Here is a 56,890-nt window from a genome sequence, read left to right as displayed (position 1 = left end):
CCAGAGGCCTGTCCCGGCCTGTCCCGGGGGCGGGCCGGCCGGCGTGCGAGTGCCGTGCGGCCGGGCCGCGCCTACGCTGGGTGCGTGTCCGACCACACGCCGAGCGGGAGCAGCGTATGAACCGGGACGATCTTCCTGCGCCGGTCGAGGGCCTGGTGCTCACACACTTCTTCACGGTCTCCGACGTACCGCGTTCCCGGGCGTTCTACGCCGACGTGCTGGGCGGAACGGTCGTGCTCGAGGAGAACCCCTGCATCATCAAGATCGCCAACGGCTGGATCATCCTGAACCCCGGCGGCGGCCCCACCGACGACAAGCCCGACGTCGTACTGCGCACGCCCGACGACCCTCGTACCGCCTCCAGCTTTCTGAATGTCAGGGTGGCCGACATCCACCGCTTCTGCGAGGCGGCGGCCGCGAAGGGAGCGGAGTTCCTCACCCCGCCCGTCGACCGTCGCGCCGAGTTGCGTTGCTACATGCGTGACCCGGACGGCTACCTCATCGAGGTGGGCCAGGCGACGGGACTGCTCAAGGGCGAACTGGCGCGCACCGACATCTGAGAGTCGCGCGCACCGGCATCCGGGAGCCGAACGGGTCGGCCGGCCCGCAGGCCTCAGCCGAACGCCGGCCGGATCCCATGGGCCAGCAGTTGCGGGTCCGTCACCCCGCCCGGGCAGGCGAGCTGGGCGATCGGCCATCCGGCGCATCGGGCGCCCGCCTGGTACGCGCTCTCGTAGAAGGCGAGCACGGCGGCGCGAGGGTCGGGCTCGGTGCGGACGTCGTCGTACGGCAGTACGGCCAGATGGCTGTCGATGCGGGCGACCCAGTGTGCCGCGGCGGGCCGGAGCGGTTCCTCGGCCAGGTGCGCCGGCTCGGGAGCGGTGTAGGAGTAGAACGTGGGCGCGGGGAAGGCGTCGTCGCCGAACCAGAAGCCGAAGCTGATCACCTCCCGGGAGTACGCCTCCCGGGTGACCGGGTCCAGGTGCGCGGGCTGCTCGATGCGGCGGTCGGAGAACCGGGTGTGCGCGATGTCGAAGGTGTGCCAGAAGTGGTGCACCGGGCTCACCTTCCCCGAGTACCCCGCGGCGAACTCCTCCAGCACGGAAGCCACTTGGCTGAGGACCCGCCAGTAGCGGTTGGCCTGCGCGGGGTCGTACGCCGCGTGCTCGGTGTCCTCGGCGAACGGCCGGCCGGAGTCGGGCAGGTCGAAGGGCCCGGGAATGTCGAGCCGCATCCGGATGCCCAGCGCGGCCAGCGAGTCCATGACCGCCCCGTAGAAGGACGCCACGGACTGTCCGAGGAGCGGGACGGAGATCTCCCGGCCGTCCAGCGTCGAGACGACCAGCCGATGCGCGACGAAATCGAAGTCCAACGTGAAGATCGGATTGCCGTCCACCTGTCCCATCGGACGTGTCGTGATCCCACGCCCGGTGAGGTGGAACGGGACGTTCCACCAGTGGTTGCGCCGGCTGCTTGCGGCGAGACGGACCTTCCCCGCTATCTGTGCGAAGCGATGCAGCGTCTCCTTGGTGTCGCGCCACTCGGCGAGCGGGATCGGCGGGAACAGTTCCATGGTCATCAACCTTCCCTGGCGTCCGACGCTCCTGACGGCCGGATCGGGCCCCTGGACGACATGATGGCCACGTGGGACAGGCGCGGCATCTCGTGCACCCGGCCGGCTTATACCCCCGCCGACGTCGAAAGTCATTGCTCGGATCCCCGAAAGGGCGAAGTCGAGGGATTCCCCTGGAGTTTCGAACCGGGGCGAATGGAGGCCGGAAGCAGTTCTTCAGTGCGCGGTATCTACGGCACGTCGCTCAGTGAAGTCAAGGGTTGACATGCTGTGGGGGATGGAACCATGATCGCGTTCATGTCAAGATCCCAGCCCTTTGGGTGACTCCGTATGACAAGTGCATCAATTTAACCAGGTAAAGCAATCGATCGAATTCCGGCGCATCCCCCCACCTTCCCCGGATTGACGTTTGTCCGCTCACGGAATTCCGTGTGGTGCCGTCCTCCGATGTGCCGTCGTTCCGCCCCGGTCCTCCTCCCCGACAGGAAAGCCAGGCCTTGCCGGTGCACAACACGCCCAGCTCCGTTCCCCCCAACGCCCCTCTCCGCGTCCGTCCGGCGTCCTTCTCCCAGCAGCGGCTGTGGTTCCTGGCCCAACTGCCGGGCGCGAATGCCGCCTACAACGAGACCCTCGCCTCCTTCCGGATCGAGGGACCGCTCGATCGCGAGGCCCTGCTGAGTGCCTTCGGCTCTCTGACCGGCCGTCATGAGAGCCTGCGGACACGGTTGGTGGCGGAAGACGGCACCGTGAACCAGCACATCGACCCGCCTGGTAAGGGGTTCACGCTCGTCTTCGAGGACCTCAGTGCCGACGCGGATCCCGACGGGCGTGTGGCCCGGTACCAACGGGACGAGGCGGAGCGGCCGTTCGACCTGGAGGCCGGCCCGCTCGGGCGTGGCCGGCTGATCGCCCTGGGCCCCCGACGGCACGTGCTGCTGCTGACGTTCCACCACATCATCTTCGACGGAACGTCGATGAAGGTGATGATGGAGGAGGTCGCCGCTCACTACACGGCGGCGCTCACGGGCGGCAAGGCAGACCTTCCGGAACTCACGGTGCAGTACGCGGACTACGCGCAACAGCAGCGCGAGGCGGTCCTCGGCGGTGCCCTGGCTTCCCAGGAGGACTTCTGGCGACGCACGCTGGACGACGCTCCGGCCGTCCTGGAACTTCCCACCGGGCGGCCGCGCCCGGCCGAACAGCGCTATGACGGCGGACGTGTCGAGTTCGCTCTCGACGCCGACGTGACCGCCGCGCTCCGCGCTCTCGCCCACTCCCAGCAGGCCAGTCTCTTCAACGCCGTCCTCACCGGCTGGGCCATCCTGATGTCCCGCCTGTCCGGACAGGACGACATCGTTGTCGGCAGCCCGGTGGCGGGCCGCCGCGCACCCGGCGCCGCCGGACTCATCGGCTTCGTCGTCAACACGCTCCCGCTGCGCGTCGACCTCTCCGGTTCCCCCACCGCGACCGAGGCCCTGGCCCGCACCCGCGCCGCCGTACGCGCGGCCCTCGCCCAGCAGGACCTGCCCTTCGAGCGCATCGTCGAGCTGGTGAACCCGCCGCGCAGCGCCTCCCACACCCCCCTGTTCCAGACCATGCTGGCCTGGGTGCCGGACCGGCACGACCTGCTGCGCCTGCCCGGGGTGACGACCGAACCCCTGCCGATCCAGGACGCCCCGGCCAAGTTCGACCTCGTCCTGTCGGCGGCCGAGTCCGAAGGCCGCCTCACCGGGCACCTCGACTACGCGACCGCGCTCTTCGACGCGAGCACCGTGCAGCGCTGGGCCGGACACCTGCGCCACCTGCTCACCGATCTCACCCGGCACCCGGACCGCGACATCCACACCCTGGAACTGATGAACCCGGGCGAGCACCGGCATCTGATCCGCCGGGGTGACGCGACACGGAACCACGGCGAGCCCGCGGCGGCCGACCCCGTGGCAGCCGCTCTGCGCACGGCCTCCGGAGTCACCGGCCTCTTCGAGGCCCAGGCCTGTGAGCACCCCACCCGTGTCGCCGTCGTCGACACGGAGGGCGCGATGGACTACGCGACCCTCGACCGCCGCGCCAACCGCCTCGCGCACGCGCTCGTCGCCCGCTCCGTCCGCCCCGGTGACGTCGTGGGACTGCACGCGCGACGCAACCGCGACCTGCTCGTCGGCATCCTGGGCATCCTGAAGGCGGGCGCCGCCTACCTCCCGCTCGACCCCGGGCAGCCCGTTGCCCGGCTGGCCGCCATGGTCGAGGACGCCGTCTGCCCCGTCGTGCTCAGCGACCATCCTGGTGCGCACCGCCCGGAGGAGTGGCTCGACCTGGGCACCGTGGAGGCCGAGGCGGCCACCTGCGACCTTCCGCCGCTCGGCGTCACCCGCACCGCGGACCAGATCGCGTACGTGATCTTCACTTCCGGGTCCACGGGACGGCCCAAGGGCGTCGCCGTCGAACACCGCAGTGTCCTCAACCTGTTCACGGTCTGGCACGAACGCATGGGCACCGCCCCCGGCGAGATCGGCTCGGCCTGGTCCAGCACCGCCTTCGACGCCTCCATCCACGAACTCCTGCTGCCCCTGACCACCGGCGGCGAGGTGCACATCGTTCCCGACGACGTGCGAGGAGACCCGGACGCCCTGCTGAACTGGATGCGAGAGCACCGGGTGACCCAGGCGTTCCTGCCGCCCGCCTACGTCCGCTGGATCGACGAGGACCCCGGCACGCGCCTGCGCGGTCTGCCGCTGCGCAAGCTGCTCACCGGCGTCGAGTCCCTGACCGAGGCCGCACTGCACCGCATGACCGAGCACCTGCCCGGCCTGCGGATCTGCTTCGGCTACGGCCCCACCGAGGCGACGCTCTACAGCACCGCCTACTACGAGCCACGCCCGCTGGAGCGCCCCTGCCCGATCGGCCGGCCGCTGCCCGGCACCCGCTTCTACGTACTCGACTCCCGTATGCGGCCCGTCCCGCCCGGCGTCGTCGGTGAGATCCACCTCGGCGGGGAGTCCCTGGCCCGCGGCTACCTCAACCGCCCCGACCTCACCGACGAACGCTTCCTGCCCGACCCGTTCGTCCCCGGCGCCCGCGTCTACCGCACCGGAGACCTCGCCCGCTGGGGAGAAGACGGCCAGGCCCACTACGCGGGCCGCGCCGACGACCAGGTCAAACTCCGGGGCTTCCGGATCGAGCCCGGCGAGATCGAGGCCGCGTTGCTGCGCCTGCCGGGCGTTCGCGAGGCCGCCGTCCTCGTCGACCGGGACACGGCCGGCCAGCCACGACTGGTCGCGGGCGTCGGCCGGGGGAGCGCACCGCCCCGCGGCGACTGGCGCGTCGCCCTCGCCCACAGCCTGCCCGACTACATGATCCCCGCCGTCTTCGTCGACCTGGAGAGCCTCCCGCTCAACTCCAGCGGCAAGCTCGACCGCCCCGCGCTCCTGCGGCAGGCCCACGAGCGGGCCACCGACCAGGTCAACACGGGCACCCCGCGCGACCACGTCGAACACGCCCTGTACCGCATATGGCAGCAGGTCCTGCTGCACCCCGGGATAGGCATCGGCGACAACTTCTTCGACATCGGCGGCACCTCCCTGTCCGCCATCAAGATGGCCCACCATGTCACCGAGGCCTTCGGCCGCCCGCTGCCCGTCGCCGAGGTCATGACGCGTCCCACCATCGAGTCGCTCGCCGCGCTGCTGAGGGAGGACGCCACCCACCGTGCGCCGGGCAGCCTCATCGAGTTCCGCCGGGGCTCGGGGCCCAGAGTGGTCTGCGTGCACCCCGCCGGAGGCACCGCCTTCTGCTACCTCCCGCTGGCCGCGCTCCTGCCCGGCCACACGGGCCTTTACGGCATCCAGTCCCCGGGCGTGAACCCCGGAGAGGACGTCCTGCCCACCGTGGAGGCCATGGCCGAGGCGTACCTGCGCATGCTCGAACTCCTCGGCGAGGGGCCCCTCGTCCTGACCGGCCTGTCCTACGGAGGCCTCGTCGCCCACGAGATGGGACGCCTGCTGACTCTCGCCGGACGCGATGACGTCAGCGTCGTCCTGCTCGACACACAGGCGACCGACGACGCCTCGGCCCGGGAGGCGATCACCCCTGTCGACGCGGCCGAGTTCCGCGAAAAACTGGTGAGGTTCAACGGAATGTACCCGGGCATCGACGACGCCCAGGTGGACCGGTACTTCCGGCTCTACAACCACAACCGGCTCACCGCCCGGGACCACGTCCCGGCCGCCTCACCCGCCCGTCTCGTCCTCGCCGAAGCCGTGCCGGACGGCGCCGACACGCCCTCCCACGCCGGGGTCCGCGAATTCTGGCGGCGACGCGCGACGGGAGACTTCCGGGTCGAGACGCTGGAGTGCGACCACTGGGAAGTTCTGGAGGGCGCCGGGACGGCACGGGTCGCCGACCTGCTGGCCGCAGAACTCGCCTACCACGAAAAGCAGTTGGCGGACGAGCCGCACACCGCCGTCGCACCGGTGGGGGAGGCGCGATGAACACCCCCCTCACCGGGCCCGCCACGCTCGCCGGGGCCGTCCTCGGCCAGGCCCGCCGCACGCCCGCCGCCGTCGCCGTCGAGGACGGCACCCACGTCCTGGACTACGCCGAACTCGACCGGCTCAGCGGCCGGGTCGCCGCGCACTTGCGCCGTCGTGGGGTGAGCCCCGGTCAGGCCGTCGCCGTATGCCTGCCCCGCTCCTGGCAACTGGTGTGCGTCATGCTCGGCGTCCGCCGTGCCGGCGCCGTCGTCGTCCCGCTCGACCGCCTGAGCCCCCACGACCGGCAACACCACATCCTGGAGGACTCCGGAGCCACGGTCGTGGTCCACGACGGCGAGAGCGCCCACCCCGGCGCCCTGGACGCCGCCGACCTGCTCCTTCCCCTGCGGGAAGCGGCGCGGACACCGCGGGACGCCGCCGAGCCGAAGCCCGACCCCGGCACCCCCGAGGAGACCGGCACCAGCGAGGAGACGGGCTCCGCCGACGAGACCGGCTTCGTCTTCTACACCTCCGGCAGCACCGGCCGCCCCAAGGGCGTCGAGGTCACCGACGCGGGCGTGCTGCGGCTGGCCCAGCCCGGCTACATCGATCTGAAGCCCGGGGGCCGTTACGCCTGCCTGTCCAACCCCGCCTTCGACGCCCTCAGCTTCGAGGTGTGGGCTCCGCTCGTGACCGGCGGTGTCTGCGTCGTACTGGACGACACGCAGGTGCACACCCCCCACCGGCTCGCGGACGTGCTGCGCGAGCGCCGCGTGGACACCCTGTTCATCACGGCGGCCCTCTTCCACACGGTCGTCGAGAAGGTCCCCCACTGCTTCGCCGGCACCGGCCAGGTCCTCATCGGCGGCGAACGACTCGACCCGCGGTCGATCCGCCGCTGGTACGAGGCCAATCCCGGCACCGCGACGGTCCTGCACAACGTGTACGGCCCGACGGAAGCGACGACCTTCGCCCTGATCCACCCCGTCCCACGGGACTTCGACGGCGACGAGGTCCCGATCGGCACCCCCCTGCCGGGAACCGGCCTGCTGCTGCGCACCCTGGACGGTCGCACCGCGGAGCCCGGCGAACTGGCCGAACTCCTGCTGTGCGGAACGGCGTTGGCGCGCGGATACCGCAACCTGCCCGAAGAGACCGCGCGCGGCTTCGTCGACCTGCCGGACGCCGACGGCACCGCGCGCCGCTGGTACCGCACCGGCGACCTCGTACGCCAGGACAGTCAGGGACGTGTCACCTACGTCGGCCGGGCGGACCGGCAGGTCAAGGTGCGCGGTTTCCGCATCGAACCCGGTGAGGTGGAGCAGCGGATCCGGACCCTGCCCGCCGTACGCCAGGCCTACGTCTGCGTCCGCCGGGACGCGGCCGGCCGCAACGAACTGCTGGCCTTCCTCGTGCCCGGTGACGGCCTCGACTTCGACGTGTACGAGCGCCACCTCACCGCCACCCTGCCCCCGTACATGCGCCCCCACCACACCCACGTGGTCGCCGGACTCCCCCTGAACGCCAACGGAAAGGTCGACCGGGCCGCCCTGATCGAGGCGGCCGGAACACCGTGGCGGGCCAGCCGCGAGGGCGCCGCCCGGGTCACCGACGAGCAACGGCCCGTGCTGGAGATCGCCGAGGAGATCCTCGACGTCCGCGGCCTGCGCCCCGACGACCGCTGGATCCCCAATGGCGGCGACTCGCTGAAGGCACTGCGGTTCCGCTTCGAGATCCACCACCGCTTCGCCGTCGACCTGCCCCAGGACCTCGTCCTGCGCGCCGACTTCGCCGCCCTCGCGGACGCGGTGCACGCCCCGGACGTCGCCGCCCGCCCGCACCCGCCGGTGCCGCCCGCCACGGACGAACCGGACGCGCCAGCCACCGGCGAACAGGAACGCCTCTGGCTCCTGCATCAGCGCGACCCCGAGGACCGCTCGTACGACGTGCCGCTCGCCTTCCGCATCAAGGGCCACGTCGACACGCAGGGACTGCGCCGTGCAGTATGCACCCTGGTCGAGCGGCACCCGGCCCTGCGCACTCGCCTGGTCCCCGCCCCGGACGGTCTGCGTCAGCGCACCGAACACCCCTACGACCCCTGGCAACCGCTGGAGGGCCGGCCGGGGGAGCGGTGGCAGGACACCGCCGACCGCTTCTTCGCCCACCGTTTCGACCTCACCGATCCGCGGATGCTCCGCGCCGGCTGGGTGCGGCGGTCCGACGGCGGCCTCCTGCTCCTCCACCTCCACCACGCGGCCGTGGACGGCTGGTCCCTCAACCTCCTCCTCCAGGATCTCAGCGAGGCCTACGCCGGTGCCCCCGCACGACCGGAACCGCCCGTCACCCCCCTCGACTTCGCGCGCTGGCAGCGGGACTGGCACGCGACCGGGGCCTACGCACGGCACCGCGCCGACCTCCTCGCCCACTACGACGACGCGGCCTCCTCGGCCCCCCTGCCCGACCCCGGGCCGGAACAGCGTCGGCGGGCCAGGCTCCTGCGCACCTCCCTCGACCTGACGCGGCGCACCGCTCTGGACCGGCGCGCCGCCGCAGCGGGACTGACCCGGTTCCAGCTTCTGGTGTCCGCGTTCACCGCGAGCCTGTACGGCGTGACGGGACAGACCCGACCGCTGGTCGCCGCTCCCGTCGCCAACCGCCCCCGCCCCGAGTTCGGCGACGCGGTCGGCATGTTCGCCAACACCGTGCTCCTGGACCTGACGGCCCGGCCCCGCGACACCCTCGACGGCAACCTCGCCGCACACGCGGACACCGTGAGCGCCGTACTGGGCGGGCAGGAGGTGGCCCTCGCCGACGTCCTCGCCGACCGGGCCTTCCACGAACGCACTCCACTGTTCGACTACCTGTTCGTACTGGAGAACACCGAGTTCTCCCGCCTGAGCCTGGAGGGCTGCCGCACCCAGCCCCGCTGGCCGCAGCCGACGGGTGCCAAGTGCGCCCTCACCCTCTCCGTCGTCGAGCACGAATCCGGCTTCGACTGCCTGTGGGAGTACCGGGACGACATCGGCACCGAGCGCGCTCAGGCCGCCGCCCGGCTCTTCCGCGAGGCCCTCGACCACCTGACCGCCGGCAGTGACATCACCCTGCGCGAACTCGTCGCCCCCTACCGGCAGGGCTTCGACCGGCAGGGCCGCGGCACCGAACCCTTGGACGACGTGGCCACCGTGGCCGAGGCGTTCGCCCGCCAGGTGTCCCGCACCCCCGACGCCCCCGCCGTGACCCTCGGCGAGACCACCCTCACCTACGCCGAACTCGACGCACAGGCCGACGAGGTCGCCTCGGCCCTGCGCGCCTTCCGGCCGGCCGACCCCGCCGCACCGGCAGCGGTGGCCCTCTACCTCCAGCCCTCCGTCGAGCACATCGTCGCCCTCCTGGCGGCGACCCGCCTCAACCTGACCCTCGTCCCCCTCGACCCCGCCTATCCGCCGCCCCTGCTGCGCCACGTGCTCGACCAGGCCGCACCCCGCTGCGTCGTCGTCGCCCCCGAGGACACCGCGGTCCTCGACACCCTCGCCCCGCCGGACCTGCCCCGGCACGTCCTCACCCTCACCGGCACACCTGGGGCCGCACGCGTACCTCACCGGCACCAAGGGCAGCGCCCCCTGTACACCCTGTTCACCTCCGGCTCCACCGGGACCCCCAAGGGCGTTCAGGTCCCCGACCGGACCCTGTGCAACCTGCTGTCCTGGCAGCGGGACGAGGGCGGACCGGGCGGGCCCGCCGTCACCCAGCAGTTCTCCATGCTGTCCTTCGACGTCTCGTTCCAGGAGATCCTGACCACCCTGTGCGGCGGCGGCGAGCTGCGCCTGGTGAGGCCGGCCTGGCGGCAGGACGTCCCCGCCCTGCTGCGCGAGCTGGAGAGCGGGGCGGTGGAACGGATCTTCCTTCCCTACGTGGCCCTGCAACTCCTCGCCGAACACGGCGTGCGGCTCGGCCTGTACCCCTCCCGGCTCCGGGAGGTCGTGACCGCAGGCGAGCAACTGGTGTGCACCGACGCCATCCGCACCTGGTTCGCCGGACTCCCGGGCGGCGCCCGGCTGTTCAACCACTACGGCCCGACCGAGACCCACGTCGTCAGCGGGCTCTGCCTCGACGGCGACCCCGCCGCCTGGCCGCCGCGCCCCGCGATCGGGCGCCCGGTGTCCGGGGCGGTGCTGCGGGTGGCCGACGAGGCGGGCCTCCCCGTCCCGCCCGGCGTCACCGGCGAACTCCTGATCGGCGGCCCCATGGCCACCCGCTGCTACCTCGGCGGCGATGACGCACACCGCGAACGGTTCCTCGACGATCCCGAACTCGGCACCCTCTACCGCACCGGCGACCAGGCGTACTTCGACCGGCAGGGCCTGCTGCACTACGCGGGCCGCGACGACGGCCAGGTCAAACTCGGCGGCCACCGGCTGGAACTCGGCCAGGTCGAGGCCGCGCTCCTCCAGCACCCGAAAGTGGCCAACGCCGTCGCCGCCGTGGAGGAAGGCCGGCTCGTGGCCGTCCTCCAGTGCGGAGAGGAAGCCCCCGACCCCGCCGGCCTCGCCGCCCATCTCGCCGGACTGCTCCCGGCCTACATCCGCGTCGCCCGCTTCCGCCTGGTGGCCGACCTGCCGCGCACGCCGAGCGGGAAACTGGACCGCCGGGCGGCACTCACCGCACCCGGCAGAGAGCTGCTCCCCGCCTCCTCCCCGGCCGAGGCCCTGACGGCGCTCGAACTGCGTCTGGCCGGCCTGTTCGAGACGGCCACCGGCAAGGTGCCCGACGTCGACCGGCGGTTCTTCGACGCCGGGGCCACCAGCCTGGACCTGATGCGCTTCCACCTCAGATGCGCGGGAGAGGGCGACCTTCCCTTCTCCGTACCGGACCTGTTCGAGCACGTCAGCCTTCGCGCGCTCGCCCGGTTCATCACACGGGACCGCACCGCCGCCGAACCGGACCGCGCGCCTTCCCTCGCCCCTGAACGAGCCGACGAACCCGTCGCCGTCGTCGGGATGGCGGTGCGTCTGCCCGGCGCTGACGACCTGGCCTCCTTCTGGGACCTGATCGTCACCGGCCGCCGGGGCATCGAGCACTTCCCCGCGACCGACGGCCGCACCGGCGCCCGCAGCCAGATGGCGGGCCTGCTCGCCTTCGACCCGGGCAGGTTCACCATCAGCCCCCACGAGGCCCGGCTGATGGACCCCCAGCAGCGCCATCGCCTGATGAACTGCGTCGAGGCCCTCGCCCACGCCGGTCTGGGCGACCCCGCCGGCCGGCGGGTGGGGATCATCGCGTCCTGCGGCGAGAACACCTACTACCCGAAGTTGCTCCGCGAGGCGGACCCCGGCGCACTGCCGGACACCTTCCGCCTGGCCCAGCACCAGGACAAGGACTTCCTCGCCACCAAGGCCGCCTACCACCTGGGACTCACCGGCCCGGCGCTCACCGTCCAGTCCGCCTGCTCCAGCTCCCTCGTCGGGGTCCACGTCGCCTCGGGGATGCTCCGGCAGGGCGACGCCGATGTGATGGTCGTCGCGGGAGTCCTGGTCGACACGGCGCTGACCGACGGCTACACCTACCGCCCGCAGCACATCTTCTCGCCGGACGGACACTGCCGGCCCTTCAGCGCGGACGCCGAGGGGACCGTCGGGGCCAGCGGCGCCGGCGCCGTCGTCCTCAAACCCCTCGCCGCCGCCCGCCGGGACGGCGACACCGTGTACGCCGTCCTCACCGGATCGGGCGTCAACAACGACGGCGCGGACAAGCTCGGCTACAGCGCTCCCTCCCGCGCCGGACAGCGCGAGGCCATCCGCGCCGCCCTCACGCGCAGCGGCCGCCGGGCCGCCGACCTCGGCTACATCGAGGCACACGGCACCGGCACCCGGCTCGGCGACCCCGTGGAGGCCGCCGCGCTGCGCGAGGCGTACGGCCTCGACGACGACGCGCGCGTGCCGCTCTCCTCCGTGAAGAGCCAGATCGGACACCTGGGAGCCGCGGCCGGCGTCGTCGGCCTGATCCGCGCCGTCCTCGCCGTGCACCACGGGACCCTCCCGCCCACGGCCGACTTCGACCGGCTCAACCCCGCGATCGACGACGGCCCGTTCCGCGTGCCGGTCGCGGCCGAACCCTGGCCCGCGAACACCCCCAGGGTCGCCGCCGTGAGCAGCTTCGGCATCGGGGGAACCAACGCGCACCTCCTGCTGGAACGGCCACAGCAGGCACCCGCTCCCCGCGCGATGCCGACGATCCCCTGCCTGGTGCTGTCGGGCAGCTCCGCCGCCGCCGTGCGCGCCGACGGCCGTCGCATCGCGGACTACCTGGACGCACACCCCGACGCCTACCCGCGAGTGCTGCGTCATCTCCAGGCCGGCCGGCCCGCGCTCGGCCACCGCGCGGCGGCGGCCTGCCCGGACGTCTTCTCCGCCGTCGACTGGCTGCGCTCCCCGAAGCCGGTCGCGCCCTCACCGTCCGAGACCCGCCTGCCCGCAGACGGCCTCGACCCGCACACCCTCGCCGAGGCGTGGACGGCCGGGCACACCCTCCACTGGCCCGCGGGCCCGGCCCCCGCGCCCTGGGACTTCCCGCCGCCCGCCTTCGACACGGCGGAGTACGACTTCCCGCGCGCACCCGCTCCGGAACGCGCCGCCCCGGCGGACGAGCCGACCCCACCACCCGGACCCGAGCGGGCAGCACGACTGCCCGCGGCCCAATGGCTCCACCAGCCCGTCTGGGCACGCCTGCGCCGCGCCCGCACCGGCGGCAACGACCCCCGCCGCACCGCCGTCGTCGTCACCCCCGCCGACTCCGCCGACTCCGGCGACTCGGGCGACGAGGCCTGGCGGTTCCTCGAACAGCACTACGCCCGTGTCGTGACGGTACGCGCGGGAGACACCTTCACCCGCGTCGACGAGGACCGCTACCAGGCCGATCCCGCCGACCCAGCGCACCTCACCGCGCTCCTCACCCGCGTCACCGGCACCGCGCCCGCCGTCGACTGGCTGCACGCGCTGCCGCTCGCCCTGGACGGCGAACAGAGCACCTCCGCCACCGAGACGGCCCAGTGGGCCTGCCTCGACACCGTCGCCGCCCTCACCCTGGCAGTGGCCGGCCTCCCGGACGAGAGACGGCCGAACCTCTGGCTGCTGTCCCACCAGGCACAGCCGGTCACCGGCGACGTCCGCACCCCCCAAGGCGGCCTGCTCGCCGCCGCCCTCGAAGTCCCCCGCCAGGAACTGGGCGTGTCCGCGCGCTGGGCCGATCTGCCCGGACCCCGTCCCGCCGGCTGGGCGGCCCACCTGCCCGACCTGCTCCTCGACACCACGCTCCCCACCGCGGCGACGGCCCTGCGCGACGGCTACTGGTGGCACCGCACGCTCCAGCCCGTCACCGCACCGCCGGCCCCGCCGTCCGCCGCCCGCCCGGCCGCCCCCGGAACCCACCTCGTGCTCGGCGGCACCGGCGGCATCGGCACCACCCTGGCCGCCCGCCTGCTGCGGCACCCCGGCAACCGCGTCGTCCTGGTCGCACGCGGCACCGACACGCCGGACGCGCTCGCGGCGTTCCCCGACCGCGTCACCCTGGTGCCCGCCGACCTCGCCACGGAGGAACCGGAGACGATCGCCGCCCGACTTGCGCCGCACCTGGCCGGCCTCACCGGAATCGTCCATGCCGCCGGAACCGCCGCGGGAGGCCTCCTCGCCCGGCGCGAACCCGCGACCGCCCGCCATGCCACCGCGGCCAAACTGCGCGGCGCCCTGCTCGTCGACATCCTCGTCGCCGAACACGACCCCGACTACGCGCTCTTCTGCTCGTCGATGGCCGCCCGGTTCGGGGGCGTCGGCCAGTTCGACTACGCGGCGGCCAACGCCTGCCTGGACGCCCACGCCCACCACACGCCGTCCGGCCACAGCCGCACCGTGCGGATGAGCATCGGCTGGGACGCTTGGCGAGAGGTGGGCATGGCGCAGCACGCCCTGCACACCGACAGCCGCCACCAGGCACACCTGGCGGTCGCGCTCACGCCCGAGGAAGGCGCCACCCTCTTCGAACAGGCCCTCCACCTGCGCCTGCCGCACCTGATGGTCAACACCACGGACCTGGCCACCGCACCCCTGTTCTACGAACCGGCACCCCGCCCGCACACCCCTGCCACCGCCGACGACCCCACCACCGCCCTCACCGCCGCCCTCAGCGGCCTCCTCGGCGTGGACACCATCGACCCGCAGGCGGCGCTGTACGACCTGGGAGCCGACTCACTGACCCTCCTGGAACTCCTCGACGAGGTGAAACGCCTCTTCGGCACCGACCTCGACCTGTCCCGCCTCAGCCACCGGGTCAGCCTCGCCGAGATCCTCAGCCACCTCGGATCCGATGCCGGTTCGCCGGAAGCGGTGGACGTCGAGGTGTGGCAGCCGGGAACGGGCCGCGACGTGCTGTGCCTCGTCCACCCCGTCGGCGGCGACATCCAGGCCTACCGCCCCCTCGTGGCGGCCCTGCCCGACGACCTGACCGTCTGCCTGATCGCCGACCCGGCGCTGCGCGACCCCGCACGGGCCCCCCGGTCGATCACCGAGCGTGCGGAACGCTATCTCGCCTCCGTCCGGGACGCCTTCCCCGGCTCCGGCCACCGGCTGCGGCTCGCCGGCTGGTCGTTCGGCGCCTGGACCGCCCTGTCCATGGCGGCACTCGCCGAGTCGCAGAGCCGCGCCGTGGACGCCCTGTACCTGCTCGACCCGCCCCCGCCCGGCGCGGGACGACTCCTGGCCGCCTACAGCGAAGAACAGGTGGACGCCGTCTTCGCGCGCGAGCTGAGCGGCGGCCGCGCCGGACGGCTGCCGGAAGCCGGCCGCGCCTACGCCGACCGCCTCGCGCACTGCTGCCGCACCAACCTCGCCGCCATGGCCGCGCATCACGTGCCGCGCCTGCACAGCACACCCACCACGATCTGGCTCGCCGAACGCCCGGTCGGCGAGGGACTCCTCGCCCCGGAACCGACCGCCCCCGACGCCTGGGACCACCACCTCCCCGGGCCACGCGTCGAGCGCGTCGCCGCGGACCACTACGAACTCGTCGCCGAACCCCACGTCCAGGACATCGCCGCCGCGCTCTCGAAGGCTCGACCGCCGGACCCCTCGACCGTGGTCTGAGAACCGCCCCGCCCCCATCCCCGACGTATCACGGAGGTCCCTCATGGAGGACTACGCACTGCGAGCAGTCGAACAGCTCACCACCCGCCCCGCGGAACCCTACGAGACCATCGCCGTCGCTCCGCTCACCCCGCTGCTCGGCGCGGAGGTCTCCGGCATCGACCTCGCCCAGGAACTCACACCGCGGCAGGAGAAGGAACTCAAGCACGCCTTCGCGGCCCACCACGTCCTCGTCTTCCGCGACCAGGACATCACACCCGAGGAGCACAAGCGCTTCGCGGGCGTCTTCGGCGACCTGCACCCCGTCGCCCTGCCGGTGGAGGGATCCGACCCGCACATCCTGGACCTCAAGGCCGACAGGAACTCCCGGAACGTGGCCGGCAACGGCTGGCACGCGGACGGCACCGCCGACGTCGAACCCTCCCTCGGATCGATGCTGTACATCACGACCATGCCCGAGGGCGGCAGCGGCGGCGACACCCTCTTCGCCAACATGCACCTCGCCTACGAACTCCTCTCACCCGCCATGCGCGGATTCCTCGACGGACTGACGGCCCTCCACGACGGCGCCCTGCCGTGGACCGCGGCCGGACAGACACCGCCGCCCGAGTACGACGTGCCGCGCACCGAACACCCCGTGGTCGTCCGCCACCCGGAGAACGGCCGCAAGCTGCTGTTCGTCAACGCCCCCTACACCTCCCACATCACCCAGCTCTCCCGGACCGAGAGCGACGTCCTGCTGGGCATGCTCCACCAGCACGTCGCCCGGACGCCGCTGCTGCACTGCCGGGTCCACTGGCAGGAACGCACCCTCGTGTTCTGGGACAACCGCAGCGTCCAGCACCACGCCGTGTGGGACTACTTCCCCCTCACCCGGGAAGGCCGCCGCGTGGCGATCGAGGGCACCCGGCTGCACGCCTGATGTCGAGAACCGGCGCCCGGCTCCGTCCCCGGGGTGAATGCGGCCACAATGGGTCGCACCAGCACCGAGGAGTACCACGATGGCCAAGTACCTGCTGCTCAAGCACTACCGAGGCGCTCCGGCCGCGGTCAACGACGTGCCCATGGACCGGTGGACGCCCGAGGAGATCTCGGACCATGTGCAGTACATGAACGACTTCGCGGCCCGACTGGAGAAGACCGGCGAGTTCGTCGACGGGCAGGCCCTCGCCCCCGAGGGGGCCTGGGTCCGCTACGACGGCGAGGGGCGCCCGCCGGTCACCGACGGACCGTTCGCCGAGACCAAGGACCTCATCGCCGGCTGGATGGTGATCGACGTCGACAGCTACGAGCGGGCCGTCGAGCTGGCCGGAGAACTGTCGGCCGCCCCCGGCGCGGGCGGCAAGCCGATCCACGAGTGGCTGGAGGTGCGCCCGTTCCTGGCCGCACCGCCCACCATCACGGAGTGAGCCCGCCGGTGAACGAGGCACTGATCCGAAGCCTCACACCGGGCGTGCTCGGGATCCTCGTCCGCCGCGGAGCCGACTTCGCGGCGGCCGAGGACGCCGTGCAGGACGCCCTGGTCGAGGCGGTCCGCGTCTGGCCGACCGACCCTCCACGGGACCCGAAGGGCTGGCTGGTCACCGTGGCCTGGCGCCGGTTCCTCGACGCGACACGCGCGGACGCCGCCCGCCGGCGGCGGGAGGACCGCGTCGACGAGGAGCCGGCGCCCGGACCCGCGCCAGCGGTGGACGACACGCTCCAGCTCTACTTCCTGTGCGCCCACCCGTCCCTGACGCCGGCGTCCGCGGTCGCGCTCACACTGCGCGCCGTCGGCGGGCTCACCACGCGCCAGATCGCCCAGGCCTACCTGGTGCCCGAGGCGACCATGGCGCAACGCATCAGCCGGGCCAAGCGCACCGTCTCCGGCGTGAGGCTCGACCAGCCCGGCGATGTCGCCACCGTGCTGCGTGTCCTCTACCTGGTCTTCAACGAGGGCTACTCCGGTGATGTCGACCTCGCCGCCGAGGCCATCCGGCTCACCCGGCAGCTCGCGGCCGCGATCGACCACCCCGAGGCGGCGGGGCTGCTCGCCCTGATGCTGCTCCACCACGCCCGGCGCGCCACCAGGACCGCGCCCGACGGAAGCCTGGTACCGCTCGCCGAGCAGGACCGCGGCCGGTGGGACACCGAGTCGATCGCCGAGGGCGTCGAGATCCTTCAGGCGGCCCTCGCCCGGGACCGGCTCGGCGAGTTCCAGGCCCAGGCCGCCATCGCGGCACTCCACGCCGACGCGCCCACCGCCGAGGAGACCGACTGGGTGCAGATCGTCGAGTGGTACGACGAGCTCACGCGGCTGACCGACAGCCCGGTCGTCCGGCTCAACCGCGCGGTCGCCGTCGGTGAGGCAGACGGACCGCGCGCCGGCCTGGCGGCGCTCGCGGCGCTGGACCCCGCCCTGCCCCGCCATACCGCGGTGGCGGCGTACCTCCACGAGCGTGACGGCGATCCGGCGAGGGCCGCTCGGCTGTACGCCGAGGCGGCCCACAAGGCACCCACCCTCGCCGAGCGCGACCACCTGACGCGCCAGGCGGCCCGGCTCAACGCCCGCCGGTAGGTGGACCGTCACCGGGCGAGAGGCCGGTCGCGGTACACCTCGCCGGGCCGGGGCCCGTGCGGGGCCAGGAGCCGGGTGACGGTGACGAAGGCATAACCACGGGCCTTCAGGCCGGAGATGATGCCGGGCAGCGCGGCGACCGTACCGTTGTAGCCGCGGTGGGTGGGGTCCACCCGGTCGTGCAGCAGGATGATCCCGCCGGGGCCGGTCCGGGCCAGGATCCGGCGGGCGATGAGCGCGGAGTCGGTGGTCTCGTAGTCGGACGCGGTCGCGCTCCACAGGACCTGTGCCATGCCGAGCCGTCGGCAGATCGCGGTGACGGTCGCGCTCGTACGGCCCTCCGGCGGGCGCAGCAGGACCGGCCGGCGGCCGATGACTCTCGCCACGGCCTCGCGGCCCCGGGTGATCTCCTCGCGCGCTTCGGCCGGGCTGATCCCGGTGAGGACCCGGTGGGACCAGGTGAGGGTCTCCACCTCGTGGCCTTCCGAGGCCATCCGCACAACCGTTCCGGGGTAGGTGGCGACGTGGTTCCTGCCCAGAGTGAAGAAGGTGGCGTGCACGCGGTACCGGCGCAGGATGTCCAGGATGCGCGGAGTGCGGACGCCCGGTGAGTCGTCGAAGGTGAGCGCCACGCATCTCGTCCTGCGGCAGTCGACGGATCTGCCGGGGCCCCGGGCGATCCCGGCCCCGGCCACCGCGCCGCTCACCGACGACACCTGCCGCATCGCTCCGGCCCGCGGCGCGTCTCCGCCGCCACCGCAGCCGGGCAGGGCCAGCGCCAGCGCCGCCGCGGTCACCAGTGCGGTGGGCGCGCGCGTCCGGCATGCCGCCCTGGCCGCGTTCCGCACGCGATCGCGCACGCGGCGACCCCTGTCCGGCGGCGAAGGATGCCGGGCCCGCTCGGGCCGGAGGGCATCCCGGCGGGATGGACCAGCCATAGGGGGAGCGTAGCCCGGGCCCCTATCGCGGGCACTCGGAGTTGGATGCGACGTGCTTGCCTCGGCGTCCCGCCGGTTGGCGGCCCGGCCGCCCGGCCCGCCGGGGCGGGGCGCACACTGGAGGCGGAAGGACGTGCGTCGTGAGCCGAACCGTGGAGGTCGCCATGAGCACCCTCGAAGAACACATCGACGTCGGAGTCCCCATCGACAGCGCCTGGGACAGCCTTCACCGGGTGGAGAACTACCCCCGCTTCATGGACGGCGTGCGCGACGCCCGGACCGAATCCGGTGGCCGCGCCCAGTTGGACATCGAGGCGGGCGGACGGGCCCGGCAGATGGAGATGAAGGCCTCCGACCGCGCCGGGGACCGCGTGCTGGAATGGCACACGACGGAGTCCCCGCAAATGAGCTGTTCCCTCACCCTGCACCCCATCGACCAGGGGAACACGCGCATCCAGGCACGGCTGGAGTACGACCCCGACACCGTCCGGGAGGCGTTCGGCGGGCCCAGGGGATTCGCCCAGGCCAACGCGATCGAACGACTCGTACGCACCGACCTGGAACACTTCCGGGAGTACGCCGAACACAGCGGGTGACCGGCGGGCGCGGGCTGCCGGGCCGTGCTCGTCAGGGCAGCAGGCGCTGTTCCTTGGCGACGGCCACGGCGCCGGCGCGGGTTTCGACGCCGAGCTTGTCGTAGATGCGGCCCAGGTGCGTCTTGACGGTGGCCTCGCTCAGGAAGAGGGCCCTGGCGATGTCCCGGTCGGTCAGCCCGCGGGCCAGCCGGCCGAGGATGTCGCGCCGGCGCTCGGTGAGTCTGGGGCGCGGGCTGCGCATGCCGGTCATGACCCGGTGGGCGACAGGTGCGGACAGGGCGGTGATCCTCGGCGACGGCGGACGCACGCACCAGGAAGTGGTGGAGGTGCTGCTCGGGGCGGGCGCCGACCCACTGCTGCCGGACGCCGACGGGACGCCGGCCCGCGCCCACGCCGAGCGCCGCGGCTTCCACGCGATCGCGGCCCTGCTGCGCGAGGGCGAAGCAGCGGCGGACCGGTAACACGGCCGTCCGTCAGGAAGCGGCCGTGCCCCGGCGGCCGGCACGGTAGTCGCGGTGCAGGTCGCGGAGCCGGTCGGTCAGGGCCGGTACCGGGCCCTGCACCGTCAGCCCGGGTACCACGTCCTGGATCGGCAGGCAGCGCACCGGGGCGGCGGGCACGCCCAGTTCGGCCAGCCAGTGGGTCAACTGGGCTGCCGAGTGCGCGTAGACGATCCGGCCGAGGCCCGTCCAGCCGTGGGCGGCCGCGCACATGGGGCAGTGTTCCCCGGAGGTGAAGACGGTGGCCTCCGCCCGCTGCCGCTCGGTGAGATGGGCCGTGGCCCAGCGGACCAGCTCGAACTCCGGATGCCGGGTGCGGTCGTCCAGACTGTTCACCCGGTTGCGGTCCTCCGCCAGCACCTGTCCGTCGGCGCCGACCAGGACCGAGCCGAACGGCTCGTCCCCGGCCCGCAGCGCCTCGACCGCCAGCTCGACCGCGCGCTCCAGATGCCGCAGCTCGGCGGCGTTCGGTTCGTTGAGGGTCACGTCCGCTCCCTCAGGCCGCGGTGGGCGCGCCGGGGACGCGGCGCTCGCCGCCGTTGTGCTCCTGCCAGAGCCGGTAGACGTCGACCGCGGTGTCGCGCGGCTCGTAGCGCATCGGCAGCCGGCGCTCGTCCCAGTTCTTCGCGAACTCCTCGTAGAAGTTGTCCAGTTCGAAGTACTTGCGGTCGTCCACGTAGTGCGGCTCGTAGGCGTCCCGGGTGGTGAGGAAGACCACCTCGTCCGGTGAGCAGTAGTACAGCGAGCCCAGGCACATCGGGCACGGGTGGGCCAGTACGTAGATCGTGGCGCCGACGAGGTGCTCCGTGCCCAGCTTGGTGCACGCCTCGCGGATGGCGAGGATCTCGGCGTGCGCCGTGGGGTCGTTGGTCTGGGCGACCCGGTTGGGGCTCTCGGCCAGGATCCCGCCGTCCTTGACGATGACGGTCGCGAACGGGCGGCCGCCCTCGGCGACGTTGCGGCGGGCGATGTCGACGGTGCGCTGTGCGAAGTCCATCAGTGGTGTCCTTCCGTGACAGGGGGGAGCCGGGGCGGCCGGACGGCCGTACCGCCCCGGCGCCGGTCCGATCGGAGTGGATCAGAAGGGCTTGGTGGGCAGGTACTTGCCGTCCAGGGTGATCACCGCGCGCTCTCCGCCCTCGGGGTCGGCGACCTTCTTCACATCCAGCTTGAAGTTGATCGCGGAGATGATGCCGTCACCGAACTGCTCGTGCACCAGGGCCTTGAGCGTCGTGCCGTACACCTGGAGCATCTCGTAGAAGCGGTAGATGGTCGGGTCGGTCGGGATGCCGCCGGGGATCGAGCCGCGGGTCGGGATCGTCTGGAGCAGTGCCACCGCGTCGGCGTCCAGGCCGAGCAGCTCGCCGACGGCCCGCGCGGCGGGCTCGGGGAGGGCGTGCTGGCCGAGCAGGGCGGCGGTGGTGAAGGCCACCGACAGGCCGGCCGCGTCCGCGATCTGCTGCCAGGTGAGGTCCTTGCGCGTCTTGGCCTCGACGGCGACGACGGCGAGGGCCTGCCGGGCGGCGGGGTCGAACTGGGCGTGCGGCATGGGGGTTCCTTTCAGGATTCTGGATTCGGGATTCCGGATTCGAGTTGCCGGCTGCGGGCCGGACCGGTGGGTCAGGCCGCGGACGCGGTCGCCCGCGGCTCGGCGGCGACGTTCTCGACGCCTCCGGTGGCGATGTCGTAGACCCAGCCGTGCAGGGTGAGAGTGCCTTCGGCCAGGCCGCCGGCGACCGAGGGGTGGGTGACCAGGTTCGCCAGCTGGGCGAGCACGTTCTGGCGGACCAGAGCGGCGATGTCCCCGCGGGCGGCGGTACGGGCGCGGGAGGCGTCCGCGTGCCGCAGCCACTCGGCGACCGCCGGCACCCCGCGGAGGTCGTGGTCCTCGGCGAGGGCCGTCATGGCGCCGCAGCCGGAGTGCCCGCACACCACGATGTCGGACACGCCGAGGACGGCCACGGCGTACTCGATGGCCGCCGCCACGGCGTCGGGGCCCGGCGCGTGGGACGGGACGAGGTTGCCCGCGGTGCGGACGACGAACAGCTCACCCGGTTCACTGGCCGTGATCAGCTCCGGGACGACGCGGGCGTCGGAGCAGCCGATGAACAGCGTGTGCGGCGCGTGGTTCTCGGCGAGGTGGGCGAACAGGTCCGCCTTGGCGGGGTGGACGTCCCGCTGGAAACGCGTGACGCCCTGGGCGAGATCGCGCACTGGTCACTCCCTTCGGTGGGTTCCGGTCTGCCGGACTCGGTGAATCCACCATGCATGACCTGGGTCTATAGAGTCCAAGACGCAGTACCCATGTCTCTCATTGCCCGTATCTATAATCGGTTCCATGGCCCTGGAACTGCGTCATCTGCGCTATCTGCTCGCCGTGGCCGAGCACGGCAGCTTCACCCGCGCCGCCGAAGACCTGCGCATCTCCCAGCCCACGCTCTCCCAGCAGGTGCGGCAACTGGAGCGGTCCGTGGGGGTGCCGCTGCTCGACCGCACCGGCCGCGGGGTGCGGCTGACCGACGCGGGGGAGACGTACGCCCGTCATGCCCGCCGTGCCCTGCGGGACCTGGCGGCCGCCGAGCGTGCCGTCCAGGACGTCCAGGACCTCACCCGCGGCCATCTGCGCCTGGCCGCGACGCCGACGTTCACCGCCTATCTGGTGGGCCCCCTGGTCGCCGAACTGCACGCCCGGCACCCCGGCATCACCCTGGACCTCCAGGAGATGACCCAGGACCGCATCGAGTCGGCCCTGCTCGCCGACGACCTCGACCTGGGCATCGCCTTCTCCGGTGCCCATCTGCCCGGCGTCGTGGCGCAGACCCTGTTCACGGAGACCCTGAGCCTCGTCACGGGCGCCCCCGACCTCGACGCGGGCCCGTCCCAGCCGCTACGTGTGGAGGAGTTGAGTGAGCGTCAGCTGGCGCTGCTGAACGGGGACTTCGCCACCCGCAGCCATATCGACGCCCACTTCACGGCCCACCGGGTGCAGCCGCGCATCACGGTGGAGGCCAATTCCGTCCAGGCCCTCGTCGAGATCGTGCGGCGCACCCCGATCGCCACCGTGCTTCCCGACGCCATCACCCACGACCACCCGCACCTGCGTCCGGTCCCCCTCGAACCGCCCCTGCCCGCACGCACCGTCACCCTCCTGCGGCGTGGCAGCAGTTACCAGAGCGCCGCCGCCCGCGCCTTCACCCGTCTCACCCAGGACGTCGTCCGGGCCCGCGGCTACACCGAGGCCCCGCAGTGACGTATCGGGCGGAGCTCACGGTATGGGCGGCCGCGACTCGGCAAATAAACCTGCCGAGCTGAGGGGGTGGACTGTCCGGCGCATTGCGCTAGAGTCGACCAGCCCCACCACACGGGTGAGGGACGACGAGAGCGAAAGGAGGGACAAGCCCATGATCCGCATCATCACCGCGCTTGAGTCCTCCCGGGGTACGGACGGTCTCTGACCGACCCGGAGCGGACGGGCGCCTTCACCGGAGTGTGCCTTGACGTTGCATCAGAACGGCCTGACCATGCGTCCGATCACCGGACGCGAAGAACTCGACCTCTTCCGCCGACTGCCCTACACCCTCAACGAGGAACTGGCGGACGACCTCACCGCCGGCCGCCGACGACCCGAATGGATGTGGGTCGCCGTGCGTGGCGACCGCCTGCTGGCCAGGGCCGCCTGGTGGAGCCGGCCGGGCGGCGACGCACCACTCATCCTGGACGTCCTCGACATCGACGACAGCATCCCGGCCCCCGATCGCGTGGACACCGGGGTACGACTTCTGCGCACCGCGATGGCGGCCACCCTCCCGAACGGGTCGCGGCTCCCCGAGTACAGCCGCTTCCTCCCGCCCGACTGGCGTGAGAACGCGACGACCAGGAACGTCGTCGAGGAGCGCATGACCGTGGCGGAACGGACCGGTGCCCGGCTCCTCGTCGAACGACTGCGGCTGGAATGGCGCCCCGGATCACCCGTTCCCGAGCCCCGCGGACGTCTCGCCTTCCGGCCCGTCCACGACGCCGGGGAACTGGTCGCCCTGATGGCCTCGGTCCTGGAAGGGACACTGGACGCGCACAGCCGGGAGCAGCTGACAGGGATGTCCGCCCACGAAGCGGCCGTCAACCACTATGAGGAGGAACTCGCCCGCTACACCAGCCCGCGGGACTGGTGGCGCGTCGCGACCCTGCCCGGCGGAGAGCCCGTGGGATTCGTCGTCCCGGCCCACAACGGCTACAACCCGATCATCGCCTACATCGCGGTCCTGCCCGCCCACCGGGGCAACGGTTACATCGACGACCTCCTCGCCGAGGGCACCCGTGTGCTCGCTGAGCAGGACGTTCCCCGCATCCGGGCGTCCACGGACCTCGGCAACATCCCCATGGCACACGCCTTCCACCGGGCCGGCTACGTCAACTTCGAACGCGAGATCAACATGACCTGGAACTGACCGGCGCGGGGGCGCCCACGAGGGTGCCCCCGCACCCGGTCGGCGGGCCGGTGTTCCTAGGGCCTTTCGTTTGGATCATGCCGGGCTCGCGGGGTCTGGCACCGCTCCCCCAAGCTCTTCGAGCAGGGGGCACCCCCAGCCGCGTTGTCGTCGGTTGGCAGGGCTCCGCCCTGCCGCCCTCCTCCGCCTTGCGACGCTCCCCCACTGCCTGAACGACGTGGGAGGTGCCCCCAGCACCAGACCCCGCTCCCTGATCCGGCCTGATCCAAACGAAAGGCCCTAGAGGTCGAGGACGACTTCGGTGGCCGGTTCGCTGCAGCAGACGAGGACGGTGCCGGGTTCGGGGAGTTCGAGGGGTGGGGTGGTGTAGGTGATGTCGCCCGCCATGAGGTGGGTGACGCAGGTGTGGCAGACGCCGGTGCGGCAGGACCAGCGGGTGGGAATGTCGCAGGCCTCGGCGAGGTCCAGCAGCGAGGCGTGGGCCGGTGACCAGGGGGTGCTGATGCCGCTGCGGGCGAAGGTGATGAGCGGGCCGGAGCCCGCGGGACCGGGCGGCTGGTGCGGCCGGACGGCGGCGGTGGGCGTGACGCCGGGGTTGATGGCGGGCAGGGCGCTGAACTGTTCCGTGTGGATCCGCTCGGCCCGCAGACCGTGGTCGCGCAGGTAGCCGCCGAGGTCGTCCATGAAGGCGGTCGGTCCGCAGAGGTAGGCGTCGGCGTCGGTGGGGATGCCCAGGGCCGTGAGCGCCGGGGCGGTCGGGCGGCCCCGGGTGATGTGCCGCTCGCCCGGGGGCGGGGCCTCGGAGGTGTAGTAGATGTGTTCGTGGGCGTCGGGGAGTCGGGCCAGGAGGGCGTGGGCCTCGTGCGCGAACGCGTGGTGGGCACGGTCGTGCGCGGTGTGGATCCACCAGACGGCGCGTGGGTCTCGTACGGCGGCGAGCCCGTGGAGCATCGCGAGCACGGGAGTGGCACCGATGCCCGCGGAGACGAGGACGATCGGGCGGGTACCTGCTTCAAGTACGAACGTTCCCCGGGGACTTGCGATGTCCACGAGGTCCCCGGGGTGGAGCGTGGCATGGATGTAGCCGCTGACCCTTCCGCAGGATTCGTGCTTGACGCTGATGCGGTAGGTACGGTCGGTGGGCGTGGAGGACAGGGAGTAGCTGCGCACCGTGGGGACGCCGTCGCCGACGGCAAGCCGGATGGAGAGGTACTGGCCGGGGCGGGCCTCGGGCAGCGGCGTGCCGTCGGCGCTGTCGAGGTAGACCGACGAGATGTCGGCGGTCTCCGGAACGATGCGGGCCACGCGCATGCTCTTGAAGCCCGGCCACCCCGGCTCCTGCCTGGACTGCCGTGTGCTCGCGCGTTCGTCCGGCCATCCGGGTTCCTGCTGGGGCTGCTGGGCGGCGGCGAGTTCGCGGAAGGACTGCTGCCAACCGGGGCTGAGAGCAGGGATGCTGAGCGCCTTGCGCAGTTTCGCGGAGTCGCGGTGGGGGAGGTAGAGCAGTGCGTCGGTGTCGGCCACGCTGAGTTCCTCCGGCCCCTTGCGGACGAGGGTGATCTCGTCGCCGGCCTGGACGTGCCCCTCGGTGAGCACGCGCAGGTAGAAGCCGGGGCGGTGGTGGGCGACCAGCAGGGACGCCATGGTGGGTTCGCCGAGGCGCATGCCGACGCGGTAGCAGGTGACGCGGGGCTGGGTGACCTCGAACTCGGCCTCGCCGATGCGGTACCGGTCACCGATGCACACTTCGTCGTCGGGCAGTCCCTCGACGGTGAAGTTCTCCCCGAACATCCCGAAGCTCAGATCGTCGCGACCGAGCTGCTTCTGCCAGTACCGGTAGGACTCCGACTGGTAGACGAGGACGGCACGGATCTCGCCGCCGTGCCCGGCCAGATCTCCCTGACCGTCTCCGTCGACGTTGAGCCGCCGGACCATGCGGGGGCCTTCGACGGGAGCCTTCCAGGCTCCGGTGCGGACGGTCCTTCCCTGCCATGAGACGTCCGTGGGCATTCCCACGTTCACGGACAGCAGCGTCGCCATCGCGGACCTCCTGCGGGGTGGTCGGCCGGGGCGGCAGCCGGGGCAGCCCCTCATGGCGCTGTGATCTGTGCGCTGGGATCGATCCTAGTTCGTGCACCGGCAGGGGGCGCGTTCGTCCGCGGGGGAGGGCGAGGGGGTGCGGACGGCAGCGGCGGACAAAGGCAAAGCCGCGGCAGACAAAAGCAAAGGCAAGGAGCACCCGCTCCTTGCCACTCTCAACTTATAGCGCACCGGGGGCCTTGCGGCAAGGCCCGGGTCGTGCCGCAGAATCTCCGGTCGAAGCCAGAAGTCGCGGAAATAAGTGATTCGCGAAATGCGCGCACTTTGCCAATGTGCGCGTGCGCGCGCCGCCGGACCACGCGGAGTGGCCGGTCGGCGAAACCCTCTCTCCTTGAACGGGCGATTTGATGACGGACGTGATCGTGGTCGGCGGCGGACCGACAGGCTTGATGCTGGCCGGCGAGTTGCGGCTGTACGGCGTGCACGTGGTCGTGCTGGAGAAGCTGACCGAGCCGACCGGGCAGTCCCGCGGACGCGGCCTGCACGCGCGCAGCGTCGAGATGATGGACCAGCGCGGTCTGCTGGAGCGGTTCCTCGCGGTCAGCGAGAAGTTCCAGGCCGGCGGTCTCTTCGGTGGCATCGTCAAGCCGTGGCCGGACCTGCTGGACACGGCACACCCGTACGGCCTCGCCACCCCGCAGCCGGTCACAGAGCGGCTGCTCGAAGAGCGCGCCCTCGAACTCGGCGCCGAGATCCGGCGCGGCCACCAAGTGGTGGGCCTGAGCCAGGACGAGGACGGCGTGACCGTCGAACTGGCCGACGGCACGCGCCTGCGCTCGCGCTACCTCGTCGGCTGCGACGGCGGCCGCAGCACCGTACGCAAACTGCTCGGCGTCGGTTTCCCCGGCGAACCAGCCAGGATCGAGACCCTGCTGGGCGACATGGAGACGACCGAGGATCCGGCGACGGTCGCCGCCGTCGTCACCGAGGTCCGCAGGACCCAACTGCGCTTCGGCGCCATCCCCGATGTGGACGGACGCGAGGGGGTGTACCGCATCATCGTGCCCGCCGACGGGGTGGCCGAGGACCGTACGGCCCCGCCGACGCTCGACGAGTTCAAGGAGCGGCTGCGGGCCGTCGCGGGCACCGACTTCGGGGCGCACTCGCCGCGCTGGCTGTCCCGGTTCGGCGACGCAACCCGGCAGGCCGAGCGCTACCGGGTGGGCCGGGTCCTGCTGGCCGGCGACGCCGCGCACATCCATCCGCCGACCGGCGGGCAGGGGCTCAACCTCGGCGTGCAGGACGCGTTCAACCTGGGCTGGAAGCTGGCCGCCGAGGTCAACGGCTGGGCCCCGGACGGGCTGTTGGACAGCTATCACACCGAACGGCACCCGGTGGGCGCCCGGGTGCTGGAGAACACCCGCGCGCAGATCACGCTGCTCGGCACCGATCCGGGCGCGACCGCGCTGCGGGAACTGTTCTCGAAGCTGATGGACTTCGAGGAGGTGAACCGGTACGTGACCGGGATCATCACCGCGGTGGAGGTCCGCTACGACATCGGCGACGGCCACGAACTGCTCGGCCGGCGGCTGCGGGACGTGCGGCTGAAGCGAGGGCGCCTCTACGAGCTGATGCACGGTGGACGCGGGCTGCTGCTCGACCGGACCGGCCGGCTGTCGGTGGCGGGCTGGGCGGACCGGGTCGACCATGTCGTCGGCGTCAGCGAGGAGTTGGACGTACCCGCGGTACTGCTGCGGCCCGACGGCCATGTGGCGTGGGCCGGCGAGGACCAGCAGGATCTGCTCTACCGGCTCACCAAGTGGTTCGGCGCACCCGCCGGTTGAGCACGCTTACTCGGCTGCCACGTCACGGGTGCGCTGGTAGTGGCGCCGCGCCTTCATGCGGTTGCCGCAGACGGCCATCGAACACCAGCGGGCCCTGTTGGTCTTGCTGCGGTCGATGACGAAGCGCCGGCACTCGGGGTTGGCGCACGGACGCAGCCGTCCGGGCATCGTCCGCTGAACCGCGCTCCACGCCAGCACCGCTTCCACCGCCATCCGGCGCTCCGGAGGGATGTCCAGCTTCCACGACACTCCCTCGGACGACACGTCCGGCCGGGAGGTCACGCCCTTCAGGAGCGGGCCCAGCGTCGTGGCGGTGCGGGCACCGCGCACCACGTCCTGGAGGGCGTCGCGTGCCTGGACGAGGCCGCGCAGCTCGTCCGCCGTTCCGCTGCCGCCATGGGCCCGCTGCCAGGACCTGGCCGCTTCCGGGTCCGCCAGCTCGTCCTGGACGGCACCGCCGACAACCGGCGTGCTGTTGAGGAGATCCAGCAGCGCGTCCTGCCGCTCCCGCTCGCTCGCCATCGCATCCCCTAACCGAATGGGCTCGCTTGACAGGTTACACGCGCCGCGATCGCCGGCGGAGGTGAAGTAGACAGTGTCTACGACGTAGTGGTAGACACTGTCTATGACTGAGGAGAGCTCCCTGCGGGAGCGGTTGATCGATGCCGGTGTGGACCTCGTGCTCACCGAGGGCTCCGCGTCCGTGGGCCTGCGGGAGACGGCACGCCGAGCGGGGGTGTCGCACGGGGCGCCGCGCCGGTACTTCCCGACGCACCACGCGCTGCTGTCGGCCATCGCCCGCCGCGGCTTCGAGGACCTCGGCGCCCGGTTCGAGGCCGCGGTCGCCGACGCGACCACGGCGCGCGCCCGGTTGGAGGCCGTCGCGCGGGCGTACGTCAGGTACGCGCTGGAGCGCCGCGGCATGTTCGAGCTGATGTTCCGGCACGACCTGCTCGACAGCGGGCCGCAGGCGCCGGACCAGCAGCGGCTGCGCCGAACGACCCTCCCGCTGTTCGAGCACATGACCCAGCTCGTCGCCCGGTGCCGAGCGGAGCGGGACGGCACCCAAGAGGACGGCGGGCCCGACGACGCCGCACCGCCGCCCGCCGTGACCGCCGCCGCCCTGTGGTCGAACCTGCACGGGATGGCCCAGTTGTGGGCCTGGGGCAGCCTGCAACTCGCCCTCGGGTCCCCACCGCCGGACGGCGGTCCCGAAGACGATCAGTGCGACCGGCTCGTCGCGACCGTCGTGGCCGCCCACCTCGGCCCGGTGACCTCATGACCACATCCGCCCAGCGGCGGCTCGCGCTCCTGGTCAGCGCGGCCGGCGCGGTGATCGTCGCACTGGACGGCACCGTCCTGCTCCTGGCGCAGCCCAGCCTCCAGCGTGATCTCGGCGCGAGCATCGCCCAGATCCAGTGGACGAGCACCGGCTATCTGGTCGCGGTGGCCGCGTTACTCGTGATCGCCGGGCGCCTGGGCGACCGGTACGGGCATCCGCGCCTGCTGCTCGTCGGCGTTCTCGGTTTCGGGGCCGCCTCGGCCGGGATCGCGCTCGCGCCGAACGTCGGCTGGGTGACGGCCCTCCGTGTGGTGCAGGGCGGGTTCGGCGCGCTGCTGCAACCCGCGACGCTCGCGCTGCTGCGGCAGGCGTACCCGCCGGAACGGCTCGGCACGGCGATCGCCATCCGGACCAGTGCGATCGCGGTCGCGGCGGGATCCGGGCCGATCCTCGGCGGTCTGCTCGTGGGACACCTCGGCTGGCGTGCCGTGTTCTGGGTCAACGTGCCCGTCGCGTTCGTCATCGCCGCGTTCGTCCTCGCCGTGCGGACACCCGTACCCGCACGTGCCGACTCCTCGCGCCTCAACCTCAATGGCGCGGGCCTGCTCGCGCTCGCGCTCGCGGTCCTCGTGCACGCCCTGGCCGCAGTGCCCGAGCGGGGGTGGACCGCGGCGCCTACGCTGTTCGAACTCCTCGCCGTAGCAGGCATATTGGCGGTACTCGCCCGGCACGAAGGGCGCGCCACGCATCCGATCGTCCCGCCGGCCGTGGCGCGGTCCGCACCCGTGACGGCCTCGATGGCCGTCCTGCTGGTCACGTCCGCCGGCCTGTTCGGATCGCTGTTCAGAGCCACGTTCTACCTCCAGGACACTCTCCGCCTCGACCCGCTCACCTGCGGTCTGCGCGTCCTTCCGCTGACCGTGCTCATGGTCCTCGGCTCGCCCGCCGCGAGCGCCGCGCTGCGCCGCTACGGTGCGCGCCACACCGCGATCGCGGGCACCGCCCTGGTCGTGGTCGGCATCGCCGTGCTGTCCCGGCTCGAAGCGGACAGCCCGTGGATCGTCATGGGCACGGCCTTCGGCGTCATCGGCGCCGGGTACGCCGCGGTGATGGTCACCGCCACCGGGACCGTGGTCGGCGACGCGCCGCCGGGGTACGCGGGGGTCGTGGGTGGGCTCAAGCAGACCGCCATGAACATCGGGCCGACCCTCGGCATCGCCGTCGCTGCCGGCACGACCGGGTCCGCCGTCTCGACGATGAGTTCCGCCCTGCCGGTCCTGGCCGCACTCACCGCCCTCGGTCTGCTTCCCGCAGCGCGACTGCCCCACCGCAACCTAACCCGTAAAAGTGCCTTGACTGGTTAGAGGGGGAGATGTTCGACTGGAGTGACAGCGTCCGAAACTCGAGAGATGGGTGAGAGGCATGGTCTTCGCAGTCCACCACCGCACGGCCACCGTCGACGGTCTCGACGTCTTCTACCGGGAGGCCGGCGATCCACGGGCCCCCGTGGTCGTACTCCTCCACGGCTTCCCGACCAGTTCGCACATGTTCCGTCACCTGATCCCGGCGCTCGCGGACCGGTACCGCGTGATCGCCCCCGACCACATCGGCTTCGGCCAGTCGGCGATGCCCTCCCCGCAGGAGTTCCCGTACACCTTCGACGCCCTCACCGAGACCACCTCCGGGCTGCTCCAGCGGCTGGGCGTCGACCGGTTCGCGATGTACGTGCACGACTACGGTGCCCCCATCGGCTGGCGTCTCGCCCTCCAGGCCCCGGACCGCGTCACGGCGATCATCACCCAGAACGGCAACGCCTACGACGAGGGCTTCGTCAAGCCCTTCTGGGACGGCCTCTTCGCCTACGCCAAGGCACCCGGGCCGAACACCGAGGGCCCGGTACGAGGTGCCCTGACGCCTGACGTCACACGCTGGCAGTACGTCAACGGGGTGGCCGATCCCACCCTGGTCAGCCCCGACAACTGGGTCCACGACCAGGCCCTGCTGGACCGGCCGGGCAACGACGAGATCCAGCTGAGGCTATTCCGCGACTATCCCTCCAACGTGGACCTCTACCCCCGGGTCCAGCGCTACTTCCGGGATTCCCAGGTGCCGCTGCTGGCGGTCTGGGGAGCCAACGACGAGATCTTCGGCCCCGAGGGTGCCACGGCGTTCGGCCAGGACCTGCCCGACGCCGAGATCCACCTGATCGAGTCAGGGCACTTCGCTCTGGAAAGCCACCTCGACACCATCACCGGGCACATCCGCGACTTCCTCGGCCGCGTCCTCGCCTGACGCGTCCGACCGCTCCTCGCGGGTGGTGGCGAAGCGCTTGCGGTACTGGCTCGGCGTCGTGCCCAGATGGCGGGCGAAGGCGCGTCGGAGTGTCTCGTCCGAGCCGAGCCCGCTGTGCCGCGCGGCCGAGGTCACGCTGTGGCCTTCGAGCAGCAACTGCTGGGCGCGGTCGAGGCGGACCCGCTCCACCCAGCGTGCGGGCGTGGTGCCCAGTTCGGCGCGGAACAGCCGGGCCAGATGCCGGGGGCTGACGGCGGCGGCGGTGGCCATGGCGGGCAGGCTGTGGTCGGCGGCCGGATCGGAGAGCACCGACGCGATCAGCGGCCGGAGCAGGTCACCGCGAGGCGGCGGGGTCGTGATGGCCGTGGAGAACTGCGACTGCCCGCCCGGACGTTGCATGAAGACGACCAGCTCACGCGCGACGTTCCGCGCCACGTCGGCGCCGTGGTCGTCCTCCACCAGCGCGAGCGTCAGATCGATGCCCGCGCTGATGCCCGCCGAGGTGACGTACCGCCCGTCGCGGATGTGCATGGCGTCCGGCTCGACGCGCACACGCGGGTAGCGGCGGGCGAGCGTGGCCGCGTGCCGCCAGTGCGTCGTCGCGCGACGGCCGTCCAGCAGGCCCAGTTCGGCCAGCACGAAGGCGCCGGTGCACACCGAGGCGACCCGTCGCGCCCGCTCGGTGAGTACGCGGACCGAGGCCAGCAGCTCCTCCTCCACCGGCTGTCGCGCCAGCCGGTCGCCTCCGGCCACCACGACCGTGTCGACCGGCCCCGCCTCGGCCGCCCGGACCGTGCCGCTCAGCGCGGGCCCGGCGGAGGTCGTCACCGTCCCGCCGCGGGGGGAGACGAGTACCAGCTCGTAGCCGGGAGCGAGCCGGCCCGCCTGATGGAGAACCTCCGACGGACCGCTGACATCGAGCATGGTCACGCCCTCGAAGACGATGAAGCCGACCCGATGTGTCATGTCCGAATCCGTGGTTTTCCTGGCAGCAGGGACATGGCCCAGCCTATGTCGTCCGGTGAACGCTGGAGACATCCGGAGGCATCGGAGCCGGATCACCGATCGGACGAGGAAGGCGGACGGACAATGAGTGAAGTGATCGCAGGAGTGGAGATCCCGGACACCACCCTGGTGCGGGAGGCGACCGAACTGGTCCGCGACCTCGCCCCGCCGCTCCTCTTCCACCATTCCCGGCGGGTCTTCCTGTGGGGGTCGCTGCGCGGCCGCGAACAGCGGCTCGGCTTCGACCCCGAACTGCTCTACGTGGGCGCGATGTTCCACGACCTGGGGCTCACGAAGCGCATGCGGCGCACCGACCAGCGCTTCGAGATCGACGGTGCCGACGAGGCCCGCCGCTTCCTGCACGCCCACGGAATCGCCGGCGAGCCCGCCGACCGTGTCTGGACGAGCATCGCCCTGCACACCACCCCGGAGATCCCGCTGCACATGGCACCCGAGATCGCCCTGGTGACCCGCGGCGTCGAACTCGACGTCCTGGGTTTCGGCTATCACGCGGTCACCGACGAGGAGCGCGCGGCGGTCGTCGCCGCGCACCCGCGCCCGGATTTCAAGAACGGGATCCTCGCCGCGTTCACCGAGGGCATCGAGGAACGCCCCGGCACGACCTTCGGGAACATCAAGGCCGACGTACTGGCCCACTACGTCCCCGGCTTCCGGCGCACCGACTTCGTCGAGGTCGTCAAGAACTCCGACTGGCCCGAATGACCCGGCCCCGCCCCGGCGCACTCCCTCTCCCGTTCACCGGAATGAGACGCAGCCGACACTGTCCGCATTCCATCCGACCGGCTCCAGTCGATAGGGTGCCGTTAAGGATTGGCAAAGAAACAGCCAAGTCGGACGACCAGGGAGAACAACGTGGGCGCTGCGCGCATGAGTGGTACGCCGTTGCCGGGAATAGGGGTCCGCTACGACCTCACCACGCGAGAACAGCGCCGTCTGTCCGTGGTCGCACACCGGGACGGAACACGGACCCTGAGCGCGTACCGCGAGGACGACCCCGACGCCTGCGCGCTGTCCGTGCGGATGACCGCCGGGGAGACGGCGGCCGTCATCGACGCGCTCATGCCGTCCCATCACAGCCCCAACCTGCTGTCGACGACCGAACTGGGACTGGTGGCGGAGCGCGTCGAACTGTCGGCCACCTCGTACTGGAACGGGCGGGTGCTGGGCGAGACCCGGATGCGTACCGAGACCGGCGTGTCGATCGTGGCGGTGCTGCGCAGGGCCGAGGCGATCCCGTCCCCCGGGCCCGACCTGCGGCTGGCGGGCGGGGACACCCTGATCGTGATCGGCACGCGCGAAGGCGCCGATGCCGCCGCGGTGATACTGGGACGGGAGTGATCGCGTGCACTCGTCCGCTGTCTTTCTGATCGAGTTCGGTGCGATCATCCTCGGCCTGGGCCTGCTCGGCCGGTTCGCCGGGCGCTTCCAGTTCTCGCCCATCCCCCTGTACCTGCTCGCCGGACTCGCCTTCGGCCAGGGCGGACTGCTCCCGCTGGACACCAGTGAGGAGTTCGTCGCCATCGGCGCCGAGATCGGCGTCATCCTGCTGCTGCTCATGCTGGGGCTCGAGTACACCGCCAGTGACCTGGTCTCCAACCTCAAGACCCAGTACTCGGCCGGGCTCGTCGACGCCACGCTCAACGCCCTGCCAGGCGCCGCCATGGCGCTGCTGCTGGGCTGGGGGCCGGTCGCGGCCGTCGTCCTGGCCGGGGTGACCTGGATCTCCTCGTCCGGTGTGATCGCCAAGGTCCTGGGTGATCTGGGCCGGCTGGGCAACCGGGAGACACCGGTGATCCTCAGCATCCTGGTCCTCGAGGACCTGTCCATGGCCGTGTACCTGCCGATCATCACCGCCCTGCTGGCCGGTGTCGGGCTGGCGGCGGGCAGCGTCACGCTGGCCATCGCCCTCGGTGTCGCCGCGCTGGTGCTGCTGGTGGCGGTGCGGTTCGGCCGGCACATCTCGCGCTTCGTCTCCAGCGACGACCCCGAGAAGCTGCTGCTGGTCGTGCTGGGCCTGACCCTGCTGGTCGCGGGGCTCGCCCAGCAGTTGCAGGTCTCGGCCGCCGTGGGCGCGTTCCTGGTCGGCATCGCCCTGTCCGGCGAGGTGGCGGAGGGCGCGCACAACCTCCTGGCCCCGTTGCGCGACCTGTTCGCGGCGGTGTTCTTCGTGTTCTTCGGACTGCACACCGACCCGCAGTCCATTCCGCCGGTGCTGCTGCCCGCGCTCGCCCTGGCCGTCGTCACCGCGCTGACCAAGATCGCCACCGGCTACTGGGCCGCCAAGCGGGCCGGTGTCTCCGTCAGGGGCCGCTGGCGCGCGGGCGGCACGCTGGTCGCCCGGGGCGAGTTCTCCATCGTCATCGCCGGGCTCGCGGTCACGGCCGGGATCGAACCCGACCTGGGCCCGCTGGCCACGGCGTACGTGCTGATCCTCGTCATCATCGGCCCGCTCACCGCCCGCTACACCGAACCGGTGGCCCGGCGCCTGACGGGCCTGCTCGGCAAGTCCGCCCCGGCCGGCGGCGCACCGGCCGAGGCCTGGGCGCCGGGGGCCGGGCCGCAGGAGAAGGTGGCCGATCAGGACACGGTCGGCCGGTCGTGAGTCGGGACCGGCCGATCACGAGTGAGGCGGTCGGCCGGTCCCGGTCGTGAGCGGGACGGTCGGCCGGCGGTGAAATGAGGACGGCCGGGTGGCACTGATGGAGCACCCCCATGGGTCCGTCACCCGCCCCCCGGCCGCTCACCACGGTGCGGCGGGCCGCCGCAGTCAGGAACGGGGCGGGGGAACCCGCTGTCTGCGCGGACCGCGCCGGGGGTCGCACAGTTCTCCCGCCATACCGGCCAGGACCATGCCGGTGACGATGAGCAGTCCGTGGGCCAGAGTGATGCCGGTGCCCAGCACCAGCAGGGCGAAGGTGAGCAGCAGCCAGGCCCGGGTGCGCCGGTACTCGCGTGGCGGGCAGGGACGGCCGGCCCGGAGGGCGCGGGCGAACCGGGGATCGTCCCGGTACACGCGAGCCGCGATCTCGCCGAGCAGCTTGTCATCGGTTCCGGGCATGACGCGCTCCTCTCGGCACGCGGCGGCGGGCGGGAGCCTCGGCACGGCGGCACGGGCCGTACGGTGGGAAGCCCACACCCCGCGACCGGGCAGGCCGCCGTGGCACTGCCGCCATCGGTGCCGGGCTCCTCTCGTGACTCGACTGGACTCGACGGACTCGCGGCTTCCCCCGACTCCGGGGCACCGCGGGTTCGCACCGGGGCCCGAGCACGCGGCAACGGCCGGCCACACGCCGGTACGACCGTCGAAAGGGGTTGCGTACACCCTCACCCGCGGCCGGGATGTGCCGCCATCGGGTCCGGCACCCATTTACGGGCGGACCCGACGCCCACGGACGGCACGGAATGGGTGCCGGAACCGATGGACCGGCCAGGAGGCGGGCCGGAGCGGCTCAGGCCGCGGCCAGGGGCTCGGCGTCGTGCGCGTCGTGGAGCACGCGGCAGACCTCACCGACCACCCTGGCGTGCATCGGCAGCGAGACATGGCCGACGGCCCGCACCGGGACGTTGCGTATCCGAAGGTCGGGGTGGACCAGCCGGGCGTTGGCGGCGGGGACGATCAGCTCGTCGAGGTCGCTGTGGAACGCCACGAAGCGGGTCCCGCAGCCGGGAGCGGGCTCGGCGAGTTCCGCGAGCAAGTCGCTGCCCGGGCGCAGTTGCCGGATCGCCCGCACGGGCAGAGGCAGCGCCGCGGCCAGCGTGCCGGTGTGTGGGGCGCCCAGGGTGACCAGTGTGTGCACACGGGCGTCGCCGCCCATGCGCTGCGCGTAGTAGCGGGCGACCACGCCGCCGAGACTGTGGCCTATCACGTGGACGCGCTCGTGCCCGCTGTCCTCGCAGACCCGTTCCACCTGATCCGCCAGCAGGCGCGCGGCACCGCGGACGTCGTTGTTCAGCCAGTTGTAGTTCAGCACGGCGACCCGGCGGAAGCCCGCCTGCCGCAGGCCGCGCCTCATGATGTGGAAGATCGCGCGGTTGCTGCACAGGCCGTGCACCAGGAGGATCGGGCTGTCGGTCGAGAGGGCCGGAAGGGCCACGGCGCCGTCCGAAGGCGCCACCGGCCAGGATCCGGGACCGCGGCGTTCCCGGCCCTCGCCGAAGCCGGACGGGTACAGGGCCAGCGCCGCGACGATCGCGGCCACCTCGACGGCGGCGCCGAACACGGCTCCGGTCAGAGTGCGGACGGGGAGCGGGCTTACGCGAATCATGGGGCGACTCCTCACGCCGCCAGGGGCACGCGCTGCCGGAACCACGCGGCGGAACACGCCTCGCCGCACGGAGAAGGCTCCGCTCTGAGCCCGCGCCCGAAGGCCGCCGCCGAACGGAGACCGGCCGTACAGGCCGTCCGCTCAAACGGATTGCGGGGACGTTAAGCCGAAGATTCCGCTGTCAGCAATGGTTAGGTGGCCGACCTCACACGCGGATTACGAGCGGCAACCGGACGACTGCGGCGAGAGCATCATCTCGACGTCTGCCGGAGGACCCCGCACACGGCCGAAGGGCCGAAGACCGTGCGCACGGTCTTCGGCCCTTCGGTGCAACGGCCACACCCGCTGTGACGGCGGTGGCGGAGGATGCGGTTCGCCTCCGCGTCACAGCACTGCTTCAGGGGCGGGTCAGCGGCGGCCGGGGAAGTGGTGCCGGTCGCCGTACCAGCCGTGGTGCCGGTACCAGGGCCGGTTGTTGTACCAGCCGTGGTGCCAGGCCCGGTCGCGGTCACGGTCGCGGTCGCGGTCGCCGAAGTGACCGTGCCGGTCGTCGCGGTCGTGGTCGTGGTCGATCCTGAAGAGGTCCGCCCGCTGGCTCTGCGGGAGGTTCCTCGCGCCGTCGTGGTCCGCGCCGGCCGCCAGCGCCGGCAGTGCGGCCGCGCCGACGAGGGCGCCCGAAGCCACACAGGTGGCGATCAGGCGGAGCGCCGTACGAGAAACAGACATGAATCCCCTCACGGTCATGCACACCCGCCCTGGTTGGCCGGGCGTGCGGTCCGAATTCCCGGCTTGGTGCCGAGACGCCACACTGTGGCCCTCCACGACGACAGCAGATCGCCAAACCGATTCGTGTTACGAAACGCGGATATATCCGTAACTCTCCCTTGTACGGAGCATCGATCGGGGGAGTGCGCGGGCCACCTGGCGGTTTCGCCGCCTCTCCTCCCGCGAATGGCCGAAGGCCTTCCGTAACAGCGGCGCGACCCCCTGTCGGGGCCCCGTTCCGGGCGGCGGCGCACGCGGCCGTTACGACCCTCGCGAAAGGGTAGGTATCGGGTGTTCAGCCCGACGGGTGAACCCGTCCTGGAGGCGAGCTGATGACCGCGGCGACCATGCGTGCGGCGCGCTTCTCCCGTGCGGGCCGCGACCCGGTGGGCGACGGAGCGCTCCCATGCCGGTGACCTCGCACATCCGCACGCAAGGGACGATCGCCGCGCTGATGGTCGCCGTGCACCACTACGCGGGCACGCGCCGGGTCGACCAGCCGGGCAACGTGATCTGGGGCCGCGTGATCTACGCGGTCGCCCTGATCGCCGTGGCGGCGGCGGGCGCGGGCACCACCTGGGGGCTGGGCCGGCTGTGGGCGCGGCTGCCGATCGTCCGCGACCACAGCCGGCTGCGCTGAAGCGCGCCCGGCGCGAGGGCGGCACAGCGCGACGGCGGCACAGCGCGACGGCGGCACAGCGCGACGGCACCACACTGCGACGGGCCCCGCACCACGAGGCCCGTCGTGCCGACCCGCCGCACCACGGCTCCGCTGAAGGGTTCCGTCATCCACGCGGTCCTGCACCGCGCCGCCGCCCCCGTCGCCCATGGCTGAGGCCGGGGCGCTAGGGCGTGTTTCGAAGGTGGCGTCGTTCGCCCGGAGGGCGGGCCCCGCGGCGTCTGGTGCGTGCGATCGCAAGGCGGAGGGTCGCCCTCGTACTGGGTGTACGTGGGCGATCCCGACAACGCAGCGAGCGTGCGTGCCAGGCGTCGCGGGGCAGACGGCACTTTCGAAACACGCCCTAGAGAGTCACCAGGCGTCCGCCGCGGCCCTGCAGGCGGACGGAGGCCAGGATGCCGCAGAGCACCGCCACGGCGGCGAGCGTGACGCAGGCCGTCACTACGGTGTGCGCGTCGCCGTGGAGGGCGGCGCGCAGGCCCCGGGCGGCCCAGTAGCCGGGGGAGGCCGGGGCCACGCGTGCGACCCAGGCCGGGAGGACGTCGAGCGGGACGAGCGCGCCGCCGACGCTGCTGAGGAGCATGCCGCCGATGTCGTAGGCGGCCGAGAGTTCGCCCATGCTGCGGACCAGCACACCGACCAGTGCGCCGAGGCCGAGCAGGGTGCAGCTCCAGCTCAGCAGGACGCCCAGCAGCAGGACCGGATGCGGCAGCCGCAGCCCGAAGACGCACGCGGCGAAGCCGATGATCAGGAGTTGCTGCGCGAGCAGGGCGGCGAGGACGGGGATCGCCTTGCCGATGAGCATCTCCGCGGGACGCAGGGGCGTACCGCGGAGCCGGTCCCAGGTGCGGCCGATCCGTTCGGCGAGGATCGCGCTGCCGGAGATGCTGAGCGCGAGCAGCGAGAAGGTGACCAGTGTGCCGACGACCGCCTGCTCGGTGCCGGCCGCCGGGCCTTGCGCGGCCACGTAGAGCGGGCGCAACAGGGTGATGAAGGCGAGCGGCAGGATCATCCGGCTCAGCAGCGGGCCGGGTTCGCGCAGCATGAGCAGCGCGTTGTGGCGTATCAGGACGCTCAGGCGGGTGGCGGACTCACGCGGCGACATCACGGGGCTCCGTCCTCTCGTCGGTCGCCGCTGCTTCCAGCGAGTGGTAGAGGTCGTCCAGGCCGGGGCGCCGTATGTCGACGGAGACGGGGGTGCGGCCGGAGGCGAGCAGGGCCGCCAGGTCGGCACCGGGGTCCGTGGTCGGCAGACGCAGTTCGGGTTCGGCCGGGTCGCAGAAGGTGAGCCGGAGTTCGCCCGGCAGATGGCGGGTCAGTTCTTTTTGGGTGCCCCGCGCGATGACACGCCCCGCCCGGGCGAGCGCCAACGTGGCGTCGAGATCGACGAGTTCCGGCAGGTAGTGAGTGGTGTAGACGACGGCGGCACCGGCTTCGGCGCGCGCCTTGACGGCGGCCAGCAGGGCCGAGCGGGTCTCCGGGTCGGCCCCGGCGGTCGGCTCGTCCAGCAGCAGCAACGGGGGAGAGCCGACCATGGCGGTGGCCGCCTGGACGCGGCGGCGCTGACCGCCGGACAGGACGCCCACGGGCCGGTCCGCGACGGCGGCCAGCCGCAGCTCGTCCAGGACCCGGGCGATCTCGGCGTCCCGTCCTCGTCCGCGCAGGCCCGCGAGTCCGGCGAGCAGCCGCAGGTTCTCCCGCACGGTCATGCCGCCGTACAGGGCGGGCTCCTGCGGAGCCACGCCGAGAAGCCGTCGCGCGGCCCGGCCGGCCCGCAGCGCGTCGTACGAGCCGATGCGGACCCGGCCCGCGTCGGGACGCACAAGACCGGTGACGATCTCGACGAACGTGGTCTTGCCCGCCCCGTTGTGCCCGATCAGGCCGACGATCTCGCCGGGCGCGACCGTCAGGTCGAAGCCGTCGAGCGCGCGGCGCGGGCCGTAACGCTTCACCAATTCCTCTGCGCTGAGCATCCCGTCTCCGTGAGGTCTACGCCGTATACGTCTACACTGTAGACCCATGAGCGGCAGGCGGGAAGAGATACTGGACGCGGCCCTGGCCATCGCCGACGAGCGCGGCCTCGAAGCCGTCTCGATGCGCGCGCTTGCCGACCGTGTCGGCGTGACGCCGATGGCCCTGTACCGGCATGTCAAGGACAAGGCCGCGCTCCTGGACGCGATGGCCGGGCGCCTGCTCGCCGCGCTCCTGCCGTCGGGCACCGCCGAGGATCAGACCTGGGACGAGCGGCTCAACGCCCTCGCGCATGCCTGCCGAGCGGTGACCCAACGTCACCCCTGGGCCGCACACCTGCTCTTCTCCCGGCCGGCTGTCACACCGGACGCCGTGCGCGCGGTGGACATCATCTACACCGCGCTCATCGAAGCGGGGGTTCCCGAGCCGGAAGTCCCCCGGCTGGAACGCCTGGTCAGCACCTTCGTGATCGGGTTCGCCGCCTCCGAGGCCTCGGGCCGCTTCGCTCCCGGCGCTCTCGACCCGCGCAGCCGTCGCGGCCGGCTTCCGGAGGGTGAACTGCCCGGCCACAACAGACTCGGGCAGTGGCTGGACCTTCCCGTCGACCTCACCGCCGAGTTCGAGGCCGACCTGAACGACATCAGGCGACTGATCGAGGCGGCGGCGCGGCGGCCGAGTTCCCCGTAGCCGAGCGGCGGGAGAACGCGTATCGGTAGCCTGAGTCATCATGTTCATGAAACGCGCGTGGTTTCTGCCGGTCCTGTTCGTGCTCTGCGGCTCGGTCCTCGCGGCCAGGCTGATCTCCCAGGGGAGCCCCGGCGGAGCCGTGGCATATCTGTTGCTGTTCGTACTGCTCGCAGGTGCGTGCTCGCCTCTGCTCTTCCCGCGGTCGATCGGTGCTCTGGAGGCACAGGACCGCAGCGCGGCCGACGGCCGGCCGATCATCTTCTGGCGGCCGGGCTGCACGTACTGTCTGCGGCTGCGTATCCGGTTGGGCCACCGCGCCCGCCAGGCGTACTGGGTCAACATCTGGCGTGACCCGGCCGGCGCGGCGGCGGTGCGGGCGGCCAACGGTGGCAACGAGACCGTGCCGACCGTCGTCGTTGCGGGCCGGCCGCACACCAATCCCGATCCCGCCTGGGTGCGCGAACAGCTCTCCGCTTCCGCCTGATCAGGGGGCGATCCCGCACGCGCAGGTGCGGGCCCCCAGGGGCCGAATGGGCCTGGGGGAGCCCTTGCGGCCCATATCCACCGAGTGATCGCGGTAAGACACTGACAGTAAGGAGCAGACCGAGCGCAGGAGGTGCGCGCCATGCTGTCGCCTGTCGTCGTCGGAGTGGACGGATCCGCCGAGAGCCTCGCCGCCGTCGAGTGGGCCGCCCGTGAGGCGGTGCGTCGCGACCGGCCGCTGCGCCTGGTGCATGCCCGGAACTGGACCCATGGCCAGGCGGAGAGCGAAACCGCGCACGTCGCTCGGCGGCACCGGGCACGCCGCACCCTGCGGCAGGCCGAGGAGCACCTCCGCGGCTCCGTACCCGATGTGGACCTCACCGACGAGCAGGTCGAGGGCCCGGCGACCGCGGCCCTGCTGAAGGCCATCGAGCGGGCCGAACTGCTGGTGGTGGGCTCACGAGGCCTCAGCGGCTTCACCGGTGTCCTGGTCGGCTCCGTCGCCCAAGGGGTGGTCGCGACGGCCCCGCGCCCCGTGGTCCTCGTACGGGCGGGGGAGGAGGCCGAGGACGAGCACTACCCGGCCGGCGACGGCCGCCCGTCCACCAGCACCGGCTTCCGTGACGTGGTGCTCGGCATCGACCTCGCCGACGCCTGCGACGAGGTGATCGAGTTCGCGTTCGAGGCGGCGCGGCTGCGGCACGCCCGGCTGCGTGTCGTGTACGCCTGGCAGCCGCCCTCCGCGATCAGTCTCGGCCCCGGGGACATCGGGCTGATCAACGATCCCGAGCAGGCCGAGGAGTGGCGGGGCTTCCTGTCCGCCGTGCTGAAGGCGTGGCGCGAGAAGTACCCGAACACCGAGGTCCTGGAGACCGTCGTGGAGGGCAGGGCCTCCACCGTGCTGGTCCGGGCCGCCTCCGCGGCGAGCCTCCTCGTCGTCGGCCGCCGCCTGTCCGGCCGGCCGGCGGTTCCGCGCATCGGCCCCGTCACCCACGCCGCCGTCCACCACGTCCGCTGCCCGCTGGCCGTCGTGCCCCACGAGTGAGGCAGCCCCCCGCCGGGTCCGCCTGCCCGTGATGCGTGGGGCATCGCGGGTTCGCGCGTACCTGACTCAGCCGCCCGTAGGCCCGAGGACGCCGACATGAGCCTGTTCGCGAAGCTCTCCCCGGCGCTCGGCCAGGGCTTCGCCGGCCCCGGGACGGTGGCGTCCGTGGTCGCGATGCTCGGCTCCGACGACGGCAGCTTCATCACCGGCACCGAGGTCCGCATGACGGCGGCACGCACTTCTGAGAACGAAGCGGGCGGAAGCGCTCCGGCCCGCGCCCGGCCGCTGCGATCCCATCGGGCCGGGCACCCGGCCCGGATGTCACACATTCGGCCCCGCGGGCGTCACATGGGCGGGCTCCGGACCGTCGGACCCGAGGCACCCGTGGGGAGAGTGTGACCCGATGACCGAACACGACTGGCTGGCCGCTCGGTTCGAGACCGACCGCCCTCGCCTGCGGGCGGTGGCGTACCGGATGCTCGGCTCGCCGGCCGAGGCGGACGACGCCGTCCAGGAGGCCTGGCTCCGCGTCAGCCGCTCGGACACCGCCGCGGTCGAGAACATGAGCGGCTGGCTCACCACCGTCGTGGCCCGGGTGTCGTTGAACATGCTCCAGTCGCGCAGGTCGCGCCGCGAGGACCTGGTCGACGTCCCCGAGGCCGGCGGCTCGCCCCGCCCGGACACGCCGGTCGACCCGGAACGGGAGGCGCTGCTAGCCGAGTCGGTCGGCACCGCCATGCTCCTCATCCTTGACACGCTCACGCCCGCCGAGCGGCTGGCGTTCGTGCTGCACGACATGTTCGCCGTGCCCTTCGTGGAGATCGCGCCGATCGTGGACCGCACTCCGGCCGCGGCCCGCCAACTGGCCAGCCGCGCCCGCCGCCGCATCCAGCGGCAGGGCGTCGCCGCGGCCGCACCGGGCGCGGGCCCGACGGGCGCGCCGGCACCGGACGGGGGCGCCGACACCGACCAGGCCGGCAAGGCCGATCTCATCCGCGCCTTCCTCACCGCTTCCCGCGAGGGCGACTTCGAGGCGCTGCTGACCCTGCTCGCCCCGGACATCGTGCTCCGCTCCGACCGGACGGCCGTGCGGATGGCCGCGGCCAGGGGGAGGCAGCCGGTGACGGAGCTCCGCGGCTCCGACGCCGTCGCGCGCGCCTTCGTCAAACTTTCCTGGGACCCGGTGCCCGCCCTGGTCGACGGCTCCGCCGGACTGGCCTTCGCCCCGGGCGGCGTGCCGCTGGCCGTGTACCGCTTCGGCATCACCGGCGACCGGATCACCGGCATCGACGTCCGGGCCGACCTCACCGGCGTGGACATCGTTCTGCGCTGAACCGCCGCAGCACGTCATGGCCCCGACCGGGCCGGCGCGGAGTACCCTGACCGGCCCGCTCCCGGGCCGGGGCGTACACCCCGTCACATCCGGCAGCCGTCGCCTGTCATACGGACTGAGCCCGAACTCCGACTCATGCGACCAGGAGACACCTCATGTCCACACCCAGCGCCGTGCCCGCGGCCGGGGAATCGCGGCGATGGATGGTCCTCGCCGTCATCTGCACCGCATACCTCATGCTGACCCTCGACGCCACGGTGATGAACCTGGCCCTGCCGTCGGCGCAGACCGCGCTGCACTTCTCGGACGCGGACAAGCAGTGGGTCGTGACGGCGTACGCCCTGAGCTACGGCAGCCTGCTGCTGTTCAGCGGCCGGCTCGCCGACCTCATCGGACGCAAGGAGACATTCATCGCCGGCCTGGCAGGCTTCGCGGCCGCCTCCGCGGTCGGTGGCGCCTCCAACAGCTTCGGCATGCTGGTGGCCGCCCGCGCCTGCCAGGGAGTCTTCGCCGCGCTGCTCGCGCCCACGACCTTGTCGCTGCTGGCGACCACGTTCACCGATCCCAAGGAGCGCGGCAGGGCATTCGGCGTCTTCAGCGCGGTCGCGGCCGGCGGCGGCGGTATGGGCCTGCTCATCGGAGGCGCGCTGACCTCCGCCCTGAACTGGCGCTGGTGCATGTACATCAACCTGGTCTTCGCGGCCTTCTCGCTGATCGTCGGCTCCTCGCTGCTGACCCGGCAGCCGCGCACGGGCGCCAGGATGGACGTCCCCGGCGTGATCGTGGTGTCCGGCGGCATGCTCTGCCTGGTCTACGGCTTCTCCAACGCGGCGACGCACAGCTGGCACACCCCGTCGACCTGGGGCTTCCTCATGGCCGGCGGCGTGCTGGTGGTCCTGTTCTCCTTCTGGCAGCGCCGCGCCCAGCACCCGTTGCTGCCCCCGCGGATCGTGCTCGACCGCAACCGCGGCGGTTCCTGCGTCGCCGCACTGGTCATCGGCGCGGGCATGTTCGGCGTGCTGCTCTTCCTCATCTACTACATGCAGACCGACCTGGGCTACTCGGCGATCAAGTCGGGTGTCGCCCTGCTGCCGATGGTGGGCGTCACGGCCGCGGCGAGCACCGTCGGCAACATCCGGCTGATGCCGCGCTTCGGCCCGCGGCCGCTGATCACCGCGGGCATGCTGATCAACGTCGGTGGCATGGCCCTGCTGACCCGGATCGGGCCGGACTCCCACTACGCCTCGACGCTCCTCGGGCCGATCATGGTGATCGGGCTCGGCATGGGCATGATCTTCGCCGCCGCTCTGCGCACCGGCACCTCCGGGGTGCTGCCGCAGGACGCGGGCATCGCCTCGGCCGCCATCAACACCGGCCAGCAGTTGGGCGGCGCCATCGGCACCGCGCTGCTCAACACGATCGCGGCGAGCGCCACCACCGACTACCTGGCCGGCCACGCCCAGGGCAAGCCGGGACCGGCACTGCTCCACCTGGCGACGATCCACGGCTACACCCGGGTGTTCTGGTGGTGCGCCGGCATCTTCGCGCTCGGCGCCGTCGTCAGCGGCGCGCTGCTGCGCGGCGGCCCGCTGCCGACGCCCGGCCCGCCCACCACAGAACCGGCCACCGAACCGGAGAAGGTGCCCACCTGAGCCGATGAGGAGGGCCGGGCTGCCCGGCCCTCCTCATCAGATCGGCAAGGAGACCGAAGACCGGTAAGGAGACCGAGTCACACCCCGGGCGCGGGTCGCACGGCGATGCCGTTCCGCTCCAGCAACGCCGTCGTGACTCCGTCTCCCGGTACCAGCTCCCCGGCGAACGATCCGTCGTAGACCGCACCGCTCCCGCACGAGGGACTGCGCGGCATCAGCAGTGCCTCGGCGCAACCCGCGTTCCGCGCCGCCGTGAGCGCACGTCGTGCTCCGTTCACGAATTGCGCCGTCACATCACGCCCGGTGTCGTCGACGACTCGTGCCGTTCCGTCGAGCACGTCATGCCCGTCGCCGCCCACCAGCTCCGCCGGCCGCCGCGGGGTCACGAGCCCGCCCGCGACCTCCGGGCAGAAGGATACGACTTCGCGGCCGGCCACCGCCTCCTCGATCGCCGAGGACACCTTGTGCCGCCCGTCGAACCGGCACGGAATGCCGAGCAGACACGCGCTGACCAGGATCGCTTCCATGCCGCCAGGCTAACCGCGGCGTTCGGCGAGGAGGAGGGCGAGGGCCGCGGCGCTGAGGAGGGCACCGGCCAGGGGGAGGTTGTGGTGGCCGGGGGACTCCAAGAGGTGTCCTCCGAGGAGGGCGCCGCAGGCTATGCCGGCGTTGATGGCTGCGGAGCCCGTCGCGGACGCGACCTCGACACTGCGGGGAGCGATACGCAGGATGCGGCTCTGGAGCGCGGTGATCAGGGCGGCCAGGGCCAGGCCGAGCAGGGCGACCGCAGTGACCGCGGCCCACGGGTGGACGCCCGCCGCCGCGAGTAACGCCAGGGCGGCCGTCAGGAGCGCCACCGTGCCGGTCATCGTGGCCCGGGCGTCGCGGTCGGACAGGGCACCGGACAGCCAGGTACCGGCCAGCCCCGCCAGGCCGTTCAGCAGGAGCACCGCGCTGACGGTGTCCGAGGGCAGGCCGGCTGCCTGGGTGAGGAAGACGGCGACGTACGTGTAGAAGGTGAAGACGCCGGCGACGACCAGCCCGGTCGCCGCCATCAGCAGGGCGAAGCGCGAGCTGCTGGGCCGTTGGGTGATGGACGCGGGGGTCGGTGCGGTCTGTGCCGAGGGCAGCAGGAGCGCGACAGCGACTGCGGCCATCAGGCCCAGGGCGCTCATGACCAGGAACGGCACCCGCCATTCGGTCCGCTGTCCGAGCCAGGTCCCTGCCGGGACGCCGACCGCGCTCGCCAGCGGGATGCCGCTGAACAGTGCCCCGACCACCTTGGCCCGCACTGCTTCGCGGAACATGCTCGTGGCGGTCGCCGCGACCATCGACAGGAGCACCGCATGGGTCAGCGCGATCAGGATCTGCGCCGACAGCAGGACGGCGTAGCCGGGTGCCAGGGCGGCCAGCGAGGCGGCGGCGGAGAAGGCGCACAGCAGGGCGGTGAGCAGGCGGCGACGCGGGAGCCGCCGGGTCGCCTTGGTCAGTGGTACCGCGGTGACGGTGACCACCAGCCCGTAGCCGGTCACCAGCAGCCCGACCGACGATTCCGACACGTCCAGTCCGTGCGCGATCTGCGGCAGCAGTCCGATCGGCAGGCTCTGCACGGTGCCGTATACGAACAGCGCCAGCGCCAGCGCGGTTACCGCGACCACCGCACGGGCCCGGCCGACCTGCTCGGCGGGGCCGGAAGCGACCACCTGGGGGAGGCCCTGCATGGGGACACGCCTTTCGAACATGCCCACCCACCCGGGAGCCGAACTCCCAATGTTCCACCGTCACTTGGAAGGCGGCTGACAGGTCACACTGTATGACGTCGGCCTGGGCAACTCAACGGACTCGCGGCTTGGGGAAGGGGACCAGCCGATCCCGGCAGTCGCGGAACTCCTGCGACTGATTGAGTACGTTCGCTGTCGGCGAGGTGAAGCGGGCGCGGGCCGGGGGAGTGGTCAGTGTTCCTGGGCCGTCGGGCGCATCATGATCTCGTTGATCGCGGCGTGCGGGGGCTGAGTGATCATGAAGGTGATGGCCCGGGCGATGTCCTCGGCACGCAACCAGGCATCCTCCGGCATGGCACGAGCGGCGAGGCGCCCGCCGCCGGTCGCCATCTCCGTCATGGTCAAGCCCGGTTCGATCAGACCTACCCGTACGCCCCGCCCGGTCACCTCCTGGCGCATGCCCTCGCTGAACGCGCCCACCGCGTGCTTCGTCGCCGAGTACACGACGTTGTTCCTGCGCACCACCCTGCCCGCGACCGAGCTGACGTTCACCAGATCGGCGACCCCGCGAGTCCCCTCCTCCGCCGCCCGCAGCAGGTGCGGCAACGCCGATCGAGACATCTGCAGAACCGCGTCGAGGTTGAGGCCGACCATCCGCTCCCAGTCCGCCGGGTCACTCTCCTCGATGGGACCCATGGCCACGTAACCGGCGTTGTTCACCAGCACGTCCAGCCGTGCGAGGCGGCCGACGGCTTCTTCGACGGCCCGGCGCGCCTGCGCCGCGTCCCGCAGGTCGGCGGTGAGGGCGGCGCACGAGCCGCCCTGGTCGCGGATGCCCGCGGCCAGTTCCTCCAGCCGCTCGGTACGCCGGGCGACGACGGCCACGGCCGCGCCGAGTCGGGCCAGTTCCCGGGCCGTCGCCGCACCGATGCCGCTGGACGCGCCGGTCACCAGCGCCGCGCACCCCGACAAGGGCGCGTCCGGCGGTGCTTCGGCGTCGGCGCCCGGCGACACGCCGTCCTGTTCCGCGCTCTGTCCCGCAGTCCCCACGCGTCCGGTATTCGGGTCCCTCACGCTCAGCACCGTCCTTCACAGATCGCATCCACCGAGGCCGACGTGGTGCTTCCTCCTCTCGCAGCTTGCCCCAGGTGGCCCGAGACCGCCTCTCGCCTGTCGCTCGCCGCCGCGCACTAGCCGCGACCGCCGGCGCGCCCCCCGGACAATGCCGCCTCGCGCAGGTGCTCGGCGAGCGCCGCGGTGGCCGTCGGCGTGGCGCCGTCCTTGACGCCCCAGGCCAGCAGAAGGTGGCGGCGCGCCCAGGGATCCTGCAGTTCGCAGACGGCGAGCGGCTGGTCGGGGTCGACGGCGCGACGCGGTACGACCGCGAGCCCGACGCCCGCGGCGGCGAGGGCGACGAGGACGCCGAGGTCGGCCACGGTGGTGCGGTAGCGCGCCATTGGAGCGTGCGGCCCGAGGTGCTCCTCGATCCAGCGGCGCAGCGAGGAACCTGCGTCGAGCCCGACGAGCGGATGCTCGGCGACCTCGCTGAAGGTCAGTGAGGTCCGGCCGGCGATGATTCCTCCGGCCTGGCCGATCACCACGAGGGAGTCGTCACCGAGAGCCTCCATGCGCAGGCCGCAGTCGCGGGCCTCGTCGTCGACGACGACCCCGAGATCCGCCTCGCCGTCGGCGAGCATCCGCACCGTCTGCGGCGTGCGGCTCTCGCACACCGTGACGTCGACGTCCGGGTGCGCGCGCAGGAAGGACACCAGGCCCTGGGGCACCAGACGATGCATCGCGGATCCGCCCGCCAGCAGGGTGAGCGGGGCGGTCGGGGACCGGGTGTAGCCGGCGACGGCGCTTTCGAGGCGCGCGGTCCGGTCCAGGACGTCGCGTGCGTGGCGTGCCAGCGTCGTGCCCGCCGGCGTGGGCCGCACGCCTCGCCGTCCGCGGATGAGCAGTGCCACGCCGGCGTGGTGTTCCAGCGAACGCACCCTGGCGCTGGCGGAAGGCAGGCTCAGGTGCATCCGTTCGGCGCCCGCCGTGATCGACCCCTCCGTCACGATGTGGAGAAAGAGCCGCAGGTCGTCCAGGTCGTAGCGCATCGCCCCAGCCTAAAGCTCAACCTTAGGGATAGCCTATGGCCCAGCCTTGGGCAGACTGTGCCGATTACGCATTGTGGATCCGCTGGCCGTGCGGCGATGCTCGTCATTGGTGGCGGCGAACGCGCCGGACACTTCGGCGGTGCCGTAGGCACCGTGCTACCGACCCAGAGCGGGCACTGAGTGACGACCCCCCCGATCGATGGGAGCTGAGGCTGACCGGCATGAGCGATGGCGACAAGCAAGCGGGCGCGCCGTACACGGACACGGCGCGAGCGAGGCTGCTGATGGCCTACGACGCCTGCGTACTGGCGGACCTCGCGCGGGCCTCGGTGCCCGTCGGCGCGCACGAGCTGAACGCTGACGGAGGCACACGCGCGCCGGGTGCCGTACTGGCCGACGCCGCCCACGTGCTCGCGGCCGCGCGGCGGCTCCTCGAAAGCGCCGCCGTGTACGAGCGCACGGGCGGCGCCGACTGGCAGCTTATCGGTGACGTCCTGGGTGTGTCCCCGCAGGCCGCCCGGGCGCGCTTCGCCGTGGCCGAGAGCGGCTTCCGGGAGGAACTGCTCCTGCCCGGGCGGACCGGGACCGGCGCGGCGAGCTGCCTGCGCGCCCACATGGCCAGGGAGCCGCTGGAAACGGCCCTCGACCTCGACGACTGGGTCCTCCGCCACCAGGACGGCGACGGCGATCTCGGCCCCGCGCCGGTCTCCGGGGGCCTGGCCCCGACCGATCCTCGACGCCGCCCCGAGAACCACCGGGCACCACACCTGATCAGCGACTCCGGACGCCCCGGGGCTCGTTGACGGAAACGGCCACCGGTCGACGTCGGTCTCGGACACCGATGTCGCGGCCGTCGGCCCACCGCACCGGGACCACGGCGGGGCGCGCAAGGCGGACCGCTGTCGCTCCCTGGCCGACCGCGACGTGATCAGCCGCCGGTCACGGGGCGAAGGGGCCGCCGGTGCCGAACGCGAGCCGCGCGAAGTTGTCGGCGATGCGGCGGTGCGCCGCGGGGTCGGGGTGGACCTCGTCGGGCAGCGGGAGTTCGGCGTAGTCCGCCTCGCCGTACAGTTCACGGCCGTCGAGATGGTGCAGGTTCGGGTCGTCGGCCGCCCGCTGCTCTACGATCCGGGCGAGTTCGTGGCGGATGACGTTGAGCGTCAGGCGCCCGGCGGCGCGCTCGGCCGGATCGCCCGTGGCCTTGAACCGCAGGGTCCCGTCGGCGAAGTCGGGTGCGAGGGGTCCGGGGGTGTCCTCCTGGACCGGGCAGAGGATGGAGGACACGACCAGCAACGGTGTCGTCGGATGCCCCTCACGGATGGTGTCGAGGAAGCCGTGGACGGCGGGTGTGAAGGCCCGCAGGCGCATCGCGTCCGTGTTGACGACATTGATGCCGATCTTGAGGCTGATCAGGTCCGCGGGGGTGTCCCGTATCGCGCGGGCGGTGAACGGGTCGAGCAGCGCGCTGCCGCCGAACCCCAGGTTGACCAGCTCCACTCCGCCGCGGGCCGCGGCCAGGGCCGGCCAGATGGCGGTCGGATGGGCGGCGTTCGAGCCGTGGCTGATGGAGCTGCCGTGGTGCAGCCACACCCTGCGTCCACTGTCCGGCGCCGGTGCGACCGGGGCGTCGGTGCGCAGGGCGATCAGCTCGGTGATCTCCGTATGGGGAAGCCAGATCTCGACGTCCTTGTCCCGCGCGGGCAGATCGGTGAACCGGGCGGTGCCGGGAGGCCCTTCGAGCAGGTCGGCGGACTGGGTGGCCATGTCGACGGTGCGGACGTTGCCGCCGGTCACCGTGGCCTGGCCCGCGAGGCGGCCGTCGACCAGCAGGTCGTAGACGCCGTCCGCCGGGGCCGGGAAGCCGCGGTAGGCCCTCTTGGTGGGCAGGGTCTCCAGTTCGACGGTGGTCGCCCGGGTGCGGAAGACCAGCCGTACGCCGGACGGCTGGGCCTCGGCCATGGCCAGCTGGTCGTCGGGGATCTGCCGGCGCGCGCCGGCGGGCAGCCGGTGCGGCAGCAGGCCGTGCGCGGTGCGCTCCACGTCCAGGTGCCCACGCAGGAGGTCCGCGGTGACGGGTGTGGTGATCCAGTCGTGCTCGGTGTTCATCGCCTCAGCCTGTCGATCAGGAGTCGGAGCGTCGAGGGAAGCCTCGACCCGAACCCCATTATGCATTTACCTACGACCTATAGGCAAAAGTCGTCAGCGTTCGACGAGAGCCTGGGTGCCGAGGACGGTGAGAAGGGCGAGGCGTTCGGCGTCCCCGGAACCGGGTTCGGCCGTGTAGACCATGATCCGCAGGTCGCTGCCCGCCACGGTGAGGACGTCGCAGTCCAGCGTGACGGGCCCGACCCGCGGATGGTCGATCGTCTTGCGCGACGCCTCGTGGCGGCCGGCGGCGCCCGCGTCCCACAGCTCGGAGAACCGCTCGCTGCCCCCGCGCAGTTCGGCGATCAGCCGGTGCAGCCGCCGGTCGGCCGGGTAGCGTTCGGCGGCCGTGCGCAGATCGGCGACGAGAGCCGCCTCGTGGTCGTCCCGCGCCTGCGGTGCGCGCAGGGCGCCGGGCCCCGGGCCGAGGAAGTGGCGCCACACGCCGTTGCGCTCGTTGCCGCACCGGCCGGACGGGTCGCCCATCAGGGCCGCGTAGGGCGCGTTGGCCAGCAACAGGGTCCAGGACGCGTCGAACACCGCCACAGGCGTCCCCGTCAGCCGGTCCAGCAGCCGCTGGACGCTCGGGGTGATGTGCGCCGGCACCGTCTCGGGGCCCGGCGGCGCGAGTCCGGCCAGCCGGAACAGGTGCGCGCGTTCCTCCTCCGACAGCCGCAGCGCGCGAGCCATGGCCTCGACGACCTGGGACGAGGGGTTGGTGGCGCGGCCCTGTTCGAGCCGGGTGACGTAGTCGACGGAGATCCCGGCCAGCAGGGCCAGTTCCTCACGGCGCAGCCCGGCCGCACGCCGCCGCTCCCCGGTCGGCAGCCCCGCCGCCTCGGGTGGGACCCGGTCGCGCCAGCGGCGCACCGCCTTGCCGAACTCCGCCGTCGCCATGCGGCCAGTGTGCCCCCGCCGGCCAGAGGCCTGCCTGGTACCACCGGTCCCAGGAAGACGGGACGCCTGGCTGCGCGGGCGGGCGGGGCGGATCGTGGGGGCATGACCACAACACTGATCACCGGAGCGAACAAGGGTCTCGGGTACGAGACCGCCCGCCGTCTGATCGCCGCGGGCCACACCGTCTACGTCGGCAGCAGGGACGAGGCCCGGGGCCGCGACGCCGCCGAGCGGCTTGGCGACGGGGCCCGGGCCGTCCAGCTCGATGTCACCGACGACGCGTCCGTGGCGGCGGCGGCGAGGACGATCGAGGCCGACGGCGGTCTCGACGTGCTGGTCAACAACGCCGGCGTCGAGGCGCGCGGCCCGGACAACGGGGTGGCGGACGCGGCGGACGTCACCGCCGACCTGATGCGGGAGGTCTTCGAGACCAACGTCTTCGGCACGGTACGCGTCACCCACGCGTTCCTGCCGCTGCTGCGGCGGTCCGCGTCGCCGGTCGTGGTCAACGTCAGCAGCGGCCTGGCCTCGCTCACGCACGTGGCCGACCCCGCCCACCCCGCCTCCGCCTACCCGGGGGTCGCGTACCCGGCGTCGAAGACCGCGGTCAACATGATCACCGTGCAGTACGCGAAGGCGTTCCCGGCCATGCGGATCAACGCGGTGGAGCCCGGCTTCACCAAGACGGACCTGAACGGGAACACCGGGACCCAGACCGTCGAGGAGGGCGCCGAGATCATCGTCCGCATGGCAGGGCTGGGCCCGGACGGACCCAGCGGCGGGTACTTCGACGTGACGGGGCCGCTGCCCTGGTAGGTGCCCGACCGACATGTGCTGAGCCCCGGCTCCCGGCCCGGCCGTCCGTCAGCGCATCCGGCCCAGCACGTCCCGCATCCGCCGGGCGTCCCGGATCCGCTGCTCGTACGTCGCGCCCAGCACGAGCAGCAGCAGCCCGGCGAACGCGGGAGGCAGCCAGCGCGGGAGGGCGCCCGCCAACTGCACCAGGTAGGGGGCGAGTTCATGCAGCGCGTCCAGCACGAGCACGCCCCCGCCCAGTGCGAGCGGTGCCTGGAGCCGGTGGCGGGCACCCACGAGGACGACGACGAGGGCGGCCGTGCCGAGCAGCAGGGGGCGCGGCCAGTCGGCGCCGGCCCACGCCGCGAGCAGGCTCGGCACGAGCGTCGCCGAGAGCCCGGGGCCGTACGCCGTCCACGACGAGGCCCCGGGGTCCCGGCGGCGCCGGAAGAAGCCCACGACCAGCGCCGGCACGGTCACCGGCAGGGTGTACGCCTCCGGCGCGCCCACGCCCCACGACCCGAGCCGCACCCAGCCGGCCAGCACGAACAACGCGGCGGCCGCGTACCCCGCCCGACGGCGGTCGGCGCGCACGGCGGTGCCCGCGGCGATCACCCCGCACAGGGCCAGCACCAGGGCCAGCACCGGGGCGTCGGTGACGGCCAGCCCGATGGCCAGGAGCCCCGCACCGGCGCCGGTGGCCTCGACCGGAACCGCGGAGCGCGGGACACGCGCCGCGAGCAGGGCCGCGGCGGCCGGGACGACCAGGAGCAACAGTGCCGTGTGCGCGGCGGACCAGCCCGCGGCGGCACCCACCGCACAGGCCAGACCCGCCGCACCGGCCAGGGACGCGCTCGCGCAGACGGCGGTCAGCCGCGGGTGCGCGGCGGCCACCGTGAAGATCGCCGTCAGCGCGGCGAGCACGGCCAGGGTCGCCTCCTGGGAGGCGAGCGAGAGGATCGAGAGACCGGCCGCGGTGAGCAGGGAAAGGAGTACGGCGGTGAGGGACGTCGGTGTCCGGCGCGCGTACACCGCCGCCGTCAGCGCCGCCACGACCGTCAGCCCCTGCGTGAACAGCCCGGCCGTATAAGGGAGTCGCAGGGCGAACGGGAGGACGAGCACGGCCGCCCAGGCCAGGACCACGACACCGGCCGAGGCCTGGTCGCGCCAGGCGGTGGTGGTGCGGGCCGCCACGGCCAGCACCGCCGCGACGACCGCGAACACCAGCGGCGCGGCCGCCGCGTCCGGGGGCCAGTACACCCAGACCGTCACCGCGGCACGCAGATCCGACGGCGCTCCGGACCAGACCCGTCCCGTCAGTCCGACCGGACCCAGCAGCGCCACGAAGACCAGGGGAAGCGCCCACACCACCGCAAGGGCCTGGACGGCGGCCGACGCCCAAGCGGCACCGCGCCGGATGGGATCCGGAAGCCGAAGGCGCACGGCGGCCGGCAGCCCGGCCCCGCAGACCAGATAGCCGGGCACCGTCCACACCCCGGGCAGCACCGCACGAGGGATGCCGCCGAGCGCCGCGACCAGGAGCAGTCCGCCGGTCACCGCGGCGCCGACGGCAAGGCCCTGCCGCGGGGTGCGCCACGCGGCGTACAGCGCGATCGCCGCCGCCAGGGCGAGGAGCGCCGCGGCACGGGCGGCGGCGCTAGGACCGGTCGCCTCCGAGGAGAGCACGCCCGCCGCCGCCACGCCCCAGCCGCCCATCCCGTACGCGCCGACGGCGGCGGCGATGCGCAGGCACCCCACCGACGTCCGCAGCGCGACGGCCGTGTCGCACGTGGCCGTCAGCAGCAGCGCGGCCGTGATCGCGTACGGGCCCGCGTCGGCCGCCACCGCCGACAGCAGCAGCGGGAACTGGCCGGCGGCCAGCGCGGCGGGGAAGGGGAGGCGCAGCGAACCGAGCCCCCTGCCGTACCCCCACCACAGCCCGGCCAGACACACCGCCGCGACGGCCGCGTACCCCGTGCCGTCGGTGGCCGTCAGCGCCACCTCGTGCAGCGCGTACGCGTCGAGCACCGTCAGCGCCAGACCGAGGCCCGCCAGCGCCTCCGCCGTCGAGCGCAGCCCGCGCCTCAGCAGGAGCACGGGAGCGCCGAGCGCCGCCGCGGTCACCGTGGCGAGCACCAGGGACCGCCCGGCGATGCCCAGGTGCCCCCAGCTGACCAGGGTGAACGCGATCGCGGCGACGGTCAGCAGGACGCCGCCGAGGACCAGGAGCACGTTCTGCACACGGGGTGCGGTGGTCTCGGGCCGCCGCGCGACGGGCGGAGCGGGCGGGAAGGCCGGCTGGAGGAGACCTATCAGGTGGGCGCGGCGGAACAGCAACTGGGCCCGTCGGGCGTCGAGTTGCCGCAACTCCGCGTCGAGGATCCGCAATTCCTCGGCCGGTGGCGGTAGGTGGGTCATGCCGAGGAGTCTGATGCGAGCCCTGCCGCGGAGCATGAGCGCGCGTACTCAGGTGCCGTACTCAGATGATCTGGGAGCAGGGGGTGCTGGACAGGACGTCGTCCCGCGGGCCGGGGCAGCGGTCCTCGCGATCGCCTTGGCGGGCGCGGATGGCGGCCCGCGGGGCCGGCCCCGGGCGGCTTCTCAGTGTCCTCTCAGCGGGCGTCGCCGAGGCTGGAGGAGTCCTGGGGACGACCGGGTCCTTTGCGCACCGAGGAAGCGAGTCCTTCCCGCATCTTCTTCTCGCATCGAAGAGGAGGCGACCATGGTTTCCCGCACCGCAGCCCCACCCGTCTCTCCTCGCCGGGGCCGCACGGCCCCGGGAACCGGGGGCACCGGCGACCGGCTGAACCGCTTCTTCGACGACGCCTGCGACCGCACTCCGTCGGCCCCGGCCCTCGTCTGCGGATCGCGGCGGGTGACCTACGCCGAACTCGACGCGCGGGCCGGCCGAGTGGCCCGGTACCTGCTGCGTGCCGGCATCGGCCCCGGCAGCCGAGCAGCCCTGCTGCTGCCCCGGACCGTGGACATGTACGCGTGCCTGCTGGGCGTGTGCAAGGCGGGCGCGGCGTTCGTGCCGATCGACCCTGCCGCGCCGCCCGACCGCGTCGCCTTCATCCTGGGCGACGCGGGCGCGGCCGCGGTGCTGACCACGTCGGCGCTCGCGTCCGGCGCCGCATGGGCGCGCCGGTGCCGGACGACGTGCCAGGTGATCGAGACCGACACGTGTGCCGCGGACCTCGCCGCCCAGCCGCCCGGGCGGCCCGCCGTCCCGACCGGGGGAGCGGACGATCCGCTGGCGTACGTGATGTACACCTCGGGATCCAGCGGCAGGCCGAAGGGCGTGGAGATCGCGCAGTCGAGCATCTGCAACTTCCTGCGCGTCGTGGCACCGATCTACGGCATCCGGCCGGACGATCGCGTCTACCAGGGCATGACCCTCTCGTTCGACTTCTCCATCGAGGAGATCTGGCCCACCTGGGCGGCCGGCGCCACGCTCGTCGCCGGACCGGGCGGCCCAGGACAACTGGGCGACGATCTCGCCGACTTCCTCCAGGAGCACCAGGTCACCGCCCTGTACTGCGTTCCGACGCTGCTCGCGACGATCTCCCGCGACCTCCCGCGGCTCCGTACGGTCGTCGTCGGCGGCGAGGTGTGCCCCGCCCCGCTCGTCGAGCGGTGGTGCAGGCCGGGGCG

At 72.6% G+C, this 56,890-nt stretch carries 46 protein-coding genes and 3 pseudogenes (1 of these 49 running past the window's edge); 27 read left to right on the top strand and 22 right to left on the bottom strand.

Annotated features, from left to right (window positions below; genetic code table 11):
• Positions 1 to 116 precede the first annotated feature (116 nt).
• Positions 117 to 560: a VOC family protein gene (locus CG719_RS25125; protein WP_100570941.1), complete on the top strand. Its 444-nt coding sequence runs from the start codon at positions 117 to 119 to the stop codon at positions 558 to 560.
• Positions 561 to 613: 53 nt separating this feature from the next.
• Here the strand turns inward: CG719_RS25125 and CG719_RS25120 are convergent, their stop codons facing one another.
• Complete coding sequence (locus tag CG719_RS25120) at positions 614 to 1,573, bottom strand: DUF5996 family protein (RefSeq protein WP_100570969.1); 960 nt, start codon at positions 1,571 to 1,573, stop codon at positions 614 to 616.
• 497 nt (positions 1,574 to 2,070) lie between these two features.
• On the opposite strand from CG719_RS25120, the gene CG719_RS25115 reads away from it, so the two are divergent.
• The 5 genes from CG719_RS25115 (at position 2,071) to CG719_RS25095 (ending at position 17,730) form a co-directional block, all read left to right on the top strand.
• On the top strand, positions 2,071 to 6,060 hold the full coding sequence (locus CG719_RS25115) for a non-ribosomal peptide synthetase (RefSeq protein ID WP_442802746.1): 3,990 nt from the start codon (positions 2,071 to 2,073) through the stop codon (positions 6,058 to 6,060).
• Positions 6,057 to 15,173, top strand: a complete 9,117-nt coding sequence (locus CG719_RS25110; protein WP_100570940.1) for a non-ribosomal peptide synthetase — start codon at positions 6,057 to 6,059, stop codon at positions 15,171 to 15,173. The genes CG719_RS25115 and CG719_RS25110 overlap by 4 nt, the downstream gene beginning before the upstream one ends.
• A gap of 43 nt (positions 15,174 to 15,216) precedes the next feature.
• A complete protein-coding gene (locus CG719_RS25105; protein WP_100570939.1) occupies positions 15,217 to 16,095 on the top strand; it encodes a TauD/TfdA dioxygenase family protein in 879 nt (292 codons plus the stop codon).
• A 79-nt stretch (positions 16,096 to 16,174) separates the two neighbouring features.
• Positions 16,175 to 16,582, top strand: coding sequence for a YciI family protein (locus CG719_RS25100; protein ID WP_100570938.1), 408 nt, complete (start codon positions 16,175 to 16,177; stop codon positions 16,580 to 16,582).
• Between the two features lie 8 nt (positions 16,583 to 16,590).
• Entirely contained in the window at positions 16,591 to 17,730 is a 1,140-nt protein-coding gene (locus tag CG719_RS25095) for an RNA polymerase sigma factor (RefSeq protein WP_100570937.1), read from the top strand.
• 8 nt (positions 17,731 to 17,738) lie between these two features.
• Here CG719_RS25095 and CG719_RS25090 read toward each other — a convergent pair whose 3' ends face one another.
• Positions 17,739 to 18,590 (bottom strand): polysaccharide deacetylase family protein, encoded by an 852-nt coding sequence (locus CG719_RS25090; protein WP_234375753.1) that lies wholly within the window; start codon positions 18,588 to 18,590, stop codon positions 17,739 to 17,741.
• A 218-nt stretch (positions 18,591 to 18,808) separates the two neighbouring features.
• Here CG719_RS25090 and CG719_RS25085 point away from each other — a divergent pair, with 218 nt between their 5' ends.
• Positions 18,809 to 19,264: an SRPBCC family protein gene (locus CG719_RS25085; RefSeq protein ID WP_385941026.1), complete on the top strand. Its 456-nt coding sequence runs from the start codon at positions 18,809 to 18,811 to the stop codon at positions 19,262 to 19,264.
• A 31-nt stretch (positions 19,265 to 19,295) separates the two neighbouring features.
• Here the strand turns inward: CG719_RS25085 and CG719_RS25080 are convergent.
• Positions 19,296 to 19,547 (bottom strand): annotated as a pseudogene (locus CG719_RS25080) (response regulator transcription factor); the annotation flags it as partial.
• Here CG719_RS25080 and CG719_RS25075 point away from each other — a divergent pair.
• Positions 19,537 to 19,725 (top strand): annotated as a pseudogene (locus tag CG719_RS25075) (ankyrin repeat domain-containing protein); the annotation flags it as partial. The pseudogenes CG719_RS25080 and CG719_RS25075 sit on opposite strands and share 11 nt — an antisense overlap.
• A 12-nt stretch (positions 19,726 to 19,737) precedes the next feature.
• Here CG719_RS25075 and CG719_RS25070 read toward each other — a convergent pair.
• The 4 genes from CG719_RS25070 to CG719_RS25055 all read right to left on the bottom strand — a co-directional run bounded on the left by CG719_RS25070 (position 19,738) and on the right by CG719_RS25055 (position 21,978).
• A complete protein-coding gene (locus CG719_RS25070) occupies positions 19,738 to 20,250 on the bottom strand; it encodes a nucleoside deaminase (protein ID WP_100570935.1) in 513 nt (170 codons plus the stop codon).
• Between the two features lie 10 nt (positions 20,251 to 20,260).
• Positions 20,261 to 20,761 carry a nucleoside deaminase gene (locus CG719_RS25065; protein WP_100570934.1) on the bottom strand — a complete coding sequence of 167 codons (501 nt, stop codon included), beginning with the start codon at positions 20,759 to 20,761 and terminating at the stop codon, positions 20,261 to 20,263.
• Positions 20,762 to 20,842: 81 nt separating this feature from the next.
• Positions 20,843 to 21,313, bottom strand: a complete 471-nt coding sequence (cynS, locus tag CG719_RS25060; RefSeq protein WP_100570933.1) for a cyanase — start codon at positions 21,311 to 21,313, stop codon at positions 20,843 to 20,845.
• Between the two features lie 71 nt (positions 21,314 to 21,384).
• Positions 21,385 to 21,978, bottom strand: coding sequence for a carbonic anhydrase (locus tag CG719_RS25055; protein ID WP_100570932.1), 594 nt, complete (start codon positions 21,976 to 21,978; stop codon positions 21,385 to 21,387).
• A 124-nt stretch (positions 21,979 to 22,102) separates the two neighbouring features.
• Between CG719_RS25055 and cynR the strand changes: the two genes are divergently transcribed.
• Positions 22,103 to 23,014 carry a transcriptional regulator CynR gene (cynR, locus tag CG719_RS25050; RefSeq protein WP_100570931.1) on the top strand — a complete coding sequence of 304 codons (912 nt, stop codon included), beginning with the start codon at positions 22,103 to 22,105 and terminating at the stop codon, positions 23,012 to 23,014.
• A gap of 271 nt (positions 23,015 to 23,285) precedes the next feature.
• Positions 23,286 to 24,209 (top strand): GNAT family N-acetyltransferase, encoded by a 924-nt coding sequence (locus CG719_RS25040; RefSeq protein WP_100570966.1) that lies wholly within the window; start codon positions 23,286 to 23,288, stop codon positions 24,207 to 24,209.
• Between the two features lie 279 nt (positions 24,210 to 24,488).
• On the opposite strand, the gene CG719_RS25035 is transcribed toward CG719_RS25040, so the two are convergent.
• Positions 24,489 to 26,249, bottom strand: coding sequence for an MOSC and FAD-binding oxidoreductase domain-containing protein (locus CG719_RS25035; protein ID WP_100570929.1), 1,761 nt, complete (start codon positions 26,247 to 26,249; stop codon positions 24,489 to 24,491).
• A gap of 407 nt (positions 26,250 to 26,656) precedes the next feature.
• Between CG719_RS25035 and rox the strand changes: the two genes are divergently transcribed.
• A complete protein-coding gene (rox, locus tag CG719_RS25030) occupies positions 26,657 to 28,093 on the top strand; it encodes a rifampin monooxygenase (protein WP_100570928.1) in 1,437 nt (478 codons plus the stop codon).
• 6 nt (positions 28,094 to 28,099) lie between these two features.
• Here the strand turns inward: rox and CG719_RS25025 are convergent, their stop codons facing one another.
• A complete protein-coding gene (locus CG719_RS25025; RefSeq protein ID WP_100570927.1) occupies positions 28,100 to 28,615 on the bottom strand; it encodes a CGNR zinc finger domain-containing protein in 516 nt (171 codons plus the stop codon).
• Positions 28,616 to 28,718: 103 nt separating this feature from the next.
• Here CG719_RS25025 and CG719_RS25020 point away from each other — a divergent pair, with 103 nt between their 5' ends.
• The 3 genes from CG719_RS25020 to CG719_RS25010 are packed head-to-tail and all read left to right on the top strand — an operon-like array spanning position 28,719 to position 31,667.
• Entirely contained in the window at positions 28,719 to 29,375 is a 657-nt protein-coding gene (locus CG719_RS25020; protein WP_100570926.1) for a TetR/AcrR family transcriptional regulator, read from the top strand.
• Positions 29,372 to 30,739, top strand: a complete 1,368-nt coding sequence (locus tag CG719_RS25015) for an MFS transporter (protein WP_100570925.1) — start codon at positions 29,372 to 29,374, stop codon at positions 30,737 to 30,739. Before CG719_RS25020 ends, CG719_RS25015 begins: the two co-directional genes overlap by 4 nt.
• A gap of 58 nt (positions 30,740 to 30,797) precedes the next feature.
• Positions 30,798 to 31,667 carry an alpha/beta fold hydrolase gene (locus CG719_RS25010; protein WP_100570924.1) on the top strand — a complete coding sequence of 290 codons (870 nt, stop codon included), beginning with the start codon at positions 30,798 to 30,800 and terminating at the stop codon, positions 31,665 to 31,667.
• Here CG719_RS25010 and CG719_RS25005 read toward each other — a convergent pair.
• A complete protein-coding gene (locus CG719_RS25005; RefSeq protein WP_100570923.1) occupies positions 31,587 to 32,633 on the bottom strand; it encodes a GlxA family transcriptional regulator in 1,047 nt (348 codons plus the stop codon). The two genes, CG719_RS25010 and CG719_RS25005, sit on opposite strands and share 81 nt — an antisense overlap.
• 123 nt (positions 32,634 to 32,756) lie before the next feature.
• Between CG719_RS25005 and CG719_RS25000 the strand changes: the two genes are divergently transcribed.
• The 3 genes from CG719_RS25000 (at position 32,757) to CG719_RS24990 (ending at position 35,295) form a co-directional block, all read left to right on the top strand.
• The gene (locus CG719_RS25000) at positions 32,757 to 33,395 is read left to right on the top strand and encodes an HD domain-containing protein (RefSeq protein WP_100570922.1); all 639 of its coding nucleotides are present in this window, start codon (positions 32,757 to 32,759) and stop codon (positions 33,393 to 33,395) included.
• A 165-nt stretch (positions 33,396 to 33,560) separates the two neighbouring features.
• The gene (locus tag CG719_RS24995; RefSeq protein ID WP_100570921.1) at positions 33,561 to 34,031 is read left to right on the top strand and encodes a cation:proton antiporter regulatory subunit; all 471 of its coding nucleotides are present in this window, start codon (positions 33,561 to 33,563) and stop codon (positions 34,029 to 34,031) included.
• Positions 34,032 to 34,035: 4 nt separating this feature from the next.
• Entirely contained in the window at positions 34,036 to 35,295 is a 1,260-nt protein-coding gene (locus tag CG719_RS24990) for a cation:proton antiporter (protein ID WP_100570920.1), read from the top strand.
• A gap of 165 nt (positions 35,296 to 35,460) precedes the next feature.
• Here the strand turns inward: CG719_RS24990 and CG719_RS24985 are convergent, their stop codons facing one another.
• From CG719_RS24985 to CG719_RS24975, 3 genes are all read right to left on the bottom strand, one after another.
• Positions 35,461 to 35,751 carry a DUF3040 domain-containing protein gene (locus CG719_RS24985; RefSeq protein WP_100570919.1) on the bottom strand — a complete coding sequence of 97 codons (291 nt, stop codon included), beginning with the start codon at positions 35,749 to 35,751 and terminating at the stop codon, positions 35,461 to 35,463.
• Between the two features lie 391 nt (positions 35,752 to 36,142).
• Positions 36,143 to 36,958 carry an esterase/lipase family protein gene (locus tag CG719_RS24980; protein ID WP_100570918.1) on the bottom strand — a complete coding sequence of 272 codons (816 nt, stop codon included), beginning with the start codon at positions 36,956 to 36,958 and terminating at the stop codon, positions 36,143 to 36,145.
• Between the two features lie 408 nt (positions 36,959 to 37,366).
• Positions 37,367 to 37,684: a hypothetical protein gene (locus CG719_RS24975; protein WP_159024951.1), complete on the bottom strand. Its 318-nt coding sequence runs from the start codon at positions 37,682 to 37,684 to the stop codon at positions 37,367 to 37,369.
• A gap of 445 nt (positions 37,685 to 38,129) precedes the next feature.
• On the opposite strand from CG719_RS24975, the gene CG719_RS24970 reads away from it, so the two are divergent.
• Positions 38,130 to 38,363 carry a hypothetical protein gene (locus CG719_RS24970; RefSeq protein ID WP_100570916.1) on the top strand — a complete coding sequence of 78 codons (234 nt, stop codon included), beginning with the start codon at positions 38,130 to 38,132 and terminating at the stop codon, positions 38,361 to 38,363.
• Positions 38,364 to 38,745: 382 nt separating this feature from the next.
• Here the strand turns inward: CG719_RS24970 and CG719_RS24960 are convergent, their stop codons facing one another.
• Together CG719_RS24960 and CG719_RS24955 are read right to left on the bottom strand one after the other, a co-directional pair.
• Positions 38,746 to 39,507 (bottom strand): ABC transporter permease, encoded by a 762-nt coding sequence (locus CG719_RS24960; protein WP_100570914.1) that lies wholly within the window; start codon positions 39,505 to 39,507, stop codon positions 38,746 to 38,748.
• Entirely contained in the window at positions 39,494 to 40,375 is an 882-nt protein-coding gene (locus CG719_RS24955; protein ID WP_100570913.1) for an ABC transporter ATP-binding protein, read from the bottom strand. Before CG719_RS24955 ends, CG719_RS24960 begins: the two co-directional genes overlap by 14 nt.
• A 46-nt stretch (positions 40,376 to 40,421) precedes the next feature.
• Here CG719_RS24955 and CG719_RS24950 point away from each other — a divergent pair, with 46 nt between their 5' ends.
• The 6 genes and pseudogenes from CG719_RS24950 to CG719_RS24925 all read left to right on the top strand — a co-directional run bounded on the left by CG719_RS24950 (position 40,422) and on the right by CG719_RS24925 (position 45,573).
• Complete coding sequence (locus CG719_RS24950; protein WP_100570912.1) at positions 40,422 to 41,060, top strand: TetR/AcrR family transcriptional regulator; 639 nt, start codon at positions 40,422 to 40,424, stop codon at positions 41,058 to 41,060.
• A 46-nt stretch (positions 41,061 to 41,106) separates the two neighbouring features.
• A complete protein-coding gene (locus CG719_RS24945) occupies positions 41,107 to 41,544 on the top strand; it encodes a glutaredoxin domain-containing protein (protein ID WP_100570965.1) in 438 nt (145 codons plus the stop codon).
• Between the two features lie 141 nt (positions 41,545 to 41,685).
• Positions 41,686 to 42,588, top strand: coding sequence for a universal stress protein (locus CG719_RS24940; protein ID WP_100570911.1), 903 nt, complete (start codon positions 41,686 to 41,688; stop codon positions 42,586 to 42,588).
• 81 nt (positions 42,589 to 42,669) lie between these two features.
• Positions 42,670 to 42,833 (top strand): annotated as a pseudogene (locus tag CG719_RS24935) (short-chain dehydrogenase); the annotation flags it as partial.
• A 158-nt stretch (positions 42,834 to 42,991) separates the two neighbouring features.
• Entirely contained in the window at positions 42,992 to 43,921 is a 930-nt protein-coding gene (locus tag CG719_RS24930) for a sigma-70 family RNA polymerase sigma factor (protein WP_100570910.1), read from the top strand.
• 155 nt (positions 43,922 to 44,076) lie between these two features.
• Positions 44,077 to 45,573 carry an MFS transporter gene (locus CG719_RS24925; protein WP_234375752.1) on the top strand — a complete coding sequence of 499 codons (1,497 nt, stop codon included), beginning with the start codon at positions 44,077 to 44,079 and terminating at the stop codon, positions 45,571 to 45,573.
• A gap of 77 nt (positions 45,574 to 45,650) precedes the next feature.
• Here the strand turns inward: CG719_RS24925 and CG719_RS24920 are convergent, their stop codons facing one another.
• The 4 genes from CG719_RS24920 to CG719_RS24905 all read right to left on the bottom strand — a co-directional run bounded on the left by CG719_RS24920 (position 45,651) and on the right by CG719_RS24905 (position 49,399).
• Positions 45,651 to 46,100 carry a DUF523 domain-containing protein gene (locus CG719_RS24920; RefSeq protein ID WP_100570909.1) on the bottom strand — a complete coding sequence of 150 codons (450 nt, stop codon included), beginning with the start codon at positions 46,098 to 46,100 and terminating at the stop codon, positions 45,651 to 45,653.
• Between the two features lie 9 nt (positions 46,101 to 46,109).
• Entirely contained in the window at positions 46,110 to 47,315 is a 1,206-nt protein-coding gene (locus CG719_RS24915) for an MFS transporter (RefSeq protein WP_100570908.1), read from the bottom strand.
• 210 nt (positions 47,316 to 47,525) lie between these two features.
• The gene (locus CG719_RS24910) at positions 47,526 to 48,344 is read right to left on the bottom strand and encodes an SDR family oxidoreductase (protein ID WP_234375751.1); all 819 of its coding nucleotides are present in this window, start codon (positions 48,342 to 48,344) and stop codon (positions 47,526 to 47,528) included.
• 140 nt (positions 48,345 to 48,484) lie between these two features.
• A complete protein-coding gene (locus CG719_RS24905) occupies positions 48,485 to 49,399 on the bottom strand; it encodes a LysR family transcriptional regulator (RefSeq protein WP_100570907.1) in 915 nt (304 codons plus the stop codon).
• Positions 49,400 to 49,620: 221 nt separating this feature from the next.
• On the opposite strand from CG719_RS24905, the gene CG719_RS24900 reads away from it, so the two are divergent.
• Positions 49,621 to 50,202 carry a hypothetical protein gene (locus tag CG719_RS24900; protein WP_100570906.1) on the top strand — a complete coding sequence of 194 codons (582 nt, stop codon included), beginning with the start codon at positions 49,621 to 49,623 and terminating at the stop codon, positions 50,200 to 50,202.
• Between the two features lie 136 nt (positions 50,203 to 50,338).
• On the opposite strand, the gene CG719_RS24895 is transcribed toward CG719_RS24900, so the two are convergent.
• Both CG719_RS24895 and CG719_RS24890 read right to left on the bottom strand, forming a co-directional pair.
• Positions 50,339 to 51,505, bottom strand: a complete 1,167-nt coding sequence (locus tag CG719_RS24895) for a GDSL-type esterase/lipase family protein (protein WP_100570905.1) — start codon at positions 51,503 to 51,505, stop codon at positions 50,339 to 50,341.
• Positions 51,506 to 51,598: 93 nt separating this feature from the next.
• Positions 51,599 to 52,441 (bottom strand): helix-turn-helix transcriptional regulator, encoded by an 843-nt coding sequence (locus tag CG719_RS24890; RefSeq protein WP_100570904.1) that lies wholly within the window; start codon positions 52,439 to 52,441, stop codon positions 51,599 to 51,601.
• Positions 52,442 to 52,543: 102 nt separating this feature from the next.
• On the opposite strand from CG719_RS24890, the gene CG719_RS24885 reads away from it, so the two are divergent.
• Positions 52,544 to 53,257 (top strand): SDR family oxidoreductase, encoded by a 714-nt coding sequence (locus tag CG719_RS24885; protein ID WP_100570903.1) that lies wholly within the window; start codon positions 52,544 to 52,546, stop codon positions 53,255 to 53,257.
• Positions 53,258 to 53,305: 48 nt separating this feature from the next.
• On the opposite strand, the gene CG719_RS24880 is transcribed toward CG719_RS24885, so the two are convergent.
• Positions 53,306 to 55,654 carry an SCO7613 C-terminal domain-containing membrane protein gene (locus CG719_RS24880; RefSeq protein ID WP_199836768.1) on the bottom strand — a complete coding sequence of 783 codons (2,349 nt, stop codon included), beginning with the start codon at positions 55,652 to 55,654 and terminating at the stop codon, positions 53,306 to 53,308.
• 304 nt (positions 55,655 to 55,958) lie between these two features.
• Here CG719_RS24880 and CG719_RS24875 point away from each other — a divergent pair, with 304 nt between their 5' ends.
• On the top strand, positions 55,959 to 56,890 hold the beginning of the coding sequence (locus CG719_RS24875; RefSeq protein ID WP_100570901.1) for a Pls/PosA family non-ribosomal peptide synthetase. 3,127 nt of this gene lie beyond the right edge of the window; only the first 932 of its 4,059 coding nucleotides appear in the window; its start codon is at positions 55,959 to 55,961; its stop codon lies off the right edge, out of view.

It is taken from the genome of Streptomyces sp. CB01373 (assembly GCF_002803075.1).
GTDB lineage: Bacteria > Actinomycetota > Actinomycetes > Streptomycetales > Streptomycetaceae > Streptomyces.
This window is presented reverse-complemented; position numbering and strand designations above follow the sequence as displayed.

What these genes read in the sequence shown, in the direction of transcription:
- CG719_RS25125 (WP_100570941.1), top strand. Translation starts at nt 117, where the DNA reads ATGAACCGGGACGATCTTCCTGCGCCGGTCGAGGGCCTGGTGCTCACA.
- CG719_RS25120 (WP_100570969.1), bottom strand. Translation starts at nt 1,573, where the DNA reads ATGGAACTGTTCCCGCCGATCCCGCTCGCCGAGTGGCGCGACACCAAG.
- CG719_RS25110 (WP_100570940.1), top strand. Translation starts at nt 6,057, where the DNA reads ATGAACACCCCCCTCACCGGGCCCGCCACGCTCGCCGGGGCCGTCCTC.
- CG719_RS25105 (WP_100570939.1), top strand. Translation starts at nt 15,217, where the DNA reads ATGGAGGACTACGCACTGCGAGCAGTCGAACAGCTCACCACCCGCCCC.
- CG719_RS25100 (WP_100570938.1), top strand. Translation starts at nt 16,175, where the DNA reads ATGGCCAAGTACCTGCTGCTCAAGCACTACCGAGGCGCTCCGGCCGCG.
- CG719_RS25065 (WP_100570934.1), bottom strand. Translation starts at nt 20,761, where the DNA reads ATGGACTTCGCACAGCGCACCGTCGACATCGCCCGCCGCAACGTCGCC.
- cynS (WP_100570933.1), bottom strand. Translation starts at nt 21,313, where the DNA reads ATGCCGCACGCCCAGTTCGACCCCGCCGCCCGGCAGGCCCTCGCCGTC.
- cynR (WP_100570931.1), top strand. Translation starts at nt 22,103, where the DNA reads ATGGCCCTGGAACTGCGTCATCTGCGCTATCTGCTCGCCGTGGCCGAG.
- CG719_RS25040 (WP_100570966.1), top strand. Translation starts at nt 23,286, where the DNA reads ATGCGTCCGATCACCGGACGCGAAGAACTCGACCTCTTCCGCCGACTG.
- CG719_RS25035 (WP_100570929.1), bottom strand. Translation starts at nt 26,249, where the DNA reads ATGGCGACGCTGCTGTCCGTGAACGTGGGAATGCCCACGGACGTCTCA.
- rox (WP_100570928.1), top strand. Translation starts at nt 26,657, where the DNA reads ATGACGGACGTGATCGTGGTCGGCGGCGGACCGACAGGCTTGATGCTG.
- CG719_RS25025 (WP_100570927.1), bottom strand. Translation starts at nt 28,615, where the DNA reads ATGGCGAGCGAGCGGGAGCGGCAGGACGCGCTGCTGGATCTCCTCAAC.
- CG719_RS25020 (WP_100570926.1), top strand. Translation starts at nt 28,719, where the DNA reads ATGACTGAGGAGAGCTCCCTGCGGGAGCGGTTGATCGATGCCGGTGTG.
- CG719_RS25015 (WP_100570925.1), top strand. Translation starts at nt 29,372, where the DNA reads ATGACCACATCCGCCCAGCGGCGGCTCGCGCTCCTGGTCAGCGCGGCC.
- CG719_RS25010 (WP_100570924.1), top strand. Translation starts at nt 30,798, where the DNA reads ATGGTCTTCGCAGTCCACCACCGCACGGCCACCGTCGACGGTCTCGAC.
- CG719_RS25005 (WP_100570923.1), bottom strand. Translation starts at nt 32,633, where the DNA reads ATGACACATCGGGTCGGCTTCATCGTCTTCGAGGGCGTGACCATGCTC.
- CG719_RS25000 (WP_100570922.1), top strand. Translation starts at nt 32,757, where the DNA reads ATGAGTGAAGTGATCGCAGGAGTGGAGATCCCGGACACCACCCTGGTG.
- CG719_RS24995 (WP_100570921.1), top strand. Translation starts at nt 33,561, where the DNA reads ATGAGTGGTACGCCGTTGCCGGGAATAGGGGTCCGCTACGACCTCACC.
- CG719_RS24985 (WP_100570919.1), bottom strand. Translation starts at nt 35,751, where the DNA reads ATGCCCGGAACCGATGACAAGCTGCTCGGCGAGATCGCGGCTCGCGTG.
- CG719_RS24980 (WP_100570918.1), bottom strand. Translation starts at nt 36,958, where the DNA reads ATGATTCGCGTAAGCCCGCTCCCCGTCCGCACTCTGACCGGAGCCGTG.
- CG719_RS24975 (WP_159024951.1), bottom strand. Translation starts at nt 37,684, where the DNA reads ATGTCTGTTTCTCGTACGGCGCTCCGCCTGATCGCCACCTGTGTGGCT.
- CG719_RS24970 (WP_100570916.1), top strand. Translation starts at nt 38,130, where the DNA reads ATGCCGGTGACCTCGCACATCCGCACGCAAGGGACGATCGCCGCGCTG.
- CG719_RS24960 (WP_100570914.1), bottom strand. Translation starts at nt 39,507, where the DNA reads ATGTCGCCGCGTGAGTCCGCCACCCGCCTGAGCGTCCTGATACGCCAC.
- CG719_RS24955 (WP_100570913.1), bottom strand. Translation starts at nt 40,375, where the DNA reads ATGCTCAGCGCAGAGGAATTGGTGAAGCGTTACGGCCCGCGCCGCGCG.
- CG719_RS24950 (WP_100570912.1), top strand. Translation starts at nt 40,422, where the DNA reads ATGAGCGGCAGGCGGGAAGAGATACTGGACGCGGCCCTGGCCATCGCC.
- CG719_RS24945 (WP_100570965.1), top strand. Translation starts at nt 41,107, where the DNA reads ATGAAACGCGCGTGGTTTCTGCCGGTCCTGTTCGTGCTCTGCGGCTCG.
- CG719_RS24940 (WP_100570911.1), top strand. Translation starts at nt 41,686, where the DNA reads ATGCTGTCGCCTGTCGTCGTCGGAGTGGACGGATCCGCCGAGAGCCTC.
- CG719_RS24930 (WP_100570910.1), top strand. Translation starts at nt 42,992, where the DNA reads ATGACCGAACACGACTGGCTGGCCGCTCGGTTCGAGACCGACCGCCCT.
- CG719_RS24925 (WP_234375752.1), top strand. Translation starts at nt 44,077, where the DNA reads ATGTCCACACCCAGCGCCGTGCCCGCGGCCGGGGAATCGCGGCGATGG.
- CG719_RS24920 (WP_100570909.1), bottom strand. Translation starts at nt 46,100, where the DNA reads ATGGAAGCGATCCTGGTCAGCGCGTGTCTGCTCGGCATTCCGTGCCGG.
- CG719_RS24915 (WP_100570908.1), bottom strand. Translation starts at nt 47,315, where the DNA reads ATGTTCGAAAGGCGTGTCCCCATGCAGGGCCTCCCCCAGGTGGTCGCT.
- CG719_RS24905 (WP_100570907.1), bottom strand. Translation starts at nt 49,399, where the DNA reads ATGCGCTACGACCTGGACGACCTGCGGCTCTTTCTCCACATCGTGACG.
- CG719_RS24900 (WP_100570906.1), top strand. Translation starts at nt 49,621, where the DNA reads ATGAGCGATGGCGACAAGCAAGCGGGCGCGCCGTACACGGACACGGCG.
- CG719_RS24895 (WP_100570905.1), bottom strand. Translation starts at nt 51,505, where the DNA reads ATGAACACCGAGCACGACTGGATCACCACACCCGTCACCGCGGACCTC.
- CG719_RS24890 (WP_100570904.1), bottom strand. Translation starts at nt 52,441, where the DNA reads ATGGCGACGGCGGAGTTCGGCAAGGCGGTGCGCCGCTGGCGCGACCGG.
- CG719_RS24885 (WP_100570903.1), top strand. Translation starts at nt 52,544, where the DNA reads ATGACCACAACACTGATCACCGGAGCGAACAAGGGTCTCGGGTACGAG.
- CG719_RS24880 (WP_199836768.1), bottom strand. Translation starts at nt 55,654, where the DNA reads ATGACCCACCTACCGCCACCGGCCGAGGAATTGCGGATCCTCGACGCG.